The 56,654-nt window shown below is 67.9% G+C and carries 52 protein-coding genes and 7 pseudogenes (2 of these 59 running past the window's edge); 22 read left to right on the top strand and 37 right to left on the bottom strand.

Annotation, left to right across the window (positions count from 1 at the left end):
* Positions 1-522: the 3' portion of a CGNR zinc finger domain-containing protein gene (locus ACIQCZ_RS11005; protein ID WP_402281419.1), read on the top strand. It extends 42 nt beyond the left edge of the window; the window shows 522 of its 564 coding nt (coding positions 43-564); its start codon lies off the left edge, out of view; it ends in the stop codon at positions 520-522.
* 269 nt (positions 523-791) lie between these two features.
* On the opposite strand, the gene ACIQCZ_RS11000 is transcribed toward ACIQCZ_RS11005, so the two are convergent.
* The 7 genes from ACIQCZ_RS11000 to ACIQCZ_RS10970 form a co-directional block, all read right to left on the bottom strand.
* Positions 792-1,829 carry an alpha/beta hydrolase gene (locus ACIQCZ_RS11000; protein WP_402281417.1) on the bottom strand — a complete coding sequence of 346 codons (1,038 nt, stop codon included), beginning with the start codon at positions 1,827-1,829 and terminating at the stop codon, positions 792-794.
* Between the two features lie 404 nt (positions 1,830-2,233).
* On the bottom strand, positions 2,234-3,841 hold the full coding sequence (locus ACIQCZ_RS10995; protein WP_402281415.1) for an ABC-F family ATP-binding cassette domain-containing protein: 1,608 nt from the start codon (positions 3,839-3,841) through the stop codon (positions 2,234-2,236).
* A gap of 28 nt (positions 3,842-3,869) precedes the next feature.
* Entirely contained in the window at positions 3,870-4,952 is a 1,083-nt protein-coding gene (locus ACIQCZ_RS10990) for a radical SAM protein (RefSeq protein WP_402281414.1), read from the bottom strand.
* Between the two features lie 29 nt (positions 4,953-4,981).
* Positions 4,982-5,167 carry a 50S ribosomal protein L32 gene (gene rpmF, locus ACIQCZ_RS10985; RefSeq protein WP_402281412.1) on the bottom strand — a complete coding sequence of 62 codons (186 nt, stop codon included), beginning with the start codon at positions 5,165-5,167 and terminating at the stop codon, positions 4,982-4,984.
* A gap of 1,016 nt (positions 5,168-6,183) precedes the next feature.
* Positions 6,184-7,008: an ABC transporter ATP-binding protein gene (locus ACIQCZ_RS10980; protein ID WP_402281411.1), complete on the bottom strand. Its 825-nt coding sequence runs from the start codon at positions 7,006-7,008 to the stop codon at positions 6,184-6,186.
* Between the two features lie 3 nt (positions 7,009-7,011).
* Entirely contained in the window at positions 7,012-7,977 is a 966-nt protein-coding gene (locus tag ACIQCZ_RS10975) for a FecCD family ABC transporter permease (RefSeq protein WP_402282140.1), read from the bottom strand.
* A 56-nt stretch (positions 7,978-8,033) separates the two neighbouring features.
* Positions 8,034-9,071: an ABC transporter substrate-binding protein gene (locus ACIQCZ_RS10970; RefSeq protein WP_402281409.1), complete on the bottom strand. Its 1,038-nt coding sequence runs from the start codon at positions 9,069-9,071 to the stop codon at positions 8,034-8,036.
* A 640-nt stretch (positions 9,072-9,711) separates the two neighbouring features.
* On the opposite strand from ACIQCZ_RS10970, the gene ACIQCZ_RS10965 reads away from it, so the two are divergent.
* Positions 9,712-9,849: a hypothetical protein gene (locus ACIQCZ_RS10965; RefSeq protein WP_157987036.1), complete on the top strand. Its 138-nt coding sequence runs from the start codon at positions 9,712-9,714 to the stop codon at positions 9,847-9,849.
* A 440-nt stretch (positions 9,850-10,289) separates the two neighbouring features.
* Here ACIQCZ_RS10965 and dacB read toward each other — a convergent pair whose 3' ends face one another.
* Positions 10,290-11,786 (bottom strand): D-alanyl-D-alanine carboxypeptidase/D-alanyl-D-alanine-endopeptidase, encoded by a 1,497-nt coding sequence (dacB, locus tag ACIQCZ_RS10960; RefSeq protein ID WP_402281407.1) that lies wholly within the window; start codon positions 11,784-11,786, stop codon positions 10,290-10,292.
* 649 nt (positions 11,787-12,435) lie between these two features.
* Here dacB and ACIQCZ_RS10955 point away from each other — a divergent pair.
* Positions 12,436-12,747: pseudogene (locus ACIQCZ_RS10955) on the top strand (ISAzo13 family transposase); the annotation flags it as partial.
* Here the strand turns inward: ACIQCZ_RS10955 and ACIQCZ_RS10950 are convergent.
* The 5 genes from ACIQCZ_RS10950 to ACIQCZ_RS10930 all read right to left on the bottom strand — a co-directional run bounded on the left by ACIQCZ_RS10950 (position 12,713) and on the right by ACIQCZ_RS10930 (position 16,147).
* Complete coding sequence (locus ACIQCZ_RS10950; RefSeq protein ID WP_402281405.1) at positions 12,713-12,925, bottom strand: hypothetical protein; 213 nt, start codon at positions 12,923-12,925, stop codon at positions 12,713-12,715. The pseudogene ACIQCZ_RS10955 and the gene ACIQCZ_RS10950 overlap by 35 nt on opposite strands.
* 168 nt (positions 12,926-13,093) lie before the next feature.
* Positions 13,094-13,855, bottom strand: a complete 762-nt coding sequence (locus tag ACIQCZ_RS10945; protein WP_402281403.1) for a DUF4097 family beta strand repeat-containing protein — start codon at positions 13,853-13,855, stop codon at positions 13,094-13,096.
* Complete coding sequence (locus ACIQCZ_RS10940) at positions 13,846-14,034, bottom strand: hypothetical protein (protein ID WP_402281401.1); 189 nt, start codon at positions 14,032-14,034, stop codon at positions 13,846-13,848. Before ACIQCZ_RS10940 ends, ACIQCZ_RS10945 begins: the two co-directional genes overlap by 10 nt.
* Positions 14,031-15,368, bottom strand: a complete 1,338-nt coding sequence (locus ACIQCZ_RS10935; RefSeq protein WP_402281400.1) for an FtsX-like permease family protein — start codon at positions 15,366-15,368, stop codon at positions 14,031-14,033. The genes ACIQCZ_RS10940 and ACIQCZ_RS10935 overlap by 4 nt, the downstream gene beginning before the upstream one ends.
* Positions 15,368-16,147, bottom strand: a complete 780-nt coding sequence (locus ACIQCZ_RS10930; protein WP_402281399.1) for an ABC transporter ATP-binding protein — start codon at positions 16,145-16,147, stop codon at positions 15,368-15,370. Before ACIQCZ_RS10930 ends, ACIQCZ_RS10935 begins: the two co-directional genes overlap by 1 nt.
* Positions 16,148-16,255: 108 nt before the next feature.
* Here ACIQCZ_RS10930 and ACIQCZ_RS10925 point away from each other — a divergent pair, with 108 nt between their 5' ends.
* Both ACIQCZ_RS10925 and ACIQCZ_RS10920 read left to right on the top strand, forming a co-directional pair.
* Complete coding sequence (locus tag ACIQCZ_RS10925) at positions 16,256-17,428, top strand: sensor histidine kinase (protein ID WP_351266620.1); 1,173 nt, start codon at positions 16,256-16,258, stop codon at positions 17,426-17,428.
* A gap of 36 nt (positions 17,429-17,464) precedes the next feature.
* On the top strand, positions 17,465-18,130 hold the full coding sequence (locus ACIQCZ_RS10920; protein ID WP_402281397.1) for a response regulator: 666 nt from the start codon (positions 17,465-17,467) through the stop codon (positions 18,128-18,130).
* A 416-nt stretch (positions 18,131-18,546) separates the two neighbouring features.
* Here the strand turns inward: ACIQCZ_RS10920 and ACIQCZ_RS10915 are convergent, their stop codons facing one another.
* From ACIQCZ_RS10915 to ACIQCZ_RS10880, 8 genes are all read right to left on the bottom strand, one after another.
* A complete protein-coding gene (locus ACIQCZ_RS10915; protein WP_402282138.1) occupies positions 18,547-18,951 on the bottom strand; it encodes a serine hydrolase domain-containing protein in 405 nt (134 codons plus the stop codon).
* A 140-nt stretch (positions 18,952-19,091) separates the two neighbouring features.
* Positions 19,092-19,985: a serine hydrolase gene (locus tag ACIQCZ_RS10910; RefSeq protein ID WP_402281395.1), complete on the bottom strand. Its 894-nt coding sequence runs from the start codon at positions 19,983-19,985 to the stop codon at positions 19,092-19,094.
* A 77-nt stretch (positions 19,986-20,062) separates the two neighbouring features.
* Positions 20,063-21,319, bottom strand: a complete 1,257-nt coding sequence (locus tag ACIQCZ_RS10905; protein ID WP_402281393.1) for an MFS transporter — start codon at positions 21,317-21,319, stop codon at positions 20,063-20,065.
* 85 nt (positions 21,320-21,404) lie between these two features.
* Positions 21,405-23,048 carry a PucR family transcriptional regulator gene (locus ACIQCZ_RS10900; protein WP_402281391.1) on the bottom strand — a complete coding sequence of 548 codons (1,644 nt, stop codon included), beginning with the start codon at positions 23,046-23,048 and terminating at the stop codon, positions 21,405-21,407.
* A gap of 142 nt (positions 23,049-23,190) precedes the next feature.
* On the bottom strand, positions 23,191-24,294 hold the full coding sequence (gene menC, locus ACIQCZ_RS10895; protein ID WP_376294613.1) for an o-succinylbenzoate synthase: 1,104 nt from the start codon (positions 24,292-24,294) through the stop codon (positions 23,191-23,193).
* Positions 24,291-25,187, bottom strand: coding sequence for a GNAT family N-acetyltransferase (locus tag ACIQCZ_RS10890; protein ID WP_402281389.1), 897 nt, complete (start codon positions 25,185-25,187; stop codon positions 24,291-24,293). The genes menC and ACIQCZ_RS10890 overlap by 4 nt, the downstream gene beginning before the upstream one ends.
* An 85-nt stretch (positions 25,188-25,272) precedes the next feature.
* The gene (locus ACIQCZ_RS10885; protein ID WP_402281388.1) at positions 25,273-26,382 is read right to left on the bottom strand and encodes a M20 family metallopeptidase; all 1,110 of its coding nucleotides are present in this window, start codon (positions 26,380-26,382) and stop codon (positions 25,273-25,275) included.
* Entirely contained in the window at positions 26,379-27,854 is a 1,476-nt protein-coding gene (locus tag ACIQCZ_RS10880) for an amidohydrolase family protein (protein ID WP_402281387.1), read from the bottom strand. The genes ACIQCZ_RS10885 and ACIQCZ_RS10880 overlap by 4 nt, the downstream gene beginning before the upstream one ends.
* Positions 27,855-27,970: 116 nt before the next feature.
* Here ACIQCZ_RS10880 and ACIQCZ_RS10875 point away from each other — a divergent pair, with 116 nt between their 5' ends.
* Positions 27,971-28,198, top strand: coding sequence for a DUF5131 family protein (locus ACIQCZ_RS10875; protein ID WP_402281386.1), 228 nt, complete (start codon positions 27,971-27,973; stop codon positions 28,196-28,198).
* A 44-nt stretch (positions 28,199-28,242) separates the two neighbouring features.
* Here ACIQCZ_RS10875 and ACIQCZ_RS10870 read toward each other — a convergent pair whose 3' ends face one another.
* A complete protein-coding gene (locus ACIQCZ_RS10870) occupies positions 28,243-28,377 on the bottom strand; it encodes a hypothetical protein (protein ID WP_402282182.1) in 135 nt (44 codons plus the stop codon).
* 33 nt (positions 28,378-28,410) lie between these two features.
* Positions 28,411-28,863, bottom strand: a pseudogene (locus ACIQCZ_RS10865) (IS6 family transposase); the annotation flags it as partial.
* Positions 28,864-29,719: 856 nt separating this feature from the next.
* On the opposite strand from ACIQCZ_RS10865, the gene ACIQCZ_RS10860 reads away from it, so the two are divergent.
* Positions 29,720-29,857 (top strand): hypothetical protein, encoded by a 138-nt coding sequence (locus ACIQCZ_RS10860; protein WP_157987036.1) that lies wholly within the window; start codon positions 29,720-29,722, stop codon positions 29,855-29,857.
* A 303-nt stretch (positions 29,858-30,160) separates the two neighbouring features.
* Here ACIQCZ_RS10860 and ACIQCZ_RS10855 read toward each other — a convergent pair whose 3' ends face one another.
* The 11 genes from ACIQCZ_RS10855 to ACIQCZ_RS10805 form a co-directional block, all read right to left on the bottom strand.
* Positions 30,161-30,394, bottom strand: coding sequence for a hypothetical protein (locus ACIQCZ_RS10855; RefSeq protein ID WP_402281384.1), 234 nt, complete (start codon positions 30,392-30,394; stop codon positions 30,161-30,163).
* Between the two features lie 317 nt (positions 30,395-30,711).
* Entirely contained in the window at positions 30,712-31,260 is a 549-nt protein-coding gene (locus tag ACIQCZ_RS10850; RefSeq protein WP_402281383.1) for a DUF2087 domain-containing protein, read from the bottom strand.
* A gap of 70 nt (positions 31,261-31,330) precedes the next feature.
* The gene (locus ACIQCZ_RS10845; protein ID WP_402281381.1) at positions 31,331-31,663 is read right to left on the bottom strand and encodes a DUF6204 family protein; all 333 of its coding nucleotides are present in this window, start codon (positions 31,661-31,663) and stop codon (positions 31,331-31,333) included.
* 142 nt (positions 31,664-31,805) lie between these two features.
* A complete protein-coding gene (locus tag ACIQCZ_RS10840; RefSeq protein WP_402281380.1) occupies positions 31,806-33,497 on the bottom strand; it encodes an MFS transporter in 1,692 nt (563 codons plus the stop codon).
* Positions 33,494-34,249 (bottom strand): TetR/AcrR family transcriptional regulator, encoded by a 756-nt coding sequence (locus ACIQCZ_RS10835; protein WP_402281379.1) that lies wholly within the window; start codon positions 34,247-34,249, stop codon positions 33,494-33,496. The genes ACIQCZ_RS10840 and ACIQCZ_RS10835 overlap by 4 nt, the downstream gene beginning before the upstream one ends.
* 413 nt (positions 34,250-34,662) lie before the next feature.
* Positions 34,663-35,127 (bottom strand): hypothetical protein, encoded by a 465-nt coding sequence (locus ACIQCZ_RS10830; protein WP_402281378.1) that lies wholly within the window; start codon positions 35,125-35,127, stop codon positions 34,663-34,665.
* Positions 35,128-35,154: 27 nt separating this feature from the next.
* Entirely contained in the window at positions 35,155-35,895 is a 741-nt protein-coding gene (locus tag ACIQCZ_RS10825) for an MFS transporter (protein WP_402281376.1), read from the bottom strand.
* A 495-nt stretch (positions 35,896-36,390) separates the two neighbouring features.
* On the bottom strand, positions 36,391-37,716 hold the full coding sequence (locus ACIQCZ_RS10820; protein WP_402281375.1) for an IS4 family transposase: 1,326 nt from the start codon (positions 37,714-37,716) through the stop codon (positions 36,391-36,393).
* A 172-nt stretch (positions 37,717-37,888) separates the two neighbouring features.
* The gene (locus tag ACIQCZ_RS10815; protein WP_402281373.1) at positions 37,889-38,041 is read right to left on the bottom strand and encodes a hypothetical protein; all 153 of its coding nucleotides are present in this window, start codon (positions 38,039-38,041) and stop codon (positions 37,889-37,891) included.
* A gap of 135 nt (positions 38,042-38,176) precedes the next feature.
* Positions 38,177-38,680, bottom strand: a complete 504-nt coding sequence (locus ACIQCZ_RS10810) for a class I SAM-dependent methyltransferase (RefSeq protein WP_402281371.1) — start codon at positions 38,678-38,680, stop codon at positions 38,177-38,179.
* A gap of 190 nt (positions 38,681-38,870) precedes the next feature.
* On the bottom strand, positions 38,871-39,347 hold the full coding sequence (locus ACIQCZ_RS10805) for a hypothetical protein (RefSeq protein ID WP_358862993.1): 477 nt from the start codon (positions 39,345-39,347) through the stop codon (positions 38,871-38,873).
* A gap of 133 nt (positions 39,348-39,480) precedes the next feature.
* Between ACIQCZ_RS10805 and ACIQCZ_RS10800 the strand changes: the two genes are divergently transcribed.
* The 3 genes from ACIQCZ_RS10800 (at position 39,481) to ACIQCZ_RS10790 (ending at position 43,125) form a co-directional block, all read left to right on the top strand.
* Positions 39,481-40,737 carry a histidine kinase gene (locus tag ACIQCZ_RS10800; RefSeq protein WP_402281369.1) on the top strand — a complete coding sequence of 419 codons (1,257 nt, stop codon included), beginning with the start codon at positions 39,481-39,483 and terminating at the stop codon, positions 40,735-40,737.
* Positions 40,725-41,369 (top strand): response regulator, encoded by a 645-nt coding sequence (locus ACIQCZ_RS10795; protein ID WP_402281367.1) that lies wholly within the window; start codon positions 40,725-40,727, stop codon positions 41,367-41,369. The genes ACIQCZ_RS10800 and ACIQCZ_RS10795 overlap by 13 nt, the downstream gene beginning before the upstream one ends.
* A gap of 616 nt (positions 41,370-41,985) precedes the next feature.
* Positions 41,986-43,125, top strand: a complete 1,140-nt coding sequence (locus tag ACIQCZ_RS10790; protein WP_402281365.1) for a hypothetical protein — start codon at positions 41,986-41,988, stop codon at positions 43,123-43,125.
* A gap of 429 nt (positions 43,126-43,554) precedes the next feature.
* Here the strand turns inward: ACIQCZ_RS10790 and ACIQCZ_RS10785 are convergent, their stop codons facing one another.
* Positions 43,555-43,854, bottom strand: coding sequence for a hypothetical protein (locus ACIQCZ_RS10785; protein WP_402281363.1), 300 nt, complete (start codon positions 43,852-43,854; stop codon positions 43,555-43,557).
* A gap of 330 nt (positions 43,855-44,184) precedes the next feature.
* Here ACIQCZ_RS10785 and ACIQCZ_RS10780 point away from each other — a divergent pair, with 330 nt between their 5' ends.
* The 9 genes and pseudogenes from ACIQCZ_RS10780 to ACIQCZ_RS10740 form a co-directional block, all read left to right on the top strand.
* Positions 44,185-44,712 carry a GNAT family N-acetyltransferase gene (locus ACIQCZ_RS10780; RefSeq protein WP_376220570.1) on the top strand — a complete coding sequence of 176 codons (528 nt, stop codon included), beginning with the start codon at positions 44,185-44,187 and terminating at the stop codon, positions 44,710-44,712.
* Positions 44,713-44,802: 90 nt separating this feature from the next.
* Entirely contained in the window at positions 44,803-46,239 is a 1,437-nt protein-coding gene (locus ACIQCZ_RS10775; protein ID WP_402282136.1) for an IS1380 family transposase, read from the top strand.
* 221 nt (positions 46,240-46,460) lie between these two features.
* Positions 46,461-46,724, top strand: a pseudogene (locus ACIQCZ_RS10770) (helix-turn-helix domain-containing protein); the annotation flags it as partial.
* A 193-nt stretch (positions 46,725-46,917) separates the two neighbouring features.
* Positions 46,918-47,064 (top strand): annotated as a pseudogene (locus ACIQCZ_RS10765) (hypothetical protein); the annotation flags it as partial.
* Between the two features lie 31 nt (positions 47,065-47,095).
* Complete coding sequence (locus ACIQCZ_RS10760) at positions 47,096-47,431, top strand: hypothetical protein (protein ID WP_376471802.1); 336 nt, start codon at positions 47,096-47,098, stop codon at positions 47,429-47,431.
* 13 nt (positions 47,432-47,444) lie between these two features.
* Positions 47,445-47,777 (top strand): integrase core domain-containing protein, encoded by a 333-nt coding sequence (locus tag ACIQCZ_RS10755; RefSeq protein WP_376471795.1) that lies wholly within the window; start codon positions 47,445-47,447, stop codon positions 47,775-47,777.
* Positions 47,778-48,057: 280 nt separating this feature from the next.
* Entirely contained in the window at positions 48,058-49,113 is a 1,056-nt protein-coding gene (locus ACIQCZ_RS10750) for a hypothetical protein (RefSeq protein WP_402281361.1), read from the top strand.
* 803 nt (positions 49,114-49,916) lie between these two features.
* Positions 49,917-52,631: an ATP-binding protein gene (locus ACIQCZ_RS10745; protein ID WP_402281360.1), complete on the top strand. Its 2,715-nt coding sequence runs from the start codon at positions 49,917-49,919 to the stop codon at positions 52,629-52,631.
* Between the two features lie 107 nt (positions 52,632-52,738).
* A pseudogene (locus ACIQCZ_RS10740) lies at positions 52,739-52,896 on the top strand (transposase); the annotation flags it as partial.
* Positions 52,897-52,901: 5 nt separating this feature from the next.
* On the opposite strand, the pseudogene ACIQCZ_RS10735 reads toward ACIQCZ_RS10740, so the two are convergent.
* Positions 52,902-53,108: pseudogene (locus ACIQCZ_RS10735) on the bottom strand (winged helix-turn-helix domain-containing protein); the annotation flags it as partial.
* Positions 53,109-53,187: 79 nt separating this feature from the next.
* Between ACIQCZ_RS10735 and ACIQCZ_RS10730 the strand changes: the two are divergent.
* Both ACIQCZ_RS10730 and ACIQCZ_RS10725 read left to right on the top strand, forming a co-directional pair.
* A complete protein-coding gene (locus tag ACIQCZ_RS10730; RefSeq protein WP_402281359.1) occupies positions 53,188-53,727 on the top strand; it encodes a winged helix-turn-helix domain-containing protein in 540 nt (179 codons plus the stop codon).
* A gap of 82 nt (positions 53,728-53,809) precedes the next feature.
* A pseudogene (locus tag ACIQCZ_RS10725) lies at positions 53,810-54,067 on the top strand (DDE endonuclease); the annotation flags it as partial.
* Positions 54,068-54,251: 184 nt separating this feature from the next.
* Here the strand turns inward: ACIQCZ_RS10725 and ACIQCZ_RS10720 are convergent.
* On the bottom strand, positions 54,252-54,746 hold the full coding sequence (locus tag ACIQCZ_RS10720) for a hypothetical protein (protein WP_402281358.1): 495 nt from the start codon (positions 54,744-54,746) through the stop codon (positions 54,252-54,254).
* Positions 54,747-56,385: 1,639 nt separating this feature from the next.
* Here ACIQCZ_RS10720 and ACIQCZ_RS10715 point away from each other — a divergent pair.
* On the top strand, positions 56,386-56,654 hold the beginning of the coding sequence (locus ACIQCZ_RS10715; RefSeq protein WP_376294853.1) for an MFS transporter. It continues 1,120 nt past the right edge of the window; the window shows 269 of its 1,389 coding nt (coding positions 1-269); the start codon lies at positions 56,386-56,388; its stop codon lies off the right edge, out of view.

The following is a 56,654-nucleotide window of genomic DNA, read 5'->3' as shown; positions in this document are numbered from 1 at the left end:
ACCGACGACAACCCGCGCGGCCTCTTCTTCCTGGCCGACCTGGTCAACGCCGTACAGGACGGCACCGGAGGCACACCGGCCGGGCTCGAAGCCCTGGTAGAAGCCCATGGCGGCACACCCCTGCGGCTCACTGACACCACCGCCCAAGAAGTACGGGAGGCCGCGGCGACCATCGCCGACATCCTGGACACGAAGGACGAGGACAGTGCCGCCGAGGCGATCAACGCCCTGCTCGACCGCTACCCCGCCCGGCCGCGGCTGGTCCGCCTGCCGCAGCGCCCCTGGTCACTCCACACCCAGGCCCCCTACGACGCGCAGCCGGCCCAGTGGCTGCTGTCCACCGCCGCGCTCGCCCTGGCACTCTGGCTCAGCGAACGCGGCTACTGCGCCTGGGGCCGCTGCGCCGCACCCGGATGCGACCGCTACTTCATCGACACGGGGCGCCGCACACCGCAACGCTACTGCTCGACCCGCTGCGGAACCCGGGTCCGGGTCGCCGCCCACCGCAGTCGGAGCCAATGATCTGCGGTGACACCTCTGCCAATCATGTGGGCCGCCGCACCGCAGCCGTCCGCCGGGCGATGGATGCCGGGACGGCGGCCGCAGGGCCCCAGCTGTCCGGTCCCAGATACCTGTAGGCAGGACGTGACTCCGACCTGCGGTGCATACGGTCGAGTGGGACGGGGGTGATCGGCGATGTCCCACCGGGTCACAAGTACCCACGCCTGACCAGCACCAGCACACCGCCCCTCTGCGCACCGAACCAAGCAGCCTCCCCCTGGCGCATTTCGTCACCTCGAGTCCGTGGAGCCCGGCCCGACTACGGGCCCGGCTTGCATGGCGGATGCACGACAAGACGCTCCGCGGACCTCTCGGCTCAGCAGACGACAGAGCCAACGGAAGCGGGTCCGGCGGGCGTCTCGGGAGACTTCGGCGTGTGGCGCCAGTTGGTCGAAGCCGTGGAAGCCGCCTGACCATATGTGCAGTTCAGCATCTCCGCCGGCTTGCCAGATGCGCGTCGCGTACTGGATGCATTCGTCGCGATAGGTCTCTGCGGCACCGGCGTCGACATAGGCGGGCGGCAACTGGGACAGGTCCGCCGCGCGGGCGGCCGCGGCATAGTACGAGACCTGCGAGCTTTCCCGGTCCTCGCCGAGAAGAGCGGTCCAGCCCAGGCTGTTGGCACGTCGGTCCCACACGCCCAGTCCGGCCATCTGGTGTGCTGAGGGACTGTCGTTGCGGTCGTCGAGCATGGGACACATCAGCAACTGGCCAAGGATGCCGGGACCCTTTCGGTCGCGGGCCATCAGGGCCAAAGCAGCCGTGAGGCCTCCGCCGGCGCTGCCGCCGACGGCGATGACACGTCGGCGGTCCACGCCGAGTGTGCCGGCATGGCGGGCGAGCCACGACAACCCGGCGTAGCAGTCCTCGATCGCCGCGGGGTACGGGTGCTCAGGTGCCAGCCGATAGCCGACGGATACGACCGCCAGCTCGAGGGGTTCAGCCCACTCGTGGAGGATCGTCTGCATTCCGGTGCGGTTGGATCCACCGATCATGCCTCCGCCGTGCATGTGGTAGATGACCGGCGCTTGTTGACGCAGGCCGGTGGGGCGTGCGAAGAGAAGTGAGACGTCCGGTGCTCCGTCCGGACCGGGGGCGAGGAACTCTTGGATCTCGAACCTGCCGTGGTCGCGCAGCTCCTTGAGCGAAGGGTCTGTCGTGGTGAGTTGCGCACGCCACCGGGGAATGTCGTCAGCCGACGTCGGCGCGTTCTCCTGGGGCGCACCCAGGTTCTCCAACTCCGCGTTGAGTTCGGGGTCGAAGGGCACGGGTGGAACCGTGAGCCTCGTCCGATTTCGGTTGCTGCTCAAATGTCTTTCATCCTCTCGATGTATTCGCCGAAGATCTTGGAACAGAGTGGACAATGCCGTGATCCAGATACGACGTCGTGACTGAAGAACGGTCGATCGGTCGGCTGCCGCAGAGGGTGTTGATGCCGAGCACCGCCAGGTCACCGGCCGTATCCGACACTCACCGAACTCGCTGTGGAAAAAGGCGGAGCCCCCGAAAACGAGGCGCACCCATCCGTACATCACGGGCGCCACGGCACCGGTGAGTGTGTGATGGCGCGCATGGATCGGCGCGTGGACAACGGCGTGCGAAGGAGGAGGCGGGTCAATCATGTGAGGACCCGCCTCCCGGCTCGCGTGTCGTAATGCCCGGTCCAAGACGGTCAGATGCCCAGCTCTCGGCGCTGATGCATCCGTCCGTTCTTGTCGAGCTCGATGATGGTGTCGACGCCGATCCGTTCGAGGAACGCGAAGTCGTGGCTGACGATGAGGAGTGCGCCGCGGTACGCGTCGAGGGCTTCGGCGAGTTGCTCGACGCTGGCGATGTCGAGATTGTTCGTCGGCTCGTCCAGGATCAGCATCTGGGCAGGCGGCGAGGCCAGGAGGAGCCGGGCCAGCGAGACCCGGAATCGCTCCCCGCCGGAGAGTGTGCGGACGGGGCGGTCCACACTGTCACCGCGAAGGAGCAGCCGGGCGAGCTGGTTGCGGATGGTACCGGCCGGTGTGCCTGGGGCGACTGCCTGCACGTTCTCCATCGCGCTGACATCGTCATCGAGCCCGTCGAGGCGTTGCGGGAGGAATCCGATGAGTTCGGTGACAAGGCGGCCGTGCGGTCTCCCCGGAGCCGGCTCGGCACGCTGGACGAGCTGCTCGATCAGGGTCGACTTCCCGGCACCGTTCGCGCCCACGAGCGCCACCCGTTCCGGGCCCTGTATCACGACGGTTCGGCCCTCATCCTCCAGTTCCGCCAGCCGTCGTCCGCGTGGGACGTCCGGATCGGGCAGGACGAGATGGATGTGCTCCTCGTCGCGGACGCGTGCGTCCGCGAGGTCGACGGCGGCCTGTGCGGCTTGGACCTTGTTGTCGAGAGTGGAGCGCAGTGATCCTGCGGATGCCTGGGCCTTGCTGGCGCGGTTGCCGGCGAGGATCTTCGGGATGCCGCCGTCCTTCTGGGTCTTCTTCCCTGTCCGCTCACGGCGCGCCAGCTTCGTCTCCGCCTCGATGCGTTGCCGTTTCTCGACCTTGAGCGCCTGCTGAGCCGAGCGTGCGGCCTGCGCCGCGGCTGCCTGCTCCTGCTCCTGGTGCTCCTTCCATGCGCTGTACGGGCCGCCGAACGTGTCCAGGGTGCCGCCGTAGAGCTCGGTGGTGTTGTCCATGTGCTCCAGCAGTTCGAGGTCGTGGCTCACGACGACGAGTGTCCCGGGCCACTGGCCGACGAACTCGGCAAGCTTGGCGCGCGTGGCGCGGTCGAGGTTGTTGGTGGGCTCGTCGAGCAGCGTGATCGGAGTGCGACGGATGCGCAGCCCGGTGATCGCGATGAGCATTCCCTCGCCACCGGAGACCTCGGCCACGCGGCGGCCGAGGTCTGCGGCGGAGAACCCGATCTGATGCAGCGCTTCGTCGGCACGGGACTCGATATCCCAGTCGTCACCGATCACATCGAAGTGGCGTTGGTCGACATCGCCGGACTCGATCGCCTTCATCGCGTCGAGGATCCCGTGGATGCCGAGCAGCTCGGCGATGACGGTGTCCTGCCGCAGTGTGAGCGTCTGCGGCAGGTAGCCGACCTCGCCCACGGTGTCGATCTGTCCGGCAGTCGGCCGCAGGTCACCGGCGATGAGCCGGAACAGGGTGGACTTGCCGGCGCCGTTGCGGCCGATCAGCCCGGTTCTGCCGGCAGTGAAGGTGCCGTTGACACCTGCGAGCGCGACGGTGCCGTCGGGCCACTCGAAGGTCAGATCGCGCAGCGTGATGGCGGACTTCGTGGACATAGGCAGTGTTTCTCTCTTCTCTCGCTCGTCAGCCAACGGGCTTGACGGGGATCAGTTCTGTGTCGACGGGGGCGGCCCCCGGTGAGGGCGTGGCGAAGTACCTCGCGTGCAATTGCCCGCAGGCGGCGTCGATGCCCGTGCCGAACTGGCGCCGTCTGGTCGCGTGCACGCCGCGCGCGGTGAGCCCGCGCACGAACTCGTCCACGCGGGTCGAGGACGGTGCGCGATACTCCGGCGCTGCGCCGACCGCCTCGTTGTAGCGGATGACGCTGACGTGGAACAGCTCGGGCCTGGAGCGCTGGTGGACCAGCTCGGCGAGGGCAGCGCGGTGGTCGTCGCTGTCGTTGACGCCGGCAATGAGCAGATGGGCCAGGTAGACCTTGCGACGACTCATGACAGCATGCCGGTCGAGGATGTCGAGGCTCTGTGCGAGCGGGAACGTCTCCTCGAGCGGGATGATCCGCGCCCGCTCCTGCGGAAACGGCGAGTGCACCGAGAGCGTGATCGTCACCTGCGGGTGCTCATCCACGAGGCGTGCGAGATTCGGTGCGAACCCGACCGTGGAGACCGTGACCCGTCGCGCGGACATGCCGGCGTAGGCGGCGTCGGTCAGCAGCGTCAGCGCGTCGAACACATGCGGGTTGGCAAGCGCCTCACCCATGCCCATGAACGCGACGCTGGCCGGCCTGGGCAGACCCGAGCGCGTCCAACGTGGATGCATCACCTGTGCGACGATCTCGTCCGCCGTGAGGTTGCGGATCAGGCCGACCGCCCCAGTGGCGCAGAAGGAGCAGCCCAGACCGCATCCGGCCTGCGACGAGATGCACATGGAGTCCCATCCGGCTCGATAGTGCGAGACGACGGTCTCGATCCGCGCTCCGCTGTCCGATGCGAACAGCACCTTCTCGACCTGCTCGTCCCGTTGCACCTCCAGCGGAGTCAGCGGGTGCAGCCGCGGCCCGAACAGCTCCGCGAGCTCGCCGCGAAGGAGCGCCGGAAGGGCGTGGACGTCGGCGAAGGTCTCGGCCGTCGAACTCCGCCACGCGGTGATGAGCTGGTGAAACCGGAACGCGGGCATGCCTGTCTGCGCAAGGTGATCGCGAATGCGCATCCAACGGCTCCTTGCGGTCAGGACGGTGCTCATGCGTCACCACCCGTAGGAGGCAAGACCTCGCGCCCCCGGTAGAAGCCGCAGTGCCGGCAGGCGCGATGCGGAGGCGTGGCCTTGCCGCAGGCAGGATTCGTGCAGGTGGTGAGGGCCGGAGCGCCGGCCTTCCAGTGCGCTCGGCGATGACGAGTGCGGGAACGCGAGGTGCGATGTTGCATGGCGATGCCCTTCGTGAACGGGTTGTGTGAGCCAGCGGAACTGGCAGGACAACCGACCACGGGGCCGTGTGTCGATGCGGCGAGAGGTGCGAGGGAACCGGCGGAGAGCCACGCTCCTGCGGCATGGGAGCCGCTCCCGAATGCCGGGCAGGAGGAGGTTGCATGTCCAGCAGGTCGTGGTCGCGCGTTCGCAGTCGTGCACCCGGGACCGAGGTCGGTGCGATGCAAACGTGCCGGCGAGATTCATGCGGCGGTGTCAACGCCTGGGAAAGGCGGACTCACGCGCATGCATGGAGAAACGATCGTTCACCGATGTGGACGATGCCCACACGAGTGAAAGCCACCGGCAGTTCGGTGGCTAGATTCTGTCTACCTCAATCAGTCCCATGCCCGCCATCCTATCAGCCTTGCAGTGCAGGTCAGTTCGCAGCCGCATCCGTCAGTGGCGTGCGCGGCAGCCGGCGGTCCGGGCATGCCCCGACTCTTCATCAGTACGTGCTCGACGGTCGTGCTGCACCCCCACGCCAGCCGCTTTCCGCGCTGGTCGGGGCCCACAGCAGGCTCAGCACCTCTCGCCGAACGTCTCGCCCTGCTTCATAGTGAGTGATGGCGATTCAGCAGTCCTGCTGTTACGGAACGGGAGGGGCGGTCGAGCAGAGAGCGCGCGCTGCCGTCGTGGCCCTGGATGACCGCGGTCATCACTGAGCTGCAGCCTCACCCCCAATGATCCGGGCAGGGCCGGCACTTCTCCCTGACGCCTCCGACCGGCGGGGACCCGACGTCATCATCTGTCTGTTCGTCGGTACCGCCACCGCCGCAGTGGCCGCCACGGTGGCCTCGGTGATCGCCCCAACCGCCGCGCCGTGCGCCCGGCGGCCGTCCACGAAGTGGCGTGACCCGGCGGTACCCGGAAGCGAAACGCATCCCCCGCAGGCCCTCACCGCGCACATTCGCGCGGATCGGCCCTTCTGTCGAGGCGCGCGTGGAGGCGCGGTATGTGGGCGACGGCGGGATCGTCACCAGCGCCGGCGTGTCGGCCGGCATGGGTCGTCCCCCGCCGGCCCGTCGAGGGCGAGCGGCTGGGCCGCGTAGACGACGCGGATGACGCCGTCGCCGTGCCGTTCGGTGCTCGCCCTGACACCGAAGACCTTCCGAAGGATCTGAGGGGTCAGCACCTCCAGGACCGGTCCCGCGGTCACCACCGCCCCCTCGTGCAGGACGACGAGTTGATCACAGAGCCGGGCGGCCAGATCGAGATCGTGCAGGACCGCCAGCGTGGTGATCCCCGTGGCGCGGATCAGCTCCAGCAGCTCGAAACGGGCCCGGATGTCGAGGTGGTTGGTGAGTTCGTCCAGGACCAGCAGCCGCGGGCCCTGCGCCAGCGCCCGTGCCAGGAGGACGCGTTGGCGTTCCCCGCCGGACAGGGAGGCGTAGTCGCGTCCCGCATAGGGTCTTACGCCGCAGTGGTCGATGGCGTCCTCGACGGCGAGTCGGTCCTCGGCTCCGTCGCGTCCCAGCAGGCCGTGGTGAGGGCTGCGGCCCAGGGTGACGATCTCGGTGACGGTCAGACCGGTGATGTTGCCGCCGGCGTCCTGGAGCACTGCGGCGGTACGGCGGGCCGCGGCGCGGGCGGACAGGGCCCACACGTCGTCGTCCCCGACCCGCACGACGCCGTCCGCGGGACGCAGCGAACGGTAGACGGAACGCAGCAGGGTCGACTTGCCACTGCCGTTGGGGCCGACGAGGCCGACGATGTCGCCCGTTCGGGCCTGAAGACTCACGTCACGGAGGATCGGGTTGCCGTCCAGGGTGATGTGGAGCCGTTCGACGGTGAGTTTCATGCTTCAGTCCAGGCCCTTGTTGCGGCGCAGCAGCCAGAGGAAGAAGGGGGCGCCGAGGAGCGCGGTGAGAATGCCCAGGGGCAGCTCGTCAGGGCGGTTGAGGGTGCGGGAGAGCAGGTCGACGAGGACCAGGTACACCGCTCCCAGCAAGGCGGTCAGGGGCAGCAGGCGGCGGTGGTCGGCGCCGATGGTGAGCCGTACCAGGTGCGGGATCATCAGGCCGACGAAGCCGATGCTGCCGGCGACCGCGATGACCGTCCCGGTCAGCAGGGCACTGAGGACCAGCAGGGCGGCGCGCAGCCGGTTGACGTCGACGCCGAGCGCGGTGGCGGACTCGTCGCCGGCCAGCAGGACGTTGAGCCGGCGGCCGAACAGGGACAGCAGGGCGGTCGTGACGATCACCACGACGGTGACCACGGGGAGTTGGTCCCACTGGGCGCCCGCGACGCTGCCCAGCATCCAGAACATGACCGTCCGAAGCTCGGTGGGGGTCGCCTGGAGCTGTACGAAGCTGGTCGCGGACAGGAAGACGTATCCGACGGCCACCCCCGCCAGCACCAGCCGGGTCGGCGCCATCCGTCCCCGTCGCTGTCCGAGCGCGAAGACCAGGGCTCCGGCCGCCATCGCCCCCACGAAGGCCGCCGCCGACACCCCGATGCCGGCGAGCGCCGCCGATCCGCCCAGGGTGATGACCAGGACGGCGCCGAGCGTGGCGCCGTAGGAGAAGCCCAGCACGATGGGGTCGGCCAGCGGGTTGGACACGACACTCTGCAACACGGCCCCCGACACCGCCAGGCCCGCGCCGGCCAGGGCCGCCAGGACCACCCGCGGGGTGCGGAAGGCCCAGACGATCTGGTCGAGCGCGGGGTCGGAGGGTGCCGCCCCGGCTCCGGTGACGTGGTGGAGGACGATCCTCCACACGTCACCGACGGGCACGTCGACCGCGCCGATGCTGATCGCCACGATCATGGTGGCGATCAGGACGACGGACAGAAGGGTGAACGCCAACAGCAGCGTGAGCCCGCTCAGACGGCGTCCGGGTGCAGCATCTCGGCGATCTTCTCCACGGCCAAGTCGTTGCTGGGGCCCAGGTACATCGAGTCGGACAGCGTCACGTACGTGTTGTTCTTGGCGGCCGGCCACTGGGGGAACTCCTTGAGCAGCTTCTTGGCGTATGCCGCCGGGTCGGGGTCGTTGTAGCTGATGACGACGAGGGCGTCGACGTCGGTGGCGGCCACCTTCTCCTTGCTCAGGTCGGCGAAGGTGGTCTCGGCTGCGTCCTCGAAGGCGTTGGCGCCGCCGGCTTTGGCGAGGATGTCGTTGATGATGCCCTTGGCGACGACCGAGCTGAAGTCATTGCTGCCCATGGACATGTTGGAGAAGAGCACCATGACCTTCGGGGGCTTCTCTCCCTTGACCTTCTCGGAGACCGCCGCGATGTTCTTCTCGGACTCGGCGATCAACTTCTCGGCCTTGTCATTGACGTTGAAGATCTTTCCCATGTCACGCAACAGTTGGTAGCTGTCGGCGACGGTCATCTTGGAGGGGTCGTCGTCGCAGCCCTGCGGGGAGACGTAGCTGTTGGCTCCTACCTGCTTCAGCTGCTCGCGGGTGGCGAATCCGTTCTTCTGGTCGAAGCCGTACGTGGTGACGGACAGGACGAGGTCGGGGCGCAGGCCGAGCATGGTCTCGCGGGGGATGTCGTATGCGTCGTCGAGGGTGACGTTCCCTGTGGGCAGCTTCTTGATGGCCTCGGCGCGGCCCGGTACCTCGGACATGCCGTACGTCTGCTGGTTGGCGACTACTTTGTCCTCGATACCGAGGGCGATGAGGGTGGACACCTCGGCGACGGAGCCCCCGTTCATCACGACGACCCGGCCGGGGGCTTTTTCGAACGCCTGCTTCTCACCGCAGTTGTCGAGGGTGACCGGGTAGCCGGATGTCGAGCCCGCGGCCTCGGTGGTGCTGTCGCTCGCCGTGCCGTCGGACGAGGAACCGCATGCCGCCGTGAGCAGACAGAGGGCTGCGGCCAGGGCGGCGGCGGCCGGCCGGTTCATCGACATGGGGGGCTCCTTGTGTGCGGGCTGTGCTCATGGCCGAAGGGGTTCCGATGCAGTAGTCGCGGCGAAGTGGGCACCGGTTCCCCGGGGTTGCGGACTGTTCCGCCGACGCGCTGGAGCGGGGCCGGGGCGCATGGCGGGGGTCGGCCTGGCCGGGGCGGCCACACCCTTGGCCGCCGACGCGGCCGGGGGGTTCACTGCGCGGGGGCCTGCCGGTGCGGGACCACGCGCCACCGCCCGTATCAACTCCGCAGAAACGCGCCAGGCCTGACCGCAGTCGCGGCGGAAGGGGTGAACACAACCCGTCCGATCCGCCCCGAATACCGATGTTCAACGCTGCGTAGTCAGCACCAACTCAGCACGGGACAGGTGATCAGGGCTGCTGACATGCGGTTTCAGCGCAGCGCCCAACCAGCACGGGAGTCACCACCAGGACTCCGAACCATGCCGAACGACGCGACTCGGACAGGCGCCTGCCGGTCTGCACCACGGTCCTTCAAGCAGTCTCGACATGCCTGTCATGGTGGCCCCGCGCACGCCTGGCCCGAGAACTATGGTGTCCCGCCACATGTGCCTCTGACCTGCCCATTCCTACGGTGTGGCGACACGAAACCGTCCCCGCCAACGTCCGGAAGTGGTGTTCATGGCTGCCTCGGCATCCGCCCCGCCGACCACCCGCTCACTCAAGCGCATCGTCGCCGCGAGCCTCATCGGCACCACCATCGAGTGGTACGACAACTCATCCGATCAGAGCTACGACCTGCTGTTTTCCCGCCACTGACCCGCCGAAGTCAGCACCGAACCAGCACCGAAGATTCTCGTGCTGGGTGAGGGATCGAGAAAAGTACGCTCAAGCCGGTTCGGAACTCGGTCACAGACCCTGAAGAAGGTCACTCACCGTAGCAAGCATCCAGTACGCCCCCGACACGGGTCTCCTCGTGATCCCGGACGATCCGGCGAAGGACTTCGCCCCGGGCTTCGCGGTCTTCGACGACTCCGTCCCCGCTCTGCGCGCGTTCGTCATGGGCTGGCTGCGGAAGGAAAACGTCAGGCCGGCACCACCCAACGCGAAGTGCGATTCCTTCCTACCCGTACGCGTTCGTACTTGATGATGATGCTCACCCGTGCATGGTGTCTGCTCAGACCGCTTCGGGACAGCCCCCGCACGAGCCCAGGAAACCCAGCCGTAAGCCATCGTGATCACGATCTGCAGCCGGAGTATTAGTTGCTCCCTTCGGGGTTCTGGTAGATGCTGGCGGCCATTGATCCCAATTGCTTGTTGGCCTTTAGTGCCAGGTCGATCGCGTCGCTGACGCTGTTGCTGGGGATCGGGACGTTGTTCACGTAGATCGCGAAGACGAGACGGTGACCATTCTTCGCGTCAACGTATCCTGCAAGCGCCTTGGTGGTGAGAGCCAGCTTGCCCTTGAAAGCGCCGACCAGGGTGCCGGTTTTCGCGCGAATGTGTCCTGCGGCAGGGTCGGTGTGCGCGATGACATCCGCGAGTGATCCATCGACGCCCAGGATCGGCATAGAGTTGTAGAAGGTGCTGAAGTCGCGACTGCGGGAAAGATGCCGCAGCAACTCTGTCTGTGCGGCTGGTGTGGCCTTGTCCCCGGTCAAGCCTTGGGCATCGACGAGAGTGAACGAATTCGGGTCAATACCTGCGTCGGCGAGAAAGTTCCGCTCGATCTGCATTCCGTCGGAATAGGTGTGCTTGCCGTGATGGACTGCCATCAGCAGTGGCAAGAGGTTGGCGCCGAGATTGTGGCTGACCTTATTGATCAACTTGGCGTATTCCCTGAAGGGCGGTGACGTGTACGTCGCCGAGACAGGCAAGGCCTTCACCTCCTCCGATGACGGAAGGTCGGAGCCGGGGTTGGATCCGAGCGTCGGGGCGCTGACGGTGACACCATTCCGCTCAAGAGCCTCGATGAGTACGGTGCGGGCAAATGCTGCGGGGTCAGGTACTTGGAATGTCGCCACGAATGGTGCGGTGGCGTCAGCGGGCACCGAGCCTCGAACCCGGATGTGCCCGGGGGCGTTGCTTTCGGTCTTCACCGTCGGCTTCGTGCCGGCGGGCGTGGTTGTGACGTTCGCGTCGACGGTGAAGGCTGCCGTCTTGGGCCGCCAGTCGACCTTCGCCGGGTTGCCGGGCGTGCCGGGCGTGATGAGCAAGTCAAGGAGGTTGTCGTTGACCACCGTTGGCGTGACAGGCGTCCCACCGATCGACACCGGGTCCCAGAGCCGATTGTCGATGATCACGTTGCCGTCCACTTGACGGATGCCGCTTGCCGCGACCTGACGAGCCAGGTCATTGATGCCTGCCAGCGGGTCTTCCCGGGTGATGGTCGCCATTCCCGGCACGGCGTTTGCGTCGTAGTGGTCGAAGTCGGGTACGTCCAGTTGTCCTGCTGCAGTCGTCCGTCCGCCGAGAGTCAGATCGCCGCTTCCCACCATGATCAGGTTGCCCGTGAGTCGTCCGGCCTCCGATATCGAACCGCTGTGCACGATTGGCGTACGGAAACGGTGGTCGCTGCCGAGGTCGTCGAGGGCTGCGCCTACCGCGAAGGTCTTGGCTGTCGATCCAGTCATGAACTTGGATTCGGCGTTCTTCGACTGGAGGACTTTTCCTGTCTTCAGGTCGGCGACCTGCACGCCCCAGTCGCCTGTTGCCCACGGTGAGGTGTCCATGAGCTTTTGCAGCTCGGCGCTCACACCTGGAGCGTTCGGGGACGCGGAATTCGAGTGATCCTTTGAGTCATTGGAGCACGCCGACATCGTGACGGCCGCAAGGGCCGATGCCACAGCTACTGCGGCTGCGCGGGTACGCAGCCGGCGTGAGCCGTATCCAGTAGCCTCCCGCCGTGTGGTTCCCGCCCTCCGTTGGACTGCGGCCCTGGGCTCCCTTCGGATGCGATTTCGCATGAGATCAGGGACTTTTATAAGCATTGCGAGGATACCTTTTAATTTCTGGCGTTAAACGAGGGGGGATGCCATGAATGCTGGCGGTCGTGCTTTAGGTGATCGAGATACGCCCGGCACCACCGCATGGAGCACGATTTCAGGAACGTAATGTCAATCCGCGCCACCGATAAATTCCTTTTCTGTCCTGATGGGATAGCCAAGGAATGTTCGGGAATCAGTGGAAACCGCGGGCGCGCGACTCCTTGCACTGCCAGTGGCGGCGCTCACCCAGCTGAACCGGACAACCATCGGACTCGCCCAGTCTGGCCGAAGGGAATCGCCCGAACAATGCGGGAAGCAGGAGAGAGCATCGTAGGGAAAACCCCCGTACCTCATATCCAACTAAGGGCGTGCAGATCTCTAACTCGTGGCTTTCCCCTCGCTGATTCGTTGGTCTGGCATGAGCAGGTTGGAAGGGAAACAAGTCGTGCTGGCAGCCAAGTTCATGGAGATTCTGCCGCACCCGGACAAGCAACAACGTCGCTTTTTGAAAGGAGCGGAAGCCCGGTCCCTCGGCCACGGCGGGACCAGAATGGCCGCCGGTGTCCGTGAAGCCACTGTGTCTGTCGGAATGAGGGAGCCCGACTCTGGAGAAGCCCCGCTCGGGCGCACCTGCCGGCTCGAAGGTGGCCGCAAACGCGTGGTCGATCTGAACCCAGCCGTTCGAGAGGTGCTCCTCACGCTGGTCGAGCCACCAGTTCGATCCGGCCCGCCATGCTCCAGCCGCGCTCCGCCCAGTACGGGTGCGAGCTGATCAGGCAGGGCAGCCGGATCAGCTTCCGTCGCAGCTCGGCCGCCCCGACGGCGGGGTGCAGGGCGAGCTGGTTGTAGATGCGGATCTGCCGACGCCCAAGACCGATCAGGCCGTCGGGGAAGCGGAAGGATGCCATCCACTTATTCAATCGGGTGCTCGAATTTCGGCGCAGTCCCGCACGTCGACCGTACTTCCGTAGGTGGCCCGGCTGCGGTGGGCAGCAGGGCATCCAGCGAAACGATCACGTCCTGGAACGTCGCACGCCCCACTGACACCGCTCCAGGGATCATTTACGGTACAGCCATCAAGGCGCCTCCCTCTTGCCGATGACGATGTCTCCGTTACGGGTGTGAATCCTCACGGCATGGTCACTTGTGTCGTCTTTCATGACATCCGCTGTGATGTCGCCCTTCTTGGCGGCCGTGTCGACTGCGTACGTCGCCTCCGGCAGGCCGAGCCGAACGTCGCCGTCCTGGCTTCGCACATCGACGAGGTCAGGTGCGGAGACGAAGTTCAGCTCGTTGTCGCCGTTCCGTGAGGCGACGGTGACCGACCTTGCGGAGATCCTGTCGCCTTCGATGGTTCCGTCGCGGCCTTCCAGATCCAGATGGGGCCCGCTGAGGTCCGACAACCGCATGTCGTCGGCTTTGGCCGAGAAATCTGCGGTGAAGCCCGTGGCTTCAACAAGACCCTTGTCGTTCTCGGCAGTGATCGCGACGTCGCGCGGTACCTTCACGATGTACTTCGCACCGCAGTTGACGGAGAGACCCGTGCAGTCCAGCGAGAGCGTGAGAACGCCCCCTTCGAGCTTCCATCCGGATTCTATTTCGCCGCCTACTTTCGTACCGCTGACCTGCCGCGTCACTCGAACGCCCTTGACATCGGCGGCTACGAGTTCCAGGTCGGCGGAGTCGGACTTCACGGTCAGGCTGTCCCCACTGAAATCAAACATTTTCGATTCCACGACTGTGTTCGCCGGGGTACCGTCCGGGCTGCATCCCGTTGCTGCGACAGCGAGGATCGCGACGCCCCCGAGGGCGAGCACAGTGTGAGGCCTCATTCCCATTGACTCATTCCTTCATAATTCTGGACATGCAGGTGACGCATGCCGTTCATGGTGGTGGTGGTTGGTTCGAAGGACGCGATCGCGTCGGTGGCGAGTTCGTTCCGTGGCGTCAGCAGGCAACCTGAATACCGGCCGAGGGATTCTGCTGTCGCGGCGGTACGGACGTCGCCCTGCTTCACGAGCGCAGAGCCCGGGCTGCGACCGTGCGCGACACACGGGCGGCTTGGAGGGCCAGAGCGAGGCAGGTGGTCACGAGCGTCACGCCGGCGAGCACGCCGAGAGTCGCCCAGGGGAGGCCGTCCAGAACCCGGACGACACTGATCTCGGCGCCCACGGCGATAGTGGCACTCGTCACCGCGATGGCGATCGCGCCGAAGACGATCGCCGTCCCCGCGTAGATCACTCCCTCATAGATCGTTGATCGGGTGACCACGCCTGGTCGCGCACCGGCGACCGTCACGATGGCGGAATCACGTGTGCGTTCCCGCCCGACCAGAGCGATCACAGCAAGGCCGCCGACCCAGGACACGACGAAGACCCAGCCCAGCACGACCAGGACATCGCCCAGCCCGGCGGTGCTTCCGGGCATGACGTTCCCCATGACCATGAAGAGTCCGACGAACGACAGGGAGAGGGCGAAGGGCAGCACCGTGGCCACGCTTCTCGCCGCGCGGGTGCGGCACGATTGCACGGCAAGGTGCCAGGCGACACCGCGCGAGGGCACGAGTGCGGTCCAGAACCTCATCAGAGGTGTGAGCACCCACGGCCCCATCAGCAGCAACAGGCAGATGAGAAAGAGGTCGCCGGCGAAAGCGAAGGCCGTCCGCTGTTCGATCCCGCCCTCGAGTTCGAGTCCCAGCCCGGGAATCCACATCCCGACCACACCGGCGAGGAGGCAGAGGGCGAGAACGCTGCGCGTGACGCCGGGCCGCGCCGGTGGATCGGAGATGTCTCGGAACGCGCGCATCTCCGGTGTCTTGGCGGCGCGGCGCGTGACTCCCCAGCCGCCGAGCAGACACGGAACCACCCCGGACAGCACGCTCGCCCCGACGTGCCAGAGCTGGAATCCTGCCGTGGCTCCGTGCAGGTCGAGTCCCGTGGTCGTCCACTGTGCGAGGGCGGTGCTCGCGACGAGAGGGGCCAGCGGTACTGCCAGCGCACCGGCTGCAGCGCCGAGCACGACCAGTTCCGTGCGCAGAATGAATCTGATGCGATTGCGCGGGATCCCGAGGATCGCCCACAGGGCGTGATCGCGTCGCTGCGTCGTCAAGGTCAGACCGACGGTGGATGCGACGATGCCCACGGCGGCAAGCACGGTGGAGAAGATGATGTTGCCGCCGAGCGCGATCGACGCGGAGACCATCCGCGCATCACCCGCCGCCCGCGCTGTCGAGACGGCGGTGAGCATGGCGATGACCGAGCCCGCTGAGCATGCCGCACCGACCACTGCGCACAGGAACGTCCACAACCACATGGACGCCTGCATCCGAATGTCCGACAGGACAAGTCGCATCACGACGCCTGCTCACCCGCTTCGTCCTCCGACTGCGCCGCGAGGACGGCATCGCTCACCGCGTGGGCGTCGCCACCAGGAATGACGGCGTGCACTTGCCCGGACCCCAGCACCACGACCTGGTCAGCACGTGCGGCCGCATGAGGGTCGTGTGTGACCATGAGGACCGTGGTTCCCTGCGCGGGAAGTGCCTGCAGCCAATCGAGCACGACATGACCCGACTTGAGGTCGAGCGCGCCGGTCGGCTCGTCGGCGAAGACGATCCGCGGCTGATTCGCGACGACCCGGGCCACCGCGACGCGCTGGCGTTCACCTCCGGAGAGCCGGTCGGGGCGCCGCCGCGCGTGCTGGGCGATACCGAGCCTCGACATGGCGTCGCCGACCCTCGACCTGGGCACCCGATGGCCGGCGAGTCGCGCCGGCAGGGCGATGTTGTCCTCGACCGTCAGCGAGCTGACGAGGTTGTACTCCTGGAAGATGAATCCGACGTTCTCACTGCGGAATGCGGCCTGCTTGCGAGGGGGGAGCGACAGGACATCCGTTCCCAGGACCTCGATGGAACCCGCGGTCGCTTGCTCCAGACCAGCAATGCAGAGCAGAAGCGTCGACTTGCCCGACCCGGAAGGGCCGACGATGACGGTCAGCCGGCCTTCGGGAATGTCCAGGTCGATATCGTGCAGGACGCGCGCCGTCTCGCGTCGACGGCCCGGAACGGGGAAGTCCATATGAAGGCCGCGCAAACGGATGCACGGCACGGAAGCAGCAGCTGAGATAGGCATGCACCGAGCTAAGCAGGGCACGGCGGGAGCCACACGGGTGCCTGCACTGCTTAAAGGTAGACCTAGGTCTACCTTTTGCGCGATCCACAGTATGTGACAATGGCGGGCATGGCGCAGATTCGTATTGCCCGGAGGGTGCTGACGGAATGCATCGCGGCAATGGCTTTTCCGATTCTGCTGCTTTCCATTCTCGTTGCGCCGGTCTCGGCCCCGGTGGTGGCGGAGACGGACCGTTCGAGAGCCCGGTGGTGCGGCGTCGAGACGATGCCCCTGAAACCCTCTGACCACAGCTGGGCCCAGTGGGTGGCACCCCGGCTGCGTTCACGGTCGATGTGGCGCACCGACCTCCCGGTTTTCGTGACCGCCGTGCTCCTGTCCGCACTGTCACTGCTGGTGGCCTTCTTCGGATTCATCGGCGCTGCCGCGTTGGTGTTCTCCCCCGTCTTCTGGCTCTTCGGCATCGCTGCGCAGGTCGGTCCATTCACCCCTGAATCCGTTGGGGAAACCCTCCTGGCGATGCCCGCAGGCATCGTTCTCGGCGCGGTCACCACTACCGTACTGACCGGCACATCATTTCTTCGCGACCTTCTCCTGCGCGCCTTCTCCAGAAGCCGGGACCCGGATCTGCTCGCGAAACTGGAGGAGCTCCGGACCAGTCGGGCTTCGCTGACCGCGGCCTTCGAATTCGAGCGACAGCGCATCGAACGCGATCTGCACGACGGCGCCCAACAGGAACTCGTCGCCGTCGTCATGCGTCTCGGGATGCTGGAAGCCACGGCCACAGCCGCAGCCGCCGACCAAGAACGAATCGTGCGGCTGGCACGGCAGGCCCAGGCTCACGCGGAGCGCGCACTCGAACGGCTGAGGGACACGGTGCGCAACATCCATCCCCGTGAACTGAGCGACCTAGGTCTCATCGCCGCCGTCCGAGAGCTGGCCGCGCGATCGCCTTTGCGGGTCGAATTGACCAGCACCGGCGATGACGCCCAGCTTTCGTCACCGACTGCGAACGCCGTATACTTCACGGTGTCCGAAGCTCTGACGAACATCTCGAAACACGCAGGTGTGGGAAGCGCTCGGATCGACCTACGATGCGCCACGACCGACGTACACGTGCGTGTGCATGACGATGGTGTCGGCGGTGCGAGAATCTACGCGGGCTCCGGGCTCGCCGGACTGCGCGAGCGAATGCGAAGTGTCGGCGGGAATCTCGAAATTCTCAGCCCACCGGGTGGCGGGACGCTGGTTGTGGCGTCCGCTCCCAGCGAACCCCCATGGTGATAAATTGAAGCAGGACGTTCCCCCGGGGAGGGGGGCATGAGAATTGTTCTGGCAGATGACAGCGTGCTGATAAGGGCCGGCATCCGGGAAATCTTGACCTCCCACGCTCATGATGTCATCCGCGAATGCGAGGACGCCGACGAACTGGTTGCCGCGGTCGACGAGCTGGTGCGTGCCGGAGCCGCCCCGAACATGGTGATCACGGATGTCCGCATGCCCCCCAGAAACACCGACGACGGACTGCGTGCCGCGATCGATCTGCGCTCCCGTCACCGGGACCTGCCGGTGTTGGTTCTCTCCGCCTACGTCACGGGACCCTATGTGAGGGAACTTCTGAACGGCCCGGGTGCCGACGGAGCCGTCGGGTACCTTCTCAAGGAGAAAGTGGGCAGAGTCGCCGACTTCCTGCGAGCTGTCGAGACGGTCTCCGCAGGTGGCGTCGTGATCGACCCCGAGGTTGTTCGCCACGTCACCCGCGCGGACTCGCCACAGGGGCCGCTTGCCCGGCTCACCACCCGTGAAAGGGAAGTGCTCGCCCACATGGCCGAAGGGCGCTCCAACGCAGAAATCGCGACGGAGCTGTTTCTTTCCGGCGCTGCCGTGAGTAAGCATGTGGCGAACGTTTTCGTGAAGCTCGGCATGCCTCCCGACGAGGACAATCGACGCGTCAAGGCCATTCTGACCTGGTTCGAATACAACTGAGGATTGGCCCCCGGGCACCGTCCAGCAGCTCCCACAGCTCCGTGAGCCCCGCGTCGGTGCCGCAGGTTCTGGGAGCGCTCTCAACACGTGTCGGCCCCCGAATCCTGGTCCCTTCGGGGCTCCGTCGGACACTCCCAGCGACGCCTCCCTCAGCGCCCGCCGGAAGGTGTCCAGGTGGATCGCCGGCGCCACCGGCACATCGACAAGCGTCGTCGCCAGCCGCTCGGACGGGAACAGCGGCGCGTGCGGGTCGGACGGGTTGTCGGGGAACAGACCCCGGATCTCCTCGCCCTTGCCCTTGCCCTTGCCCTTCACCAGGAACCGCCCCCACTGCCCCTGGTCCCAGAACAACTCGCCCAGCCGGACCTGGCACAGCTCCGAGGTCCGCACACCGGAGAGGTACGCGGTCTTCGGCATCACATAGTTGCGGACCGCGACCGCATACTTCCTTGCGATCGCCAGCGCCTGGCGCCAGGATGCGAAGAACGCTTGCATCTCGACGCGCGACGGTGGGATCCGCAGCCCGAAGTCACCCCGATGCCGAGGCCGGCTGAACGGACCGGGGCATCGATATCGAGCGCGCCCTCGTCGACGAGCTGCATCGCCAGCGTGGTCGTCCAGACCTTGGTGATCGAACCGATCTGGAAGACGGAGTCCGCAGTGGCCTCGACGCCGGTGTCCTTGTTCAGTACCCCGGCCGCGCGGTCGATGACCTCGCCGTGTGCGTATACGGCGATCGATGCGGCCGGCACCTTGTACTCGGCCAGCAACTCGGGAAGGCGACTTTCCAACCAGCCACAGAGTTCATTGAGTTCGGACATGTGCACCTCTTGTCTCTGCGAGGGAGAACGGGTGATTCCGGGAGGGTACGACCTACGCGCTCGTGGCCGATTCGTGAGAAACGACGAGAACTGGCGATTCCTTCATCGCGGCCGACGAAACACCCGGCCGCCGGTATGGGTTACCGCCGAAGCCAGTCCACCGCCCGGGCGGCGGCGAACCCGATGAAGGCGTCACGCTCGGGAACTCTCGATCGGGCGTCGGCGGCCCTGGTGAAGACGCCGACTGCGTACCGGCCGCCGTCCGGGTACTCCACCACCCCGATCTCGTTGCGCAGCGAGGGCAGCGTTCCAGTCTTGCCGCTGATCCTGACGTCGTCGTCCGCGAAGCCGGAGCGCAGCCGGTGCGGCCACAGCTGCAGTTCCAGCCAGCGCCGGACGTCGGCGCACGCCGCCGCGGGCGCTGCTTCGTCTCGCCAGATCAGGCCCAGCAACCGGGTGCTTTCCGCGGCGGTGGTCCGGCAGGTCTCTTCGGGTGTCAACGCACGTAGCCTGGCGAGTTGTTCGGCCGGCAACGCGGCCAGGATGCGTTCGTCGTCCTGGTAGTCGATCCCGAGGTCCTCGCCGATCGTGCGCAACAGCTCCCCGCAGTCGTGGGGGACGGCCGTGTGCGGGAGGTCGAGCCGCCGCAGCGTCTTGGCGATCGCGGCCTTTCCCACCTTCCCGAGGATCAGGTCCGTGGCGACGTTGTCGCTGATGCCGATCATCAGGACGGCCAGGTCGTACCAGGACATCGTGACGTCGTGGCGGAACGTCGCAAGGCCGTACGGGCTGGCGGTCGGATGTCCCGGTGCCACCGCGATCCGCTCGGCGAGGTCGAATTCACCTTCGGCCGCTTGCCGGGCAAGTTCCACTGCCACGGGAACCTTGAACACGGACGCGGTGACCACCGGTTCCTCGGCGTCGATGCCCATCTGTCGCGGGCCGTCCAGATCGGCCGCGTGCAGCCAGACGCGGACGCCGACTTCCGCCGCTCGGGCGGTGATTGTCGCGACCAGTTCCGATTCGGTGACCATGGGGTGATCCCTTCTGTCTGTCTGTCCGGTGCGGACTGTCTGTCCGGACCGGATCTGTTTGCTGGTGCGGCGACCGGCTACTTGGTGCCGGTCGGCGGGAAGTTGAACTGTTCGGCGCGCTGCGGGACCCAGAACGCGATCAACGCGGTGAGCAGCGTGGTGCCGATCAGGAAGCCGAACGCCACGGTGTAGGAGAACGCGTCCGCCAGCCAGCCCATCGCCAGCGGCGCGATGACTCCGGCGACCTGGCCGCCGAAGTTCGTCATCCCGGCACCGAGTCCGGCCACCGCCGTGGGAAGCACCCGCAGTGGAAGGCCGAAGACGCACATCGTCGCCATCCCGAACACTCCGACGGCCAATGTCTCGTAGACCGTGAATGTCGCCGCGCTGCCCGCCGACACCATCAGGGCGAGCAGGACCGAGGTCACCGTCGCGATGGACACCAGGTACCACCTGGCCTTGTCATGGAAGTACCGGTCGAACAGCCAGCCGCCGAAGATGGTCGTCGCGAAGCCCACCAGACTCGGGATCGCCGACAGCACGCCGGTCGCGTTCAGCGACAGGTGTCTGGCCTCGAGCAGATAGCTGGGCACCCAGGTGACCAGGCCGTAGCTGAGCATGTTCATCGCGCAGAACAGCACCGCGAACTTCCACACGGCCGGGGACTTCAGCACTTGCGCACGCGAGACTTCGGGCGTCGCCACCGCCGTTTGCGGGAGCCGGCTGAGCCGGTCCGGCAACGCCCTGGGCAGGAGCGCCCACAGCCCGATGCCGATGGCCGCGCCACAACCCGCCATCCAGAGGAAGGTGTGCCTCCAGCCGATGGCTGTCAGCAGTGGGGCGACGAGCAGGGGTGCAAGGCCGGCGATCCCACTGGCGGACAACATCACGCTGGTGGCGGTTCCCCGTCTCTGCGGTGTCGTCCGTTCCGCGATGGCTTTGAACGACGCCGCCGGGAAGGCGCCCTGACAAGCACCGAACAGGCCACGGAACAGTAGGAGAAGACCGAAGGTGCCGGCCATTCCGGTCAAAGCGGTGAACAGCGACCACAGCACGAGCGTGATCAGCATTGGTTTGCGGGAGCCATACCGATCGGCCAGGTAGCCAGCCGGTATCTGGCAGATCATGTAGACCAGCGCGAAGACGGTGACCAGCGAGCCCTGCGCGGTCTTGCCGAGATGGAACTCCTCTCCGATCGACGGCAGAGCCATGCTGATGGAGAACCGGTCGATGTAGTCGATCGACCAGGCGCACAGCATGACCACCATCGTGATCGTTGCTGTCCGGTTGACCCGCTCAGGTGTCCAGGTGTCCTCGGTGACCACCGCGGTCATGGTTGCCTCCGTACCGCTGCGTCGGGGGTGATGGCCCATCCTGGACATCAGGTGACGCAGCGGATTCGTGGAGTTCCACAAACCTTCAGGTGATGTTCGGGCGGTGCGGACGAATGTTGACTCGTTGCGGCGTCCGGCTTCTGCTCATGGTGCCGGGCCTGTGGAGCCGCAGTTGCAGCATCGCCGCGAACCGCTCGCCAGGGTCGTCGAGGTTGATCTCACCGACCTCTGCGACCCGTCGCAGTCGGTACCGGAAGGTGTTGGGGTGCACGTACGCCGCGGCGGACGCGGCGGCCACGTCGCCGAAGGCGTCCAGCCAGCACGACAGCGTGTGGACGAGTTGCGACTGGTGCCGGGCGTCGTAGTCGAGCAGGCGGGCGACGGGCCCGGTCGCCACGTTCCCGCGCGCGGCGGCCAGATCGGCGAGGTCCAGCATGAGCGCGTCGACGTGGACGTCCTCCGCCGTGGCCACCCGCCGGGCGCCCTCGTTGGCGAGCAGTACCCGCAGCGCCCGGTCCGCGCCGTCGCGCGAGCGGCTGAGTCCGGAGCCGTCGAGTGCGGGCGGGCCGATGCCGATCGCCGCGTCCACGCGCTGCCCGGTGCGCTCCAGGAAGGTCGACGCGACGCGGATCGACCGCTCCTGGCAGTCCGCCCGGCCTCCCGGCATCGGCACGATGCCGTAGGCAACGTCGCCCACCAGGGCCACGGCCGAGCGCGCTTGGACCGCACTCAGGTGCATGGCCAGCGCGTCCGCGACCCGCTGGCGATCCGCGACCCGGCGCAGACCGTCCTCCGTCGACGGATCGGCGTCCCCACCACCGAACAGACCCAGTGCCAGCACGACCGCGGGCTGCCCCACCAGCCCGAGCCGCGCAATCGCCTCCGGTGCCCCCGCGCCGCCTTCGAGGGCGGTGCTCACCAGGTCGGCGCGCAGGCGGCGTTCGACATCGGCGCCCGCACGCAGACGCAACATGTGGAGCGCGACGAGCTTGCCGGCGTCGATCAGCGCCTGCGTCCGCTCTTCGGACAAGGGCCCGGGCACCGCCGCCCAGATCGAGCCGAGGATCTCGTCGCCGGCCCGCACCGCCAGCGCCACCCGGGGAACGGTCATCGTCTCGTCGTGGAGCGGATCGACGTACACAGGTGTATGGCCGCGATGGAGACGCTCGAAGACGCCGTTGCGCGCCAGGCCAAGCGTGAACCGTTCCGGTACCTGACGGCCCAGGATCGTCTCCACTCGGGACTGGTCGGCCTCGTCCTGGCGGCCGGAGAAGGCAAGCACCCGTGAGCTGCGGTCCTCGATGGTGACCGGCGCGTCCAACAGCGCGGCCACGGCGTTGGCCAACGCGAACAGGTCGCCCGACGGCATGCCGCCCAGCGTCTGCGGCGAGATGTCGCCGATGTCTCCCTCGACGAGCAGGGTGCGGAGCATGGCGGCGACCTGCGCCCACGAGGCGCCTCGGGTGAGTCCGAGCAGTGCGACGCCGGACTCGTCAGCGGCCCGCCGGATTTCCACGGTCGCGGTGAAGGGTGACCGGACGACGAGCGCCGCAGCGCCCTTGCGGCCGAGTTCGTACAGGAGACGGACCACGTCGTCCGGTTCGTGGAAGCCCACCCCCAGGACGACGGCCTGGGCGGGGAACTGCGCCTCGTCGAGCGGGTCGTGGATGACTACGCCGGTCAACTGCCGGCGCCTGCCCCCGCCGCCGGCTATCGACTCCAGCAACACGTCCCCCAGGTCCTCGAGAACGCGCGCCAGGCTTGTGTGTGGCTTGCCAGACGTCGGTGTCAGCACCGCCCAAAGGTAACCCCGGCCGCACCGGAACCTGTTGGTCCGATCCGACGGGATTTCACGGCGAGTTCGTCGCGTGCTACGAACCGAGCCATACCGTCGAGGTCGTGACCTCCGCCAGCAGGTCGGGAATCGGGGTGACGCCGAGGCCCGGCCCCTGAGGCACGCTCAGGTGTCCGTCCTTCAGGACGAACGGTTCCGTGATGTCGGTCCGGTAGAACCGGTCCGACGCCGAGGTGTCGCCGGGCAGGGTGAACCCGGGCAACGAGGCGAGCGCGACGTTGGCCGCCCGCCCGAGCCCGGTCTCGATCATGCCACCGCACCACACGGGGATCCCGTGGGCGGCGCAGACGTCGTGCACCCGCCGTGCCTCAAGGTATCCACCGACCCGGCCGGGCTTGATGTTCACGATGCGACAGGCACCCAGCGTGATCGCGTCGGCAGCGGAACGGGCGGACACGATCGACTCGTCGAGGCAGATCGGCGTGCGGATACGACGGGCCAGCTCGGCGTGGCCCAGGAGGTCCTCCTCGTCCAGGGGCTGCTCGATGAGGAGGAGCTCGAAGGGATCCAGTCGGGCGAGCTGGGACACGTCGGACAGCGTGTACGCCGTGTTGGCGTCGACCTGCAGCAGCACATCGTCGCCGAAGCGCTCCCTCACCGCTCGCACCGGCTCGACGTCCCAACCGGGTTCGATCTTCAGCTTGATCCGCACGTAGCCGGCGTCGAGATAGCCGCCTACGGCGTCCAGGAGCTGTGGGACGGAGTCCATGATGCCGACCGAGACTCCGCAGGGCACGGAGTCCCGGGTGGACCCGAGCGCGGTGGCGAAGGACAGGTCGTGTGATCGGAGTTCAGCGTCGAGCACGGCCATTTCGAGTGCGGCCTTCGCCATCCGGTGACCCTTGAACCTGGCCAGGCGGGGCGCGACTCGGCTCGCGGTGACCTCGCCCTCCATCAGGGCCGGGACCAGAAAGTTCCGCAGCACGTGCTCGGCCCCGTCGACGTACTCCGAGGAGTAGAGCGGCTCTTCCATCGTGACGCACTCGCCCCAACCCTCGCCGTTCGTTGTCACGACTCGTATGAGCAGCAGTTCCCGTACGTTCTGCGTACCGAACGACGTCCGGAACGGTGCCACCAAAGGCATCTGGACACGCAGAAGTTCCACACCATTGGGCTTCATGACGACTTCTCCCTTGAGACCACGTACCAGCCGGCACGATCGAATCCGATGACCCTGGCTTCCTCCGCCATCAGGCCTCCCAACACCTCCCGCAGCGCGACGCGCCACGCTTGGCCCTGATCCGGGTCCGTGCGCCGGAGTGTCTCGATGTCGGGCGGCACGGCGACCAGCACGACCGGCCCGTCGGCCACTGCGGTCAGCGGTCCCCCGTCAGGTGCGACCGACAGGGCAGGGGCCGCACCGCGCTCTCGCAGCGCGGCTGCTTCGACTCGGGCAGCCTCACCGAGCGAAGCGGTGGACGCCGCCGGGGCGGAAAGCTCCCAACGGACCATCAGCCGGTCGGTGTCTCCGGCGCCGTTGATGCCGTCGCGCATCGGCCCGTAGAAGTCGGGCAGGTAGCGCGCCGGGCCGGCGCCGAGTTTGGCCAGGTTGAAATACGCGTTCCGCCGCACCAGGGGATCGAACGTCCAGGTGACCAGCGAGACGTCCTGGCGCAACACCCAGGCGCGCTGGTGCAGTTTGAGGGCGAATCCGATCCCCCTCCCGAGCCCTTGCGGCGCCACGCCGGCGATGTGGCTGTGCAGGCTCGCCTTGGCCGGGCTGCCGAAGAAGCCGAGGCAGGCTCCCAGCAGTTCCTCCCCTTCGTACGCGCCCGCGACATAGTTCCCCGCCGCGGCCATCGCCCGCAACAGCTCTGTCGTCACCGGTTGGGCACTGGTGCCCGGCTGCCAGATCGATGCGAAGAGCTGGCAGACATCGGTCAGGTCGGACACCTCGGTCAGGTCCCGGATTTCCACACGTGAGGCGGCGGCAGCAGCGGTCGCGGCGGCCAGCGCGGCTGCGCTCACGGCCGGGGAAACCAGACCTGACTCATATGTCGCAAGATCTCTCACGGGACTTTCCTTTCCGGGCTTACCGGGCGGGTCACCGTGGTGCCGCACCAGGGTTGTCCGCCGCGTTCGTCGTAGCGCACAGAGTTCAATTCGCCAGCACGGCGTCGATCAGGGCGGTGAGCAGGGCGGTGCGCCGTGGCAGTTCGGCTACGACGACGTGTTCGTCGTCAGCGTGCGCACCGCCGCCCACGCCGCCGAGGCCGTCGAGGGTGGGGATCCCGAGGCCGGCGGTGAAGTTCCCGTCCGAGGCGCCACCGACAGCGGCGGCGGTAAGAGCTCCGAGGCCGAGTTCGGCAGCGATCGTTGCAGCGAGGTCGAACAGCCTCGACGACGCGTCCGCCTGCAACGGCGGGCGGTTGATGCCACCCGAGATGCGGATCCGCGAGCCCTCGAGTACGGGGCGGAGGTCCCGCACGGCCCGGTCGACCCGCCGCTGCTCGGTCTCGTCCCACACACGTACGTCGACCGCCACGCTGGCGCCTGCGGGAACCGTGTTGGTCGTGGTGCCGGCGGAGAGGGCCGTTGGCACGACGGTCGTGCCCCGCTCGGCGTCGGCCAGTGCCGCGACTGCGAGGATCTGGTGCGCCGCCTCCACCCCGGCGTTCACCCCCTTCTCCGGTTCGAGCCCGGCGTGCGCGGCCCGGCCGTCCACTTCGATCCGGTACAGGGAGGCGCCTTTGCGGCGGCACTTCAACGCTCCGCCGCCTGCCGACGCCTCCAACACGAACACCGCGTCGCAGCCGCGAGCCTCTTCCTCGATCAGCCGCCGCGACGACGGCGAGCCGATCTCCTCGTCACCGGTGACCAGGATCGAAAGACCCGACCGGTTCCCGGCGGCAGCAGCGGCGTGCAGCGCCATCACGACACCTGCCTTCATGTCGAAGCAGCCCGGCCCGCGCAGCACTCCGTCCCGGACGGAATACGGGTGTGTCTCCAGCGATCCGGTGGGCCACACCGTGTCGTGGTGTCCGAGCAGCAGCACACGCGGCGCCTCGCCGAACCGCCACCTCAGGTGCGTGCACCCGTCGATCACCACGCGATCCGGTTCCGTGCCCAGCAGCCTGCGCCCCAGTGCCGCCACGACGTCTGCGCTGCGGGCGACGGCTTCGTGATCGGACGACGGCGACTCGCACCGCACCAGGGTCTCGATGTCCGCGACGAGAACCTCCACCACCTCCGCGCGCGTCGCCGTCATCGCGGCTCACCTCGCAGCGGCTGTCCGGGAAGCGCGTCGACCTGCAGCTCCCCCGCGCTGACCACTGGGACACCACCGACAAACAAGTGCCGCACGCCCACAGACGGCCGCGTGGGCGCGAAGTAGGTCGCGCAATCGGTGATCGCTACGGGGTCGATTACTACGATGTCGGCGTCCGCGCCGACCCCGAGGTGTCCCTTCGCCCGGGCGCCCGGCGCCACCTCGTCGAGGACCCGCGCCGGCAGGTGGGCACACCGCCGGAACGCCTCCGGCCAGTCCCAGGCACCGCTCTCCCGCACCATCACGCGCAGCGTCTTGGTGAACGTTCCCGCGGTGCGCGGGTGCGTCGTTCCCCCGGGCGGCAGTGGCCACTCGGTGCTGTCGTCGCTGCCGTCGGGCCAGAAGACGGGCATCGCGTCACTGGCGACAATCGCGTCCGGGAAGGCCAGCGCCTGGTGCAGCATCGCGAGCTCGCGCGGGTTGCCCTCGTCGAGGAACTCCAGAATGCAGGGCGCCCCGGGGTCGCTGTTCCGCAACTGCCGCAGGCGCCCCTCGTCGGCGATGCGCTCCCCCGATTCGAGCATCACGACACTCGACGGGGACAGGCCCTTCATACGCAGGCGTTCGGCGTCGAGGAAGGCCGCTCCGATTGCCGTGCTGCCGGCCCCGTACGGGTAGGCCTCGACCGTCACCCGAGATCCCGACCGCCGTGAACCGTCCAACGCACCGAGTACCCGGTCGATGTGGTGGCCCGAAGTGCTGTTGACGTGGCAATGGTGCATCGCTGCTCCGGTCTCGGCCGCGGCGATGACGATCTCCTCGGAGCCGTCTGCGGGAGTTCCGGGATCCACCTCGACCAGCTCGCGGACGTGGGTGTACGTCGGCACGCCGGCCTTCGCGGCAAGCCGGGCGACAGCAAGGAACTCGGCAGGCTCACTGTGGGGCGCGTACCCGAGGAGGACTCCGATGCCGAGCGCTCCGGCGCTCAGCTCCCCCTCGATCAGGGCCAGCCACTCAGCGAGTTCACGATCGGTGGAGGAGCGCTGCCATGCGCGGTTTCCCAGCACCGCGAGACCGCTCCCGATCTGTGCGTCGGGCTGGATGCCGGCGAGCACCTGGGCCCGGGCACCACCCCACGAGGCGGAGAAGCCGTAGTGCAGCGGGCGTCCGTCCGCTGCGGCCTCGGCGTACGCACGTCCGATGGGCATGAGGCCCGCTTCCAGGTCGAGGGCCGTTGTCACGCCGTCCATGGCCTGCAGCCGCTGCCCCGCGATGGAGTGCACATGGCTGTGCAGGTCGACGAACCCCGGACCGACGACCAAACCCGTGACGTCGACGACCGCGCATCCCGGTGGCGCGTCGAGCCCTGCGGCGACGGCGCTGACCACGCCGTCGGACACGAGGACGTCGGCGATGCCGTCGAACCCTGTTCCCGGATCAATGACACGGCCGCCACGCAAAAGTGTCTGCATGCTTTCGTCTCCTCGTCGAGGACGCACTGGAGCACCTGCTGGCCTCCAGTGCGACCCTAGGAGGGAGATCAGGCACCGCTGTTGGTCCAGGCCGACGAATCCGTGACGGCTTATTCATGCACCCCGACGAACCCGGCACGAAGTACTGCTTCTTCTCCGGGCTGGACATGCCCGGGACGACCGAGCAGAAGAACCCGCGGACGGTGTTCGTGAACTCCATGTCGGATCTGTTCCATGCCCGGGTGCCGCTGGACTTCGTACGGCAGGTCTTCGAGGTCATGGCGGACACGCCGCAGCATACATACCAGGGGCGCTGTCACGTTGTTGGGTGTGTATGTGCCTGACGGGGCGTCGGGGCAGGGTGGGCCCCCCGGGTCCGGGCCTGTGTTCAGGCCGTGATGGGCCAGCCGACAGCGCCGGTGATCTCGTCCCAGATGGCGAAGCGGTGGCGGATTTCGGCTCGGTAGTCGTGTGTGGTCATCAGGTGGTCGTGTGTGGTCATCAGGTGGTCGTGTGTGGTCATCAGGTGGTCGTGTGTGGTCATCAGGTGGCGGCGGGGTCGGAAGTGGGGCGAGATCCCGCTGAATGCGGACAGGAAGCGTCGGGCCCCACCTACGGAGCGGAAGCCCTTCATCGCCCGTTCACGCTGCCTGGTTGGCCCGGGCCGCGGCAGTGTCCCGGCGGTTCTGCACGAGGATGTCCAGGACATTGCCATCCTGATCCACGGCCCGCCACAGGTACTTCCGCTCACCGTTGACCTTGATGAAGACCTCGTCCAGAACTTGTCGCCGGGCCGGGGCTGCCGGCGGCGCAGCGCGCTGGCGTAGCACTGCCCGAACTTGGCACACCAGCGGCGGACCGTCTCATGCGAGACGACGACACCGCGCTCGAGCATCAGCTCCTCCACCTCACGGAAGGACAGCGGAAACCGGAAGTACAGCCACACACAGTGCGAGATCACCTCGACCGGGTACCGATGGCCCTTGTACGACGGCGACACGTCCCCCACGGACAACCCTCTCCAGCCTGATCAACCCGAAGATCAGCCCACTCAGCCAGCCAACGTGACAGCGCCGGCGCACGAGTTCCGCGAGGACGGGGCGATGTCGTCGCGGGGGACGTCGGCGTAGTCGATGGCCTGTCCGATGCGCTGCCGCTGCCCGGCTGCTTGGTGACTCCGGTAACCAGCCACGTTGGTCTCACACCGCGTGGCGACGGTTCGCCGATTACTGCGGAGAAGCACAGGAGACAACGGCCGGAGGGGGGCGGACTGGTTGGGGGCGTTGCTGACATAGGCGTACGGCGAGGAGTTGGGCGTTCCGGCCGTGGAGGGTTCCGGGTCGATGGTGGTGAAGCGGCGGTTGGCGGGGCATGGGTATGGTCGCGTCGGTTCATCCGGCCGCCTATGTACGGGTTTCACGGTGCGGGGGCCTGCCGGTGCGGGACCACGTGCCGCCAACCATGTCCGGCTCCGCAGAAACCCGCCAGGCCTGACCGCAGGCGCGCGGAAAAGGAAAACACTACCCGCCCGATCCTCCCCGAATACCGATGTTCAACGCGGCGTAGTCAGCACCAACTCAGCACGGGACAGGTGATCAGGGCTGCTGACATGCGGTTTCAGCGCAGCGCCCAACCAGCACGGGAGTCACCACCAGGACTCCGAACCATACCGAACGACGCAACTCGGACAGGCGCCTGCCGGTCTGCGCCACGGTCCTCCAAGCAGTCTCGACATGCCTGTCACGGTGGCCCCGCGCACACCCGGTCCAAGAACTATGGTGTCCCGCCACATGTGCCTCTGACTTGCCCATTCCTACGGTGTGGCGACACGAAACCGTCCCCGCCAACGTCCGGAAGTGGTACCCATGGCCGCCTCGGCATCCGCCCCACCGACCACCCGCTCGCTCAAGCGCATCGTCGCCGCGAGCCTCATCGGGACCACCATCGAGTGGTACGACAACTCATCCGATCAGAGCTACGACCTGCTGTTTTCCCGCCACTGACCCGCCGAAGTCAGCACCGAACCAGCACCGGAGATTCTCGTGCTGGGTGAGGGATCGAGAAAAGTACGCTCAAGCCGGTTCGGAACTCGGCCACGGACCCTGAAGAAGGTCACTCACCGTAGCAAGCATCCAGTACGCCCCCGACACGGGTCTCCTCGTGATCCCGGACGATCCGGCGAAGGACTTCGCCCGGGCTTCGCGGTCTTCGACGACTCCGTCCCCGCTCCGCGCACGTTCGTCATGGGCTGGCTGCGGAAGGAAAACGTCAGGCCGGCACCACCCAACGCGAAGTGCGATTCCTTCCTACCCGTACGCGTTCGTCTCGTCCCCCGGCCCGACAACGACTACGACACGCGTGCTGTGTCGGTCGCCGCCCCGCCCCACCACGGCGGGTCCGTTCTCGACCGGCACATGGGCTATCTCTACAGCAGCGCGCTGCACGTCGGCATCCTTCCTGAACTCCTCCGGATACGGAGGCTTGCGTCCCACCTGGACATCCCTCTCTGGACCGTCAAGATCCATTGTCAGGGTGTCCACTCCACAGGATCATCCTCACCCGGACACCTGACCCCAACTACATGATCCGAACCTCGAACAGCTCCTAGAGATCGAGGTAACACCCCAGCTCAAGGGATGCGATGTTTGAGATCCGGAAGAACCGGACGGTGGCTCAGGGGCGAAGGATCCTGGTCCGTGAGCGGGAGGAGTACTTCCGGCTCTGGCCGCCCACGCAAAGCGCTCGACTGGGAAGCCCCAGCCGAGTGCCTGCATAGACTCTTCGCGGCCTGATCAAACCGACCACGTGTTGCAACTGCCCCTAGAACCCACCGAGTGTGCGGGGCCTTCCGCGGTCTTCATCCGGCGTAGCCCACCAGGGCGGCGAGCCGGTAGCGTCCGGACTCGCGGGCCAGGAGTCCGTCGTCGACGAGGGCGCGCCGCAGCGAGACGGCGTCCAGTGCGCCGCCCTCGCACCACGGCTGCAGGCGGTCGGTCACCGTCCGCTCGTCGTAGTCGTCGCCGGCGGCGAAGGTGCTCCCGGCGACGTGCCCGAGGACCGCGCGACGGGCGTCGGCGTCCTGCTCCGGCACGTTGACCAGGATGCCGCCGCGGATGTGGCCGCGCAGTTGCGGGTCGGGCTGGTCGGCCGCCGTCTCCTCCGCCACACGCCGGGAGGCGGTCTCCGCGGCCGCGGCGAGGGCGTCGTCGTCCAGGGCCAGCGAGCCGCGCCCCTGGACGAGCAGTCCGCTGCGGACGAGCCGCCCGATGGCCGGGGCGGCCTGCGGTGCGCCGAGCCCCGAGGCGGAGAGGATCTCCGCGGAGGTCGACGCGCCGAGGGCGGCCGCCGAGAAGACCCGGCGCAGCACCGGATCGGCCAGCTCGATGGCGAGTTGTTCGGGTGTCATGAGAGGGAACGCATCCTTTCTGAAGCCTGCCCGGCCCGTGTGCCCGGCAGGGGCCGGTTCCGTCAGGGGCTCAGCGGCCCTTCCGCTTGACCTTGATCTTGGACAGGTCGGTGGAGACCGATCGGAGGTCGCGGTACTCGCCCCCGAGCTTGCGGATGGCGGCCGCGGCCAGTTCCTCGGCCTGGCCCAGCACAAGTTCCTCGGTGTCCTCCTCGGTCGCCGGGATGAGGACGCGGAAGGTGAAGGTGAGCAGGGCCGGCTCGTAGGTGACGGTACCCTCCTCGGTGAACCGCGCCTTGAACAGGTCGTGTTCGCCCGCCTGGTCGGTCAGGGACGCACGCTGTTCATCGGTGAGCTCGGCGAACTTGCCGTGCGTGATGACCTGGTAGGTTGTACCGCTCATAACTGTGGTTCTCCAGTTGTGGATTCGTTCATCGGTCCGCGTTCCGCAGGCGCGCGCGGTGGAGGTGACCGCACGTCAGTCGATGACAGGTCAGCAGGTCAGCCCGGCGGCCGGGGTCGAGCACCCCTTCGACCGCCGAGGCTCACTTCTGCTCCGGCCGGTGCGTCCGGTGCGGCAGGAAGAACAGCAGGCCGGTGACGAGCACCAGGCCGCCGGCCGCCCAGTACAGAGCCTCGCTGTAGGTGGCGATGAAGGTCTTGGAGCGGATCTCGCCGAGGGTGGTGTCGATCGTCTTGACGTCGGCGCCGGAGTCCTGACTGGTGCCCGTGGCGCTCGGGAGCAGCGTGGTGCAGCTCTCCGGCACCTTGGTCGGGTCGGCCTGGCCGAGCGAGTCGGTCGCGCAGCTGCGGATCGCCCCGGCCTGGGCAGGTGCCACCGCCTGGACGGTCGGGATGACCTTGTCGGCTTGCGGGCCCGCGTTGCTCGCCAGGGCGGAGAAGAAGACACCGCCGATGATCGCCACGCCGAGGGCCGCGCCGAGCTGACCGGTCGCGTTGATGATGCCGGACGCTGCGCCCGCCTCCTGCGGCTTGACTTCGCGCAGGATCAGGCCGGTCAGCGGGGCCATCAGCAGACCCATGCCGGAGCCGAGCAGGAGCATGGACGGGACGGCGTGCCAGGAGGTTATGTCGCTCCCGGCGTGGTTCGCGACCCAGGCGTAGGAGGCGATGCCGAGCATCATCATCAGGGCGCCCGCCACCAGGGTGTACCGCCCGTACCGGGGGAAGAGCGTGCGCACCGCGATTGTGCCGACGATCGGGACCCCGAGCGAGAACGGGATCGCGGTCAGACCGGTGTGCAGCGCCGACCAGCCCAGGCCGCCCTGGAGGTAGAGCGTCCAGCTGAGGAAGAAGCCCGCCGGGACGGCGCTGAAGAGCATCTGCGCCGCGACGCCGGCGCCGAACGCGCGAACCTGGAACAGGGAGAGGATCACCAGCGGGGATCCGTCCTTGCGGGCCTTGTACCGCTCGTAGAAGACGAAGCCCACGATGACGGGCGCGGCGCCGAACAGGCAGGTGATGCTCCAGGCGGGCCAGTCGAGTTCACGGCCGAGCATGAGCGGCAGCATCAGCAGGAGCAGCCCGACGATCGCGAGCAGCATGCCGATCAGGTCCAGCCGCATCGCGTGCGGGGACTTCGACTCCTTCATCCACTTCGCGGCCCCGATCAGGGCGGCCGCGCCGACCGGCAGGTTGACCACGAAGATGCTCCGCCAGCCGAGGTCGAGCGGGCTCCAGTCGACCAGGGCGCCGCCGAGGATGGGGGCGGCGACGATGGCCAGGCCGATCATGCCCGCGTACAGACTGACGACGCGGCCGATCTCCTGCGGGGCGAACGTGACGTGGATGATCGCCAGGACCTGCGGGACCATGATCGCGGCGGCCACACCCTGGAGGATGCGGGAGGCGACCAGCATCTCGGAGTTCTGCGCGGCCGCGCACAGGGCGGAGGCCACGACGAACCCGGCGACACCGGTCATGAACATCCGCTTGCGGCCGAAGATGTCGCCGAGCCTGCCACCGGTGATCAGGATGGCCGCGAAGGAGAGTGTGTAGCCGGCCGTCACCGCCTGGATGACGACGGCCGACGCACCGAGGTCGCCCTGGATGGCCGGGATCGCCACGGTCACGATGTTGACGTCCAGCAGGTCCATGAAGGTGGCGACCAGCAGAACGGCCAGCGCGAGCCACCGCTTCGGGTCCGGCGCGGGGGCGTCGGAGGCGACAGGCGGTCCGGCGGTCGGCTGCTTCGCCCGCCCTGTCTTGCTGCTCATGGGTTCTTCTCCGGCTTCTCGATCGATGGCGTCCGCCCCTTGGTGGTCGGACGCCCGGGGGACGGGCGGGAGGCTTCCTCGGCGGGCGCGGGGTTCCGGGAGAGCGCGCTCCACGAGCGCATCAGCAGCTCGATGGCGTTCGCGACGGTGTCGATGTCGCTGTCCTCGGGGGAGAGCACGCGCTGGATGGACAGGCCGTCGCCCAGCGAGTGGAGAACAAGAGCCAGGAACTCGACGGGGGCCGGGGGAGCCACCGAGCGGGCGGCAAAGCCCTGCTCCAGCGCCTGGGCGAGCGCGGCGCGCGAACGCCGCTCGCGGTCCGCGAGAACCGGCAGCAGCTCCGGGTCGCGCAGGCCGTAGAGCCAGAGCTCGGTGCGCAGGGCGAGCCAGCTGCCGAGGGTCTCGTCGCGCTGGCGGTACCAGGACCTCAGGTGCTCCATCAGGCTGTCGAACGACCCGGCGTCGCGGTCGATCTCCTGCATCTCTTCCAGCTCGTGCTGGGTGCGCTGCTCCAACAGGGCCAGGACGAGCTCGTGCTTGCCATCGAAGTTGCCGTAGAACGCGCCGCGGGTGTAGCCGGCGCGCTCGACGATCTGCTCGACCGAGGTGCCGTTGACGCCGTGCTCGGCGAAAAGTTCGGCTGCGGCCTGCAGCAGCCGCTCGCGGGTGAGTTCCCGGCTCTGCTGCCGGTTGAGTCGCCTGGTGATCGCGATCGCCTCCTGATGCGTCGTCGGATACGAGACTGTATCCAAATACAGGTCTGTATCTAAAATGGTTTTCCGCACGACGACGGGCTGCCGCCGGCGCCCAAGGGAGGCGGCGGCAGCCCGAGGACGACCGGCGGAACGAATCCCGAGGTCAGCGCACGTAGCGGCGCATCAGTCGGTCCAGTTCCGCGGCCGGGTCGGCGGTGATCCCGCCGTGAACCGGCCGCAACGGAGTGGAACGCGGCAACAGCCATGTATGTCGACATCGCCGCTGACGCGAAGACGTCCCGGCCGGGGCTCGACCCCGTCATTGCAGTTGCCGCGTGAGGGCGACACCCTGAGGGTGACTCGCCTCGACCGATTGTCCCGCCCGGTGCCACACCCGGTGACTCTCGGCGCCGAGTTGACACACCCCCGCGTCCTCGGCGTGCGCGTCGGCCCCGCACCCCGCGCGGCGATCAACGTCCGGTTGGCGCGCTGTGTTCCGCCGCTGGAGCGGCGAGTTCGGGCCCTGGCCTCCATGCCGGGGCCACCATGCCGCGCCCGGCCACCAGGGCCGCTACCGTCTGGGTGGCCGCGACGACGACCATCAGCAGAAGCGGGGCCCTACCGGAGCTCAGCGAGTGGAGGAGGCCGAAGACCACCGGCCCGACGGCCGCCAGCAGATAGCCGACGGACTGCGCCATCGCGGACAGCCCGCCGACCGAGGCCGCGTCCTGGGCCCGCAGGCTGATGAACGCCAGGGCGAGCACCAGGCAGGCGCCGCCGCCGAGGCCGAGGACCACAGTCCACAGCAGTACCCACCGAGGCTCCGCGAAGAGGCCGGCATAGCCGACCAGCAGGACCACGGAACAGGCCGTCGCCAACCCCCGCTGGTCCCGCGCCCAGCGCATCGCCCGGGGCACCGCCAGGCTGGTAAGCACGGCGACGACCTGGAACCAGAAGAGCAGTCAGCCGGCCGTCGCCGGGCTGACCCCGTTGTCCTGGAGAACCTGCGGCAGCCAGGTCACGACGACATAGAAGCCCAGTGACTGCAGTCCCATGAAGGCAGTGACCGCCCAGGCCAGTCCGGAGCTCCAGGGCAACTGCTGCCCGCTCCGCGCCGGCCCGGCCGGCCCGGAAGTCCGCATCTGCGGCAGCCACACCAGCACCGACACCAGGGCGAAGACCACCCACAAGCCCAGCGCGGTGTGCCAGCCACCGGGAGCAGCCTCGGCGATCGGCACCGCCACTCCGGAGGCCAGAGCTGCCACTCCTCCCATCACCATGGCGTAGGCGCTGGTCAGCAGGCGGACCTTGGTCGGGAAGTCGCGCTTGATGAGGCCCGGCAGCAGTACGCTGCCCACCGCGATGCCCGCGCCGATCAGCACGGTGCCGATGAGCAGGCCTGCCGCCGTGGGGATCCAGCGGACCGCGATGCCGATTGTCAGCACCACCAGCGGGCCGCCGAGGAGCCGTTCCTCCCCCCACCGCGCGGCCAGCTTTGGCACCAGCGGCGACAGAGCCGCGAACGCCAGCAGCGGCAGCGTGTTCAGCATGCCTGCGGCGGCCGGAGCCAGGCCCAGGTCGGACTGCACGCGGTTCAAGAGTGGCCCGACACCGGTCAGACTCGCCCGAAGGTTGGCGGCCACCACCAGCAGCCCCCACACCAACAGCACTTGACCGGCGCGTCGCGTCGACGTGTTCTCCATGCCTTGAGCATCGGTCGGCGGGACGACGGGTATCAGTGCGACAGCACCAGTGCCTCGTCACTCGTGAGCTTGATCGTGACCTGGCTATCACTCATGCACACCCCTACAACTCAGCCCGCCCTCGACCGCACGAACCTACTGGCCTTGGACCTTGACCAAACACATAGGGCCACCCCCCGCAGCCCTCAGACCGTCAACCACTACATGAAGCTGCACGGCCTGCCGGGCGTCAGCGCCCGCAACACGCGTTCTACGCCTCCGACGGCCACAAGATCGGGGCAGCGACCCACAACGTAGGCGTCCGACAGGCGCCAGAGGAGGCCGCGGTTGTCAAGGCGTGGGTCAAGGCCGCGCCCGCGCTGGCGATCCTGCCCCCGAGGTCCCAGACGGATGGCCTGGGCTCAGTACGCCAAAAACAGCTGGGCTGAATACCTCGAAGCTGTTCAATCCACCGACTAGTCCCAAGGCCGTGAAGTTTGCGGCTGGGGCATGTCGTCAAGTGCCTGCGGCCGCAAGGATTTCGATGCTGGTGGTGGCTTTGTAGTTGGTGCGGTCGATGCGGGGGCCGCGGGCCTGGTACTTGGAGATGGCGCGTTTGACGATGCGGGGGCTCACCCGTAGTCGCCGCTCGGGCAGCAGGCCGGCCAGGACGTGTCGGCCGATGGTGCCGGCCAGGTCGACGACGGTGTCGGCGATGACGCCCGCGGCCAGGACGACCTGGTCGCGGGCGGCCTGCCAGGCGATGGAGAAGCCGGCCCGGTCCGGATCGGTGCCGGGTCGGGTGCTGGTGGCGTCGGCCATGGCGGTCCGCAACAACTGGTAGACCACCAGCAGGGCGTATATCTCCTGGTCGACGCCCTCGGGGGTGCGGGCCCGCAGAACCCGGCCGCCGAGGATGGTCGACTTCAGTTCCAGGTAGGCCGTCTCGATCTCCCAGCGCTGGTGGTAGAGGGTGGTCAGTTCGGCTGCTGGGTGGCGGTGGTGGTCGAGCAGGGTGGTGGCGAGCCGGTAGAGGCCGGTGTGTTTCCCGGCGGTGGTGGTGATGGTGATCTCGCAGTCGATGACGCGCACGCGCAGGGAACCCAGCACCGAGAGGCAGGAGCCGTCGGGGAAGCGGGCCAGGATGGGCATCCGGCGGCCGTTCTTGAGCCGGACCAGGACCTCGGCACCGGTGGCCGCGATGTCGGCCAGGAGCCTTTGAGCGCCGAAGTTGCGGTCGGCCAGCAGGATCATCCCGGGCCGCAGGCTGGGCAGCAGGCGCGGGGCGTAGGTGGTCTCGCCCGCGGTGGTCGGGCCGAATACCGCGTCGATGAGGGTGCGGGTTCCGCAGGCGACCAGGGCGAGCAGACGGACCTGCGGGTATCCGGTCCCGCCGTGGTTGCCCGCCTGCTTGGTGAACCGGGTCAGGACGGCGGGGGTGTCCGCGACCGTCAGGGTGGTGCCGTCGAGGGCGACCACCAGCAGGTCGCGCCAGCGGATCCCCGGCCCGTGCCGGGTTACGGCCGGGCCGCGCAGCAGGTCGAACAGCCACCGCAGCGGTCTGCTGCCCACACGCCGGCGGGCCTGGGCCAGCGCGCTCGCCGTCGGCGCGACCACCGGCAGCCCGGCCAGTGCCCCGGTGAGCTTGCGCCACACGCCGAGGTATCCCGCCTCCGGGAACAGGCACGCGGCCAGGACCAGGTACACCACGACCCGGGAGGGCAGATCCCGCAGCCGCGACTGCACGGCCCTGGTCGCGCTCAGCGCCTCGTCGACCATCTCGAAGGGAACAAGCTGGGTGAGTTCACCGAGATGACCTGGCGCAAACCGCCCTCCGGCCACCGTGACGACACGCGTGATGGCACACTGTTCGGACAGCGGAGCCTCCGGTCTTTGTGAACGGCTTGTCTTGGTCGACTGCCAGTTCTACCGGGGCTCCGCTCCTCATGTCCGGCGAAACCGCCTACGGCCTCCTGGACAACCCCGCCAGGCCCATAACTTCACGGCCTTGCGACTAGTCCCCGCGACTTCGAGGACCGATCTTGCGGTCCGGGGAGCCGGACGTGCTCTGGACGCCGAGCATGGCGGGGTAGGCGAGCGCGGCGGGGGTCAGACCCGGTGCACCGGTCACGAAGACGGTTCCCGCCCTGTTGCGGGAGATGGGCACGCTGCCTCCGGACGCGAGCGGCTTGTACGGCAGGAGGTACGGGCCGGCCGCCGGGATCCGTCAGCTCCGCGGGTAAAGAAACCAGCCGCCCGGCCGCGTCCCCGGCCTCCCGGGGCAGTACACCCGGGCCCGTCCCTACGCTGCCGCGGCGCGGGGGCGGAAGCGGGCTAGGTAAGCGAGGGTGGAGCCATGGTGTGCGGCCAGGTGGAGGCCGGAGTCGTCGGCGAGGCGGTGCAAGGTGCCGAAGGGGATCCAGTGGCGGCCGGAGAACTCGCCGACCACCAGTCGGCCGCCGGGGGTGAGCACCCGGACCGCCTCGGCCAGCACCCGCTCCGGCTCCGGTACCTCGCCCAGCGCGGTCACCAGGTACATGGCGTCGAACGTGCGGTCAGGGAAGGGGAGTTCACGAGCGTCACCTCGGGTGGGCGTGATGTTGACGACGCCGTGCCGTTCCGCGCGGCGCATCACGTGGTCGAGCATCTCCGGCTGGATGTCCAGGACGTCCAGCCGTCCGTCCGGGCCAAGTTGGGGAGCGACGTGCAGCGACTGCAGGCCGGTGCCGGGACCGACTTCCAGCACCCGCTCACCTGGCCTGGGCCGCAGCACGGCGTCCAGGCGGTTCGCGGTCAGATGCGGCAACGGCAGGTCCAGCGGCTTGTGTTGGGCGTACGGGTAAGGGGCCCTTGTCGCCGAACCACAGGGCGCCGGCGACGACGGCACCGGCGGCGAGCGCCCAGCGGACGGCGGGCTTGGCCAGGACAGCGTGAGACATGGATCTCCTCCGGTGGGACGGTGGCGTACGGGAAGTGAGCGGGGCCGGGAGCGAGGATCAGGCCGTCGGGCGGGCAGCCCCTCGTACCGCCAGCACGACGCACACCACCGCCAGTGGCAGTTCCGCGCCGAGCGCCATCGCTATCGCCGAGACCTGATCCGCGCCCGGTGCCGCGGTCATCGTGTCGAACCAGGCGTCGACCACCAGCAGCGTCGCGGTGGCGGTGGCCGTCAGGGCGTGCAACTGGTGGCCGCGTACGGCCAGCAGCCCAGTGGCGATCAGCCCCAGCGCCTCCAAGGCGTCCAGGCCGATCCAGGCGGTGCACCAGTTCGAGGCGATGGCGGTCCCCGGCAGACCGTTGGCCAGCACGACCAGCCACGGCAGCAGGGCCAGCCCGCAGCCGACCAGGACGTGTTCCAGGCGGTACCGGCGGCGGATGCGCGGACCGGTCGAGCCGCGGGCCTCGTCCTGAAGTCGGCAGACGCTCAGCGTGCTCATCGGATCGTTCTCCTCGCGTTCCTGACGTTCCTTCACGGCCTCAAGCCTCGTCCGCCCGGCGCTCATGGTCAGTAACGCGAATGTCCGTTGTGGGGGTGGCACTAGCTACACCCCGAGGCGGATGCTCTTGCCATGGCCCACCCCCGGCCCGGACACCTACCGTTTCCCCATGCACACAACCGCCCGCCTGCGGCGCCTACTTCTGTTCCCGTTCCAGGGAGCCGGACGACCGGTCTCGTTCCTCGTCACGGGCGTCCTCGTCCAGCTCGGCGTCCTCTTCGTCGTGTCCCTGCTGTGGCTGCTCTTCGTCCCGGTCCTCGACCCGGCGGGCCAACTGCCCGTCGCGGTGTTCGTCGCGTTCGCGGCCGTCGTGCTCGCCGGGCCGCTGCTGACCGAGGTGCAGCGCGGCCGCTTCCGCACCCGGCTCGACGTGGCCATCCCCTCGCCTTACGCGGGACAGCGGCCCCGGCTGCCGGAGCGGCTGCGATCCCGGGCGGGGCACCGGCAGCTCAGGTACCACCTGCTGGACGGGCCGCTGCTCGCTCTCGCGGGGTCCTTCACCCTCCTGGCATGGGTCGTGGCCGTCACCGCCACCTCGATCTACCTGTGGATCTGGCTGGTGCCGCTGGACTGGCGCGTCGACCATCCCGGCTACTACACCTGGGCGGCGTACGTCACCGCGGCGGGGCTCGCCCTGCTCCACATCGCGCGGTTGTCGACCGACGCCCTCTCCCGGCTCGACACCCGCACCGCCACCGTCCTGCTCGGGCCCAGCCGCGAGGAGCAGTTGGCCCGCCGGGTCGAGGACCTGACCGAGAGCCGGACCGGCCTGGTGGACGCGGTCGACGCCGAACGGCGGCGGATCGAACGGGACCTGCATGACGGCGCTCAGCAGCGGCTGGTCTCCCTGGCGGTCAACCTCGGCCTGGCCAAGGCCACGCTCCAGGACCTGCCCGAGGACGCCCGCCAGGTGATCGACGAGGCGCACCGGGAGGCGAAGGACGCGATAGAGGAGCTGAGCGGCCTGGTGCGCGGACTGCACCCGGCCGTTCTGGAGGACCGCGGCCTGGACGCCGCGCTGTCCGGCATCGCCGCCCGAGCACCCATCCCGGTACGGGTGAAGGTGGACGTGCCGTCACGTCCGTCTCCCACGATCGAGGCGGTCGCCTACTTCGTCGTCTCCGAAGCACTGACGAACGTGGTGAAGCACGCCGAGGCGTCCGGGGCCGAGGTGTCCGTGGAGCGCTTCGGGAAGACGCTGCTGGTCGTCATCAGCGACGACGGCGTGGGCGGCGCGGAACCCACCGGTGGTACCGGGCTGGCGGGGCTGGCCAAGCGGGTCGCCTCGGTCGATGGCACGCTGTCGGTCGACAGCCCCGTCGGGGGGCCGACCGTCATCACCGTGGAGCTGCCGTGCGTGCCGTGATCGCCGAGGATTCCGTACTGCTCAGGGTCGGGGTGGTCAAGGTCCTCGAGATGGCAGGGTTCGAGGTCGTCGCCGAAGTGGGCGACGGCGAGGCGCTGTTGGACGCGGTGGAGGAGCACCGGCCGGACATCGCGGTGGTGGACGTCCGTATGCCCCCCGGCTTCACGGACGAGGGAGTGCGTGCCGCGCTGGTCATCAGGCAGCAGTGGCCGCAGACTGCGGTGTTGCTGCTTTCGCAGTATGTGGAGGAGCGGTACGCGGCCGATCTGCTGTCCGCCAACACCTCAAGGATCGGCTACCTGCTCAAGCAACGGGTCGCGGACGTGGAGGAGTTCGCCGAGGCGCTGCGCCGGGTGGCCGCCGGCGGAACGGCGCTGGACCCGCAGGTCGTCTCGCAACTTCTGGTGCGCCGCCACAGCGATCCGCTGGACCGGCTCACCCCGCGGGAACGCGAGGTCCTGGAACTGATGGCGGGCGGCCGGTCCAACGCCGGGATAGCCGAGCGGCTCGTGGTCAGCGAGAGCGCGGTGGCCAAGCACATCAACAGCATCTTCGCCAAGCTCGACCTGCCGAAGGCGGACGCCGACCACCGCCGGGTGCTCGCCGTACTGCGCTTCCTCGGCGTGGCCTGATCCCGGCCGACCCTGCGGACCGCATCCCCTTCCGCTTGGGCCTTTCCGGCCTTTCTCCGGCATGACATCGGAGACAGCACCCGAGCCGAATTCGCCTACGCCCGGTCGCTGGGCAAGCCCGTGCGGTTCACGCACCCCGAAGTCGCCCCTGACGCCCGACCGCCCGCTGCCACCTCGACAACCAGGGCCAGCAGCCCGCCGCGCTGACCGTTTCGCGGTGGCTTCGGCCACCGCCCATCCCACACCCTCCGCAGGCATCCCTTGGAATTGATCATCTAGCTTCCGAGCCGAATAGCGCAGGGTTGGAACACCGACTCTTCCCCGGTCGGCAAAGACGACCCCATCTACCTGCGCGTCCACGCCAGTCCCGAAGGAGACGGCTACGACCGGCAGATCGCAACACTGCACCAGGTCGGCGCCCCAGAGAACTGGACGGCCCGTGCCTTCCCCCGGCAAGCAGTCCAGCACCACAACCAGCACTCTCAGGCAGAGCGGCTGCGGTAACGGAACGTCTCCCACCGAACGAGAGGAGGCCGCGCATGTCGGAGCACACCGGGGGGAACGCCCCGGATCAAGCGGCGGCCCATCGTGGTCGTGAGACGAGCGGGAGGTCACCATGCCCAACCGGTACGTGCGGCTCGCAGGGCTCGGCCAACGGCTGGACTTGACGAAACCAGACCTCGGAGTAGCAGGCGGCGCCGTCCTTCTCGAACAGCTCCTCACCGACCGCCGACTGCCCGTTCCGGTCCGTGGGCTCACGTGCGCGGAGGTGTGCGAGGAGCGGGGGTTCGTCGAGCCGATGTCGGTGTACCGCCGACTGGGCAAGGTGGTTGCTGCCCACATGCGCAGCAACGCCGAAGACCGGCACTACGGCGGCGGAGAATCCGACGAGCATAAGGCATACAAGGACCGGGCGGTCCGGGCGGCGGAGGATGGCGGGCACACTGCCGTGCAGGAGCGACCGAGCAAGGACCGCGCGGTCCGTAGCGACGTCCTCATCCGCGGTGCGGACGGGGTGCTCCTGGGGTTCGAGTCGCAGCTGTCTCCGCGCAACCCGCGTGAGATCCACGCCCGGGACGTGGCAGCTCGGCGGGCGGGTGTGCTGGACGCGTGGCAGACGGACAGCCAGGAGATGTCGCGGGACACGACGGTGCCGTGGTTGCGTACCGACCGCGTTCCCCTGGAGCTGATCACGAAGCGGGACTCTCCCATCCCGTTCCGAGGTGGAATCCGGCGCATCGAGCTCGCCATGTGCGACGAGCGGTTCCCGGGGCCGTGCCCGAAGAGGCGGACCGGCAAGTGCGGAGGCTGGCACCCGACCACCCGGCCTGCGGAACGCCCCTTCGATGAGTTCATCCGAGATGCCGCCTCCGGGCTCTACGTCCGGGCGATCGTCAAGGTGAAGCGGACCGCGTTCGAGTTCTGGACCCCGGCCGCAGACCAGACTGCGTACCTCGACGCAACGTCTGGCGAACCACCGGCTGTCATGCCGAGGCAACGACAGGCGAAGCGGCCCATGGAGGACGGTGACCCGACGTGCCACGTCCGGCCACCGGCCATGGCCGACCACGAGGCCGCGCCGCTCCCCTACATCCCGCCTCCCCGCCCGCCGCAGTCGGCACCGAGCACAGGGCCGACGGTAACGGGTGTGCTGCCGGTGGCGCACCGGGGCAAGTGCGGGGCCGGGGTGAGGCCATGCGGGGCACCAGCGCGGTTCTACGCGGCCGGATGGCTCTGCGATGACCACCGGCCATAGGTTGCAGGCACGGCCTCGTCGGTGCCCTGCAGGACACTGTTGAAGCCGGTTCGCCCTGTTCGACGCCGAGGGCAACAGCCTCGTCTCTCGGGGCGAAGACCAGCAGTTGGGACCGGACGGTAGCGCGAACAACACACCTAGCGCGGTTCCTGCGCGGCTGGAGTCCGTACAGCCCCAACCTCCGTTGCCCCACCCTGCTCCCGATCGCCCCCACAACATCCCACCGAAGCCTGCCTCTCCCAGGCGCCACCCGCACCAAGGTCCGGAACATTTCCGGACCACCAAGAAGCCGCAGGTACCGCCGATTTCGCTGGTCGGCCTGGGTACAGCTGCTGTACCAGCAGCAGACGGAGAATCTGCTGGTGTCCAGCGGACAGCGCAGGGACGGAACCGCCAACCTTGGCGCGTGGTGGGCGGGCATCGGCAGGCTCACCGCGGTGGAGATACGTCACGTATCAACCAACCGCGGTCTTCCAGTACTGCCGTGTGGGGCGCGGCATGGTCCTTCAAGGTCGCGAAGGCGAGAAGGTGAGTCGGGCGGGTGACAGCTACAAATATCAGCTGAATGGCCTGCTTCACGGTCTCCGAAGCCCGAGTGAGTTCGCCTTGCCCGGCGAGGAAGGCTATCGCCTGCCCGACATCATACTTCTGTCCGGTGCGTCCGAGGCAGTCGAGGATCAGGGTTGCGGTGTGTGATTCCCCCTTGGCCCTCTGGATGGTGCCGGCCACGCTCGTCCCCAGTCGGGTATGCGCCACGGCCTGTCGGGCGGCGGGCTTCAAGGGGGCCGGCAGGCTGTCCAGATCCCATGCGCTGACCTCGCCGTTTCGGTTGAGATGAGGCCGGAAGCAGGGAGAAAAACGAACGTGCCTTCTGAGCTGGGACGATGAACCTTGTCGAGGGGTTCTGTCGGTCCAGCGGAAGGCACTTTCTGCGTGCAGGGTATAGAGAGCACAAGCTGCGCGATCGACTCGATCCTCCGGCGGGCGTAGGGTGCGGCGGCGCCGGCGCCCTCGCATAGGCTGGCCGTCTCATCGACGCACCGCGACGAGGATCAGCCCATGCGCAGCAGCACCAGAATCCGCCTGATAGAGCCCACCGACGCCACCCCGATCGCCGCGCATCGAGTGCGGGACTTCGAGGCATTCCGGCCGTGGGAACCGGCCCAGCCGGCCGACTTCTTCACCCCGGAGGGCCAGGCGGAGCGGATCGACAGCCTGCTGGCCGGATACCGGGCTGGCACGGTCTGGCCGGGCGTAGTACTCGCCGACGACCAGGTGATCGGGCAGATCACCGTCGGAGGCATCCTGCCGCAGCCGCACCTGCGCCGCGGCTCCGTCGGATACTGGATCGCCAGCATCGCCCAGAATCAAGGGCACGCCGGACACGCCGTCGGGCTTGTACTCCGGGTGATGACGGACGAACTCGGGCTGCACCGCGCCGAGGCATCCACCAATCTGGAAAATCTGCCGTCGCAGCGGGTGCTGCGACGCAATGGGTTCAGCCCGTACGGCGTCGCGCACTCCTCGATCTTTCTCGACGGGAGCTGGCGGGACGGGCTGCTGTGGGAGCGGGTTCTCGGCGACTGACCTCGCTGCTTCGGTTGAGATGAGGCCTGAAGCGGGGAAGAAATACGAAAGTGCCTTCTGAGCTGGGACGATGAACCTTGTCGAGGGGTTCTGTCGGTCCAAGCGGAAGGCACTTTCTGCGTGCAGGGTATCGGTTCTCGTCCCAAGCTCCACGTCTCCGCTGACGGTTCGGGGGTGGTCGGGCACGCGGGCGCACGTTTGCTCGCAGATCTTGCCGATGCCACCGGTCTGACCACCGCCTGCTCCACTGCGCTCAGGCCGCTGCGACCGCGTGGCACCGGGCACGATCCAGGTCGGACCGCCACCGATCTCGCGGTGATGCTCGCCGACGGCGGTGAGGAGATAGCGGATCTGGCCGTGCTGCGGGACCAAGGCGAGGTATTCGGACCGGTCGCCTCCACACCTACCGCCTGGCGGTTGCTCGCCGACACCGACGGGGCAGTACTCGCTTCGCTGCGAGCGGCCCGCGCCTCAGCCCGGGAAGTCGCCTGGATGCAGGCCGCCGAGACCGGCCAGGGCATACCCGCCGTCCAGGCCGGCGGACGAGAACTCCCCGGCCTGGTCCTGTACCTCGACGCCACGCTGATCACCTCCCACTCGGAAAAGGAACAGGCCGCGCCCACCTGCAAAGGCGGCTTCGGCTTTCATCCGCTGCTGTGTTTCCTCGCGAACACCGGCGAGGCCATGTCCGGCCGACTACGGCCCGGCAACTCCGGAGCCAACACCGCCGCCGATCACATCGCGGTGCTGGACGACGCCCTCGCACAGATCCCCGACGCTCACCGGTACGGCACCCAGATCCTGGTCCGCGCCGACAGCGCCGGATCCGCGAAAGCCTTCCTCACCCACATCCGGACCTTGCGCGAGCACGGGTTGAACCTGCGGTTCTCGGTCGGATACGCCATCACCGAGCCAGTCCGTCGAGCAATCCGCTCACTGCCCGAAGACCTCTGGCATCCCGCCCTGGACCAGAACGGGACACTACGAGACGGCGCCGAGGTCGCCGAACTGACCGGCATGGTCGACCTCGCCGGCTACCCGGCTGGCACCCGCATCACCGTGCAGCGCGAACGACCGCACCCCGGCGCCCAACTGTCCCTGTTCGACCACGACGAGGGCCTGCGGCACCAGGTATTCCTTACCGATACCCCTTACTCCGGCGGCGGCTCCGCACAGTTCCTTGAGGTCCGCCACCGCGGACACGCCACCGTCGAGGACCACATCCGGTGCGGCAAGAACACTGGCTTCGGCCGCTTCCCCTCCCGCCATTTCGACGTCAACGCCACCTGGCTCGAACTCAGCCTCACGGCGATCGATCTCCTCGCCTGGGCCCGCGTCCTCCTGCTGGATGGCGAACTCGCCGCCGCCGAACCCAAGAAACTTCGCTACCGGCTGCTACACGTTGCCGCCCGCCTCACTCGGGGTGGACGCCGCCTCCGCCTGCGGATTTCGGCGACCTGGCCCTGGAGACACGAACTGGCCACGGCATTCCACCGCCTTGCCGCACTGCCCCGACCGGTTGACTGACCTGCGGCCCCCCGCCAGCCCACGATCCGAAGGACTCGGAAAACCCGACCATTGCGCCGGGACTCCACCATGCCCAGGCAACAGAATCGCCTCGACCACCCAACACTTGGTGATCAACGCAGCCGCCTCAGCCCAACCGAAACGGCGAGGCTAGGTTCAACCGGTCGGAGCAACAGTGCTGGTTGAGGGCGGTATGCGTGGCGAGGCTGGGTCGGCCGGGGATGTCGGACGAGACGAAGGCAGACTTGTGGCGACGGTGGAGGGCCGGGGAGTCGATCAGCGTCATCTCCAGGCAGATCGGCAAGCCGCCGGGCTCGGTGTTCACCGTCCTCAAGCACCACGGAGGGATCGCTCCCGAATCCCGCAAGACGCGGGCCGGAAGCCTGACCATGGACGAGCGGGAGGAGATCTCGCGCCGGCTCTGTGCCGGTGAGTCCTACCGGACGATCGCCGGCCTCCTGGGACGCGCGGTGCCGACGATCAGCCGTGAAGTCAACAACAACGGCGGACGCGACGTTTACCGGGCGATCGCTGCACAGGAGCGCGCACTTGATCGCGCTCGCCGCCCGAAGCAGTACCGCCTCGCCCGCAGACCCGCGCTGAGGCAGACGGTGGTGAGGCTACTGGAAGAGGAGTGGTCGCCCGGGCAGATCGTCGGCCACCTGCGTCGGCATCACGGTGACGACCCCGTCACGCGGATCAGCCACGAGACGATCTACCGATCGGTCTACACCACCCGAGCCGGCGGCCCGCACCGTTCGCGACCGGGAACTCAAGGCCCTGATCCAGGAGTCGTACGAGGCCACCTACCGTGTCTACGGCGCCAGGAAGATCTGGAGACTCTTGAACCGGCAGGGTGTCGCGGTGGCTCGGTGCACCGCGCGAACTCGGCATCACCGGCGCGGTCCGCGGCAAGCGAGTGATCACCACGATCCCCGACGCGAGTGCGCAACGGGCTCCGGATCCCGTGGACCGCGACTTTGTCGCCCCGGCCCCGAACCGCTGCTGGGTCGCCGACTTCACCCACGTCGCCACCTTCGCCGGCGTCGTCTACGTCGCCTTCGTCGTGGACACCTTCTCCGCCGCTTCGTGGGCTGGTCTGCGGCCACTTCGAAGGAGACTCGGCTCGTCCTGGACGCCCTCGAGATGGCTTTGTGGCAGCGCGAGCGAGATCAACGTCCTTATCAAGTAGGCAAGTAGGCGAGTTGATACATTACTCCGATGCCGGGTCGCAGTACACATCGTTCGCGCTCGCCGAGCACCTGGACCGGGCAGGCATCGCCGCGTCCACCGGATCGGTCGGCGACGCCTACGACAATGCCCTGATGGAGTCCACGATCGGCCTGTTCAAAACTGAGTTGACCAAGCCCCGTCGGCCCTGGAAGACACTCTCCGAGGTCGAGCTGGCCACCGCCGAATGGGTCGACTGGTACTGCCACCGCCGACTGCACGGTGAGATCGGGCACATCCCACCCGCCGAATACGAGACCAACTACTACCGAGCAACCACGAAACCCCAGGTCACAGTCACGACCTAGAGTCTCGATCAGACCCGGAACGGTTCACCCGCGTCGCCGACTGGATCGACACCGCACCCAGAACACGACGCCGGGCCACGCACTTCCGCACTCTGTGCTCAGCCACCGCATGATCTACCCAACTTCACCAGCAGAGTCGCGTCGTTGGGTTTCGCGTCGAGGGCGCGATGCATGAAGAGAGGGTGCCGTGTCCCGGCGGGGCGGGTAAAAGCCGGTCCGTAAGGAAAGATGGCAAGGCGCGGTCCTAACCCGTGCTGTAGCAGGCTGGAGGGAAGTTCTCGTGAGACGAACACCTGCAAACGCGGGCACCGAGATCGCAGGGTGGGCCATCCCAGGGGACGGCGGGCAATGGTCTGCCCCCCTGCAGTGCAAAACCCGGGACCTCTCGCTGCTCAACCCCGGCCTTCCCCACGTAGAGCCGCACGTCACGGCGTGGGCGCAGAAAGTGGGGCTGCTGTCTGCGGAAGCGGCTGAGCAGGCCCGCAGGGAGCGTCATATTGTCTTCGCCGGACGGGTCTGGCCATGGGCACCCCCGGAGCGGCTGGCAGAGCTGTCTCGCTTGGCCCTGTGGATGTTCGTCGTCGATGACCGCAGTGACGCCCGCGGGGACGATTCCGGATCGGTCGACACAGAGCTGCAAGCCATGATGCGCATCGTCACCTGCGCACAGGACGTTGTGCCCGAAAAGGCGCCGGGAACCGTACACGTCCTGGCAGAGGCCGTGCCCCGATTGGCCGATCAGATGAGCCCCGCATGGAGCGATCGCTTCCGCCGGCATCTGGCGGAATGGATACGCACCAACCGCGACATGATCCGGCGCCGGGTGGAACGCAGCGTACCCACGCCTTATGCCTACGTCGCCTGGCGCCGGATCTCCGGAGCGGTCGCCTGGTGCTTCGACCTCACCGAATACGCACAGGACGCGGAACTCACCGAGCTGGTGTGGTCCTCGCCGGCCTGCCGACGGCTGCGGGATACCGCCGCCGACATCATCTGCTGGACCAACGACCTGTACTCCCTCGGCAAAGAACTACGCACCGGCGAAACCAGCAACCTCGTCGTGGTACTGCAGCACCATCACCACTTGACGCTGCAGGACGCTGTCAACGAGGTGCACCGCCGGCTCTCCCTGCGAATCATCGAATTGCCTGCCGCAATAGTCAGTCTGCAGACCACCGCCCTCGCCATGAACCTGACGGTGCAGGAACAGGCCGCAGTTGACCGGTACGTGGACGGGATCCGCGCATGGGCGCGTGGGTTTCTCGAATACAGCCAGGAATCGGCACGGTACGCCGAGGCCCCCGTTCCCCCAGCAACGGCGGGGCTGCGGTTGTGAGCCAGAATCGCTTTGGAACGGGCGACCGATCGATGTCCGCCCGACCGGCTCGAGAAGCCTCCCAGGCGCACTGTCAGCTCGCCGGACCGCCCCCGGTCCTGCTGCCAGCCCTTCACCGGCTGGCAGTACGCCCCGGAAAACCCCGAGGCCGACGCCGGGTTCGACGACTCGTCCTGGCGGCTCTGCGACCTCACCACGTCCCACAGGTGGCGCGCGAGGAGCACCCTCCTGGGCCAACGACGCCTTCAAGTCGGCCCGGGGGCTGACCGCGGCCGGACTCGACGGCGACGCCACCGTGCTTGCCTGGCGCATCCAGGGCGGGACCGGGGACGAACTCGTCCGCGGAGCGCTCAACGCCGGTGGATGTACTAAGAACCGGACCGGCTGGTATCTGCCCGGCTTCCCCGACACCAGTGGCAGCCCGTCGACCTGCCGCGGGACCGGACCCGCCAGGGGGTCGCCTGGTACCCCACGACGTTCCGCCTCGACCTGGACGACAGCGAAAACGGCCGTCGGAGCCGTGGACATGCCCCCGACGGTCCCGCACGCTGTTCTCTCAGGTCAACCCACGAATCCGCCGATCGTGTGCGCCTGCCTACCGATGAAATCGGGAGACCCCGGCGACGATGGCCCGTGAAGCCGAACCCCACGCCGGCGTTGCGAGATGCCACCGCACGATCAACCGCATCCAATCCCCCAACATCTCTGCCGTATATATGTGTGTTTCGCTAGGCTTCCCAGCATGCTGGCAGAGCAGGGGGAATAAAGTGTCGGAACGTCACCGCACCGAGAGGACCACCGTCGTGGACGGACGCGATCGGGTGGGTAAGCCCCTGTACGAGCGCCAAAACGAGGTAGTCGCTGCTCGGAATGCGGTGGAGGGGATCTGCGCAGGCGGCGGGGACCGCGAAGGCAAGCAGGGTGGGCTGCTGTTCTTCAGCGCTGCCGCCGGGCTGGGCAAGACGACCGTGCTGGCCGAGATCCGGCGCATCGCCACTGCCCGCGGCTGCACTGTACTGTCTGCCCGAGGCGGCGAGCAGGAGCACACCGTCCCCTTCCATGTCGTACGCCAGCTGCTGCAGCCCGTCCTCGCTTCCTGCACCGAGGCCGAGCGTCGCGAGATATTCGGCGGGTGGTACGAGATCGCCGGCCCGGCCGTTGGTCTGTTCGCTCAGCAGACCGGTACCGCCGCCCCGGACCCGCAGGGCGTCCGGGACGGTCTGGACTGGGTCGTCACCCAGCTGGCCGTGCGACGGGCACCGATAGTGATCGTTCTCGACGACGCCCACTGGGGTGATCTGGAGTCACTCGCCTGGCTCGCCGCGTTCGCGGTGAGAGCGCAGGAACTTCCCGTGCTGGTGGTCCTCGGCTACCGCCCGGACGAAGTGCCCACCGAGGCCGCGACGTTCCGCGAACTGATCGACGGCCGCAGCGGACGCCCGATCCCCCTGCACGTTCTCAGCCCGGAGGCAGTAAGCGAACTGGTGCGAAGTTCGCTCGGAGCGGAAGCCGACGACCTCTTCTGCCGCGAGTGTTGGACGGTCACCGGCGGCAACCCCTACGAGGCCGTCGAGCTCATCGCCAAGGTCCGGGACCGCAGCCTCGCCCCGAACGCGGAGTCGGCCTCCCTGCTGCGCGAACTCGCTGCCAGCGCACGCGGCGCCGGACTGGTCAAACGGCTGGAGAGGCTCGGCCACGCCTCTGTCCGGCTTGCCTGGGCCGCCGCGGTACTCGGCACCGAGATCTCCCCGGAGCTGGCCGCAGCAGTGGCCGGACTGCCACCGGCCGAGGCCCGGGACGCCGTGGACCGGCTGCGCGTCGCCCGTATTCTCACCGGCAGCCGGACACTCGAGTTCATCCATCCACTCGTCGCCACCGCTGTGTACCAGGCCATCCCGCCGACCACCCGCACCGCGCTGCACGGTCAGGCCGCCTGGGCGGTGGCCGACGCGGGCCTGGGCGTCACAGCCGCCGCTCGGCATCTGCTCGAGACCCATCCCGAGGACGACCCACACACCGTCCTTCAACTGCGCGCTGCCGCGCGCGAGAATCTCCGTCTTGGCGCGCCCGACGCGGCTCGACGCTGTCTGGAACGTGCGCTGCGCGAACCGCCGGCGCCCGAGGATCGCGCGGGCGTGCTCTACGAACTCGGCTGCTCTGCCCTGCTCACTGCCCCGGCCGTCACCGTCAATCACCTCACGGCAGCCCTGGAGCAGCCCTTCCTGGACCCCGCGCTCAGGGAGGACGCCACCTTCCGGCTGGCTCAGGCATTCGCCCACAACGACCAGCCCGCCAGAGCGGCCGCCGTCGCGGGCGCCGAGGCAGCACAGGCAAAGTCCGCTCGAGCGCGGCTGCGCCTGCAGGCAGCGCATTATCTGTGGCTGGCCTTCGACGCGCACGAGGCGCAGGCGTCCGAGCGCTCCCGTCGGCTCCTACAGCTTGCCGAGCACGTGCCCGGAAAGGACATCGAGGAACGGGCCCTGCTGTGCGTTCGAACCTGGGACGCGATGTTGCGCGGGGAGCCGACCGCGAACACGCTGGCCATCGCCGCACGTGCCCTGGGACTGAGCTACACCGACCCGGACTGGGGTTTCGAACTCCCGAGCCTGACCGCGCTCAGCTACATGTACGCCGACGAGTGCGACCGCGCGGAAGAGCTGTTCAGTTCGGCCATCGCAGAGTGCGAGCAGGTCGGGTGGAGTGGTGCCCACCTCTCTTTCAGCTTCACTCTCCTCGGCCTGGTCTGGTTCCGGCGCGGGATGCTCGTCGAAGCAGAGGACTGCGCGCGTGAGGGAGTGCGCCTGGCCGAACGGGTGGGCCCCCGGGTGCCCGCCCAATGGTATGCCGTCGGACTGTTGCTGGACGTCCTGCTGTCCCGGGGCCGCGTCGAGGAGGCGCTTCGCGTCGCCGAGACGTACGACTTCGCGCCCCCCTACCCGAACGCGGTGGCCTTTCCCGACTCCCAAACCGTCTACGGACGACTGCTTCTCGCCCGTGGTCTGCGCGAGGAGGCCGTGGCACAACTCACCGCGGCCGGGAAACGGCTGGAAGCCAAGGGCATCCTCAACCCGACCTGGTGTCCCTGGGCGGGATACCTCGCCATCGCCATCGCCGAGGAAGACCCCCAGCGCGCCCGCGCCCTCGCAGCGGAGATGCTGCATCGGGCAGAGCGCTATGGCACGCCCACCGCCATCGGTGAGGCGCTGTGCTTCGGCGCGGCGGTGGACGAGGACGGGCAGGCGCTGCCCCAGCGAGAGCGCGCGGTGAAGGTACTGAGCCGGTCCCCCAACCGGCACGCGTACGCTGAGGCGCTGATTGACCTCGGCGCGGAGCTCAGGCGCGACGGCCGCACCGACAGGGTAGCCGAGCTGCTGTTCGAGGGTATCGAACTGGCGGACCGATGTGGTGCCGACCATCTCGCTGAGCGAGGCCGTGCGGAAATGGCCAAGGCGGGGCTGCGGCTGCATCGGCAACGCACTTTGGCGCAGCGTCGGGTGAACGCCGCAGAGCAGGGCTGACCTCGAACGAGGCAACGGAGTCGGCCCCCCTGAATGGGGCCTGTGTGATGTCGTGATCAATCTTGCAGACCCGGATCCGCCTGGAAGGCGGATCCGGTGGGAAGACGATCGCGACGCGCAGGCAACTGACCGACGAACAGTGGAAGTTGGCCGAGCCGCTCCTGCCGATAGCTGAGTACGGCCCGTACCCCGAGCGGCTGCGGGATCAGTTTGGGGGGCGATCTGGCGGTTCAGGACAGGCGCGCAGTGGCGTGAGATGCCGACCGTGCTTCACAAGCGGCACCCGCTGCCCGGGACGGTGACGATCACCGGCGGTTGCCGAGCTTGGCACCCAGCTTACTCATCGTGACCTTGACGACGGTGGTGAACGGGTCGGTGTTGGCGTCCCACGCCTTCTCCAGGAGCTCCTCGGCGCTGACCACCGTGCCCCGCGCCCCGCATCAGCACCTCCAGCACGGCGTACTCCTTGAGGGACAGCGGCAGGTTCTGAACTTGATCGGGTGATGTCGGGCTGTTCGCCAGACAGCGTGAAGGTGGCCTCGGTAATCCTCGTTCGGTGAGATATCCGCAGGGCGGCGGCTTGACCGACGTCGAGAGAGCCGCGCGGGAGCAGATCCGGCGCCAGGCCGTGACTCGCTTCGAGGCTGGCGGGAAGAACCGGGAGATCGCTGCCACGCTGCGGGTCTCGGAACGGTCGGTGGAACGTTCGCGACGCCAGTGGCGCGAGGGCGGCCACGTCGGAGTGGCCTCCAAGGGGTCGCCTGGTCGACCCCGGCTATCTGACGCGCAGATGGCCAGGTTGGAGAGGGAGTTGGAGCGCGGTCCGCTGGCACACGGGTGGGCCGACCAGCGGTGGACGCTGGCCCGGGTGAAGACGGTGATCGACCGGCTGTTCCACGTCTCGTACACCGTGGAGGGCACGTGGCGACTGCTGCGACGCTATGGCTGGTCCTGGCAGCAGCCGACGCGGCGCGCGATCGAGCGTGACGACGACGCGGTGGAGTTGTGGAAACAAGAGGTGTGGCCGCGGGTAAGAGCACCGCGGCGGCGAACAGCGGTTGGGTGGTCTTCGAGGACGAGGCCGGCCAGTCGATGACGCCGCCGCGTGCCAGGACCTGGGGCCGTAGGGGCAGCACTCCGGTCGTCCACGTGCGGGGGCGGGGATCGGGCCGAGTTCTATGGCGGGGATGACCTGCTACAAGCCGGGTGAGCGGTCCCGTATGTTCTACGCGATCCGCGAGTACCGGGGCCGCAAGAACGAACCGAAGGTCTTCGGCTGGAAGGGCGACCGCGACCTGGTCATCCGCGCCCATACACAGCTCGGCGGCCCGATCGTGCTCGTATGGGACAACCTGCGCATGCACCTGGTCGCGCCACTGAGGGAGTTCTTCGAGGCCAACGCCTCATGGCTCACCGTGTTCCAACTGCCGACATACGCCCCGGACCTCAACCCGCAGGAGGGCATCTGGTCCCTGGTCAAACGCGACATCGGCAACCTGGCCGCCGCCGACCTTGGCCAGGTCACCCGCGCTGTGACGCAAGCTCAAGATGCTGCAGTACAGGCCGGAGGTTATCGACGGATGCCTGGCCGGCACCAGCCTGACTCTACCGGCGTGATCATCAGAAGATGCCGAAGAAGCGATCCCACCAGATGGGCCGCTGAACGTGCGAGGGCAGTCGGCTCGGCCCGTCGTAGTCGCTCTCCAGCAGTTCCTCGCCAACCACGACATAGCCAAGCTCGACCAGCGCCCGGTTGACCTTGGCAAGGTCCGCGCCGTCCAGCTCGCCCTCGGCCTGGGCGTCATCCGTTCCGAGGAAGGCTCCCGGGTTGTCTGCGCAGACCAGAGCCAGTGAGCCGAACTTGCTCACGCAGACGACGATCCGGGTGCCGCATATGGTTGCGTCCCCGGGCACGACGACGCGCCCGTACTCGCTGGAGCCCTGGGTGTCCTGCTCGGCCGTGCAGCGAGCTGCGAAGTCACCTTCGAGCCGGGCCACCAGAGCACCGAAGTGGACTGCGGTCTCGCCACGGTCGTAGTGCTGCGGCCACTCCAGCCACTCCGGATCATCGAGCTCGCGCAGCAACACCAGCAGATCCGCTTCGCTCTCGGTCATGCGCTCATCTTGGCGCAGCAGCCATCCGCGGAGCAGCTCGAGGCGCCACCACACTTACCGTCCCCCGACGTCACCCATTCAAGTTCAGTACAGTCACTCAGCGTGCCTGCGGCAGCGCCAAGTTTCGTCTCCCGCCGTCCGTCGCTGCGGCCCTCCTTGGGGGGATCTGGGGAGGATCAGCGCTGCTGGGGAGCGTCTGGGGAGAATCGACTACATAAGACGGCACGCCCCTGAAAGACCCTGAAAGATTCATCTGCGCCGGTCAGAGGCGAATGAAGCTGCATCGCAGGTCAGCGCGACGCGGTAGACAACTTCATGACGAAGGTGCCCTGGAGACTGGGACAAGCAGTCGGCTTGCCCTGAATCCTTGTCACTTGAATACGTGCAGACGCGCAGATAGCGCGCTCACGGACGAGCCGGGGGAAAATCTGCGGAGCTTGGAGCCATGCCTCCATTGGCCTGACCATCGAGCAGACTGTCGATCGGGCAACGCGCCTCCGGCACGAAGTGGGCATAGTGGTCCAGCGTGATGGTTGCAGACGAGTGCCCCAGCCACCTGGCCAGTGTCACCACGGACTCCCGACCCTCAAGGACGATCGAGGTGTACGTGCGCCTCAGCACATGGAAGCCATCCCTGCGCTCCGCCTGCCACTGCCGCGGCTTCGCACACTCGTCGACCTCCGAGCCGTCCCGAAAGAGGTCGACCTCATCCCCGGCTTCACGGGGGACATGACGGGCATCGGCCACCACGGAACCTGTGACCTGGAGCTGCAGCTGCGCAGGCAACGGCGTCCGCGATGGGGGGGTCCTGCGGTGAGTTCGAGGATGCGGCGGCGGATGCCGGGCCGGCGCACGAGTTCCGCGAGGACGGGGGCGATGTCGTCGCGGGGGACGTCGGCGTAGTCGATGGCCTGTCCGATGCGCTGCCGCTGCCCGGCTGCTTGGTGACTCCGGTAACCAGCCACGTTGGTCTCACACCGCGTGGCGACGGTTCGCCGATTACTGCGGAGAAGCACAGGAGACAACGGCCGGAGGGGGGCGGACTGGTTGGGGGCGTTGCTGACATAGGCGTACGGCGAGGAGTTGGGCGTTCCGGCCGTGGAGGGTTCCGGGTCGATGGTGGTGAAGCGGCGGTTGGCGGGGCATGCGTGTGGTCGCGTCGGTTCATCCGGCCGCCTATGTACGGGTTTCACGGTGCGGGGGCCTGCCGGTGCGGGACCACGTGCCGCCAACCATGTCCGGCTCCGCAGAAACCCGCCAGGCCTGACCGCAGGCGCGCGGAAAAGGAAAACACTACCCGCCCGATCCTCCCCGAATGCCGAAGTTCAACGCTGCGTAGTCAGCACCAAGTCAGCACGGGACAGGTGATCAGGGCTGCTGACATGCGGTTTCAGGTCAGCACCAAACCAGCACGGGAGTCAGCACCAGGGCAATAAACCATGCCTAATAGCGCAATCCTGACAGGCACCTGCCGGCCTTCAGCACGGTCCTCGAAGCAGTCTCGACATGCCTGTCATGGTGGCCCCGCGCACACCCGGCCCAAGAACTATGGTGTCCCGCCACATGTGCCTCTGACCTGCCCATTCCTACGGTGTGGCGACACGAAACCGTCCCCGCCAACCGCCCGGAAGTGGTACCCATGGCCGCCTCGGCATCCGCCCCACCGAACACCCGCTCGCTCAAGCGCATCGTCGCCGCAAGTCTCATCGGGACCACCATCGAGTGGTACGACTTCTTCCTGTACGGGTCAGCCGCCGCGCTGGTCTTCAACAAGCTGTTCTTCCCGGAGTCCGACCCGCTCGTCGGCACGCTTCTCTCGTTCCTGACCTACGCGGTCGGCTTCGCCGCCCGGCCGCTCGGCGCCCTGGTGTTCGGGCATTACGGCGACCGGCTCGGCCGGAAGAAGCT

The sequence above is a fragment of the Streptomyces sp. NPDC093149 genome, from assembly GCF_044754145.1.
Classification (GTDB): Bacteria; Actinomycetota; Actinomycetes; order Streptomycetales; family Streptomycetaceae; genus Streptomyces.
This window is presented reverse-complemented; position numbering and strand designations above follow the sequence as displayed.

Coding starts and splice junctions, on each gene's coding strand:
- ACIQCZ_RS10850 (WP_402281383.1), bottom strand. CDS start 31,260: ATGACACCCGAACAACTCGCCATCGAGCTGGCCGATCCGGTGCTGCGC.
- ACIQCZ_RS10780 (WP_376220570.1), top strand. CDS start 44,185: ATGCGCAGCAGCACCAGAATCCGCCTGATAGAGCCCACCGACGCCACC.
- ACIQCZ_RS10845 (WP_402281381.1), bottom strand. CDS start 31,663: ATGAGCGGTACAACCTACCAGGTCATCACGCACGGCAAGTTCGCCGAG.
- ACIQCZ_RS10825 (WP_402281376.1), bottom strand. CDS start 35,895: ATGGAGAACACGTCGACGCGACGCGCCGGTCAAGTGCTGTTGGTGTGG.
- ACIQCZ_RS10875 (WP_402281386.1), top strand. CDS start 27,971: ATGCACCCCGACGAACCCGGCACGAAGTACTGCTTCTTCTCCGGGCTG.
- ACIQCZ_RS10920 (WP_402281397.1), top strand. CDS start 17,465: ATGAGAATTGTTCTGGCAGATGACAGCGTGCTGATAAGGGCCGGCATC.
- ACIQCZ_RS10930 (WP_402281399.1), bottom strand. CDS start 16,147: ATGCCTATCTCAGCTGCTGCTTCCGTGCCGTGCATCCGTTTGCGCGGC.
- rpmF (WP_402281412.1), bottom strand. CDS start 5,167: ATGCAACATCGCACCTCGCGTTCCCGCACTCGTCATCGCCGAGCGCAC.
- ACIQCZ_RS10995 (WP_402281415.1), bottom strand. CDS start 3,841: ATGTCCACGAAGTCCGCCATCACGCTGCGCGATCTGACCTTCGAGTGG.
- ACIQCZ_RS10980 (WP_402281411.1), bottom strand. CDS start 7,008: ATGAAACTCACCGTCGAACGGCTCCACATCACCCTGGACGGCAACCCG.
- ACIQCZ_RS10970 (WP_402281409.1), bottom strand. CDS start 9,071: ATGTCGATGAACCGGCCGGCCGCCGCCGCCCTGGCCGCAGCCCTCTGT.
- ACIQCZ_RS10915 (WP_402282138.1), bottom strand. CDS start 18,951: ATGTCCGAACTCAATGAACTCTGTGGCTGGTTGGAAAGTCGCCTTCCC.
- ACIQCZ_RS10790 (WP_402281365.1), top strand. CDS start 41,986: ATGCCCAACCGGTACGTGCGGCTCGCAGGGCTCGGCCAACGGCTGGAC.
- ACIQCZ_RS10880 (WP_402281387.1), bottom strand. CDS start 27,854: ATGCAGACACTTTTGCGTGGCGGCCGTGTCATTGATCCGGGAACAGGG.
- ACIQCZ_RS10975 (WP_402282140.1), bottom strand. CDS start 7,977: ATGATCGTGGCGATCAGCATCGGCGCGGTCGACGTGCCCGTCGGTGAC.
- ACIQCZ_RS10860 (WP_157987036.1), top strand. CDS start 29,720: ATGGCCGCCTCGGCATCCGCCCCACCGACCACCCGCTCGCTCAAGCGC.
- ACIQCZ_RS10800 (WP_402281369.1), top strand. CDS start 39,481: ATGCACACAACCGCCCGCCTGCGGCGCCTACTTCTGTTCCCGTTCCAG.
- ACIQCZ_RS10870 (WP_402282182.1), bottom strand. CDS start 28,377: ATGACCACACACGACCACCTGATGACCACACACGACCACCTGATGACC.
- ACIQCZ_RS10950 (WP_402281405.1), bottom strand. CDS start 12,925: ATGGCATCCTTCCGCTTCCCCGACGGCCTGATCGGTCTTGGGCGTCGG.
- ACIQCZ_RS10990 (WP_402281414.1), bottom strand. CDS start 4,952: ATGCGCATTCGCGATCACCTTGCGCAGACAGGCATGCCCGCGTTCCGG.
- ACIQCZ_RS10935 (WP_402281400.1), bottom strand. CDS start 15,368: ATGCGACTTGTCCTGTCGGACATTCGGATGCAGGCGTCCATGTGGTTG.
- ACIQCZ_RS10720 (WP_402281358.1), bottom strand. CDS start 54,746: ATGACCGAGAGCGAAGCGGATCTGCTGGTGTTGCTGCGCGAGCTCGAT.
- ACIQCZ_RS10885 (WP_402281388.1), bottom strand. CDS start 26,382: ATGACGGCGACGCGCGCGGAGGTGGTGGAGGTTCTCGTCGCGGACATC.
- ACIQCZ_RS10840 (WP_402281380.1), bottom strand. CDS start 33,497: ATGAGCAGCAAGACAGGGCGGGCGAAGCAGCCGACCGCCGGACCGCCT.
- menC (WP_376294613.1), bottom strand. CDS start 24,294: ATGAAGCCCAATGGTGTGGAACTTCTGCGTGTCCAGATGCCTTTGGTG.
- ACIQCZ_RS10910 (WP_402281395.1), bottom strand. CDS start 19,985: ATGGTCACCGAATCGGAACTGGTCGCGACAATCACCGCCCGAGCGGCG.
- ACIQCZ_RS10965 (WP_157987036.1), top strand. CDS start 9,712: ATGGCTGCCTCGGCATCCGCCCCGCCGACCACCCGCTCACTCAAGCGC.
- ACIQCZ_RS10905 (WP_402281393.1), bottom strand. CDS start 21,319: ATGACCGCGGTGGTCACCGAGGACACCTGGACACCTGAGCGGGTCAAC.
- ACIQCZ_RS10945 (WP_402281403.1), bottom strand. CDS start 13,855: ATGGGAATGAGGCCTCACACTGTGCTCGCCCTCGGGGGCGTCGCGATC.
- ACIQCZ_RS10925 (WP_351266620.1), top strand. CDS start 16,256: ATGGCGCAGATTCGTATTGCCCGGAGGGTGCTGACGGAATGCATCGCG.